Source organism: Lachnospira eligens (assembly GCF_009680455.1).
Taxonomy (GTDB): Bacteria; Bacillota; Clostridia; order Lachnospirales; family Lachnospiraceae; genus Lachnospira; species Lachnospira eligens_A.
This window is the reverse complement of record NZ_WKRD01000012.1, coordinates 1-57671: the sequence shown is the minus strand read 5'-3', so window position 1 is coordinate 57671 and position 57671 is coordinate 1. Positions and strand designations below refer to the sequence as shown.

At 37.7% G+C, this 57671-nt stretch carries 59 protein-coding genes, 1 tRNA gene, 1 pseudogene and 1 riboswitch (1 of these 62 running past the window's edge); of the genes and pseudogenes, 7 read left to right on the top strand and 54 right to left on the bottom strand.

The genetic code is table 11. The features are described 5' to 3' along the window. The 5 genes in view from GKE48_RS13540 to GKE48_RS13520 are tightly spaced (at most 45 nt apart) and all read right to left on the bottom strand, a layout consistent with a single transcriptional unit that may run on beyond the window. Positions 1–336: the beginning of a dihydroorotate dehydrogenase gene (locus GKE48_RS13540; RefSeq protein ID WP_055215783.1), read on the bottom strand. Its footprint begins 567 nt before the window's first position; 336 of the gene's 903 nt are visible here — the first part of the coding sequence; its start codon is at positions 334–336; the stop codon falls past the left edge of the window. A gap of 8 nt (positions 337–344) precedes the next feature. After that, positions 345–1145, bottom strand: a complete 801-nt coding sequence (locus GKE48_RS13535) for a dihydroorotate dehydrogenase electron transfer subunit (protein ID WP_154301323.1) — start codon at positions 1143–1145, stop codon at positions 345–347. 39 nt (positions 1146–1184) lie between these two features. Beyond that, entirely contained in the window at positions 1185–2108 is a 924-nt protein-coding gene (pyrF, locus tag GKE48_RS13530; RefSeq protein WP_012738781.1) for an orotidine-5'-phosphate decarboxylase, read from the bottom strand. A 45-nt stretch (positions 2109–2153) separates the two neighbouring features. Continuing rightward, positions 2154–3476: a dihydroorotase gene (locus GKE48_RS13525; RefSeq protein WP_154301322.1), complete on the bottom strand. Its 1323-nt coding sequence runs from the start codon at positions 3474–3476 to the stop codon at positions 2154–2156. Continuing rightward, complete coding sequence (locus GKE48_RS13520; RefSeq protein WP_243138514.1) at positions 3473–5596, bottom strand: sensor domain-containing protein; 2124 nt, start codon at positions 5594–5596, stop codon at positions 3473–3475. The genes GKE48_RS13525 and GKE48_RS13520 overlap by 4 nt, the downstream gene beginning before the upstream one ends. 184 nt (positions 5597–5780) lie before the next feature. Here GKE48_RS13520 and GKE48_RS13515 point away from each other — a divergent pair, with 184 nt between their 5' ends. Then, the gene (locus tag GKE48_RS13515; RefSeq protein WP_022098769.1) at positions 5781–6302 is read left to right on the top strand and encodes a hypothetical protein; all 522 of its coding nucleotides are present in this window, start codon (positions 5781–5783) and stop codon (positions 6300–6302) included. Between the two features lie 62 nt (positions 6303–6364). Here GKE48_RS13515 and kduD read toward each other — a convergent pair whose 3' ends face one another. The 11 genes from kduD to GKE48_RS13460 all read right to left on the bottom strand — a co-directional run bounded on the left by kduD (position 6365) and on the right by GKE48_RS13460 (position 17105). Then, positions 6365–7129 (bottom strand): 2-dehydro-3-deoxy-D-gluconate 5-dehydrogenase KduD, encoded by a 765-nt coding sequence (gene kduD, locus GKE48_RS13510; protein WP_154301320.1) that lies wholly within the window; start codon positions 7127–7129, stop codon positions 6365–6367. 24 nt (positions 7130–7153) lie between these two features. Further along, the gene (locus GKE48_RS13505) at positions 7154–8179 is read right to left on the bottom strand and encodes a glycosyltransferase family 2 protein (protein ID WP_154301319.1); all 1026 of its coding nucleotides are present in this window, start codon (positions 8177–8179) and stop codon (positions 7154–7156) included. 12 nt (positions 8180–8191) lie between these two features. Further along, the gene (gene argS, locus GKE48_RS13500; protein ID WP_154301318.1) at positions 8192–9958 is read right to left on the bottom strand and encodes an arginine--tRNA ligase; all 1767 of its coding nucleotides are present in this window, start codon (positions 9956–9958) and stop codon (positions 8192–8194) included. Positions 9959–9979: 21 nt separating this feature from the next. Further along, positions 9980–10717 carry a tRNA pseudouridine(38-40) synthase TruA gene (gene truA / locus GKE48_RS13495; protein ID WP_055215733.1) on the bottom strand — a complete coding sequence of 246 codons (738 nt, stop codon included), beginning with the start codon at positions 10715–10717 and terminating at the stop codon, positions 9980–9982. After that, positions 10717–11082: a response regulator gene (locus tag GKE48_RS13490; protein ID WP_022098774.1), complete on the bottom strand. Its 366-nt coding sequence runs from the start codon at positions 11080–11082 to the stop codon at positions 10717–10719. The genes truA and GKE48_RS13490 overlap by 1 nt, the downstream gene beginning before the upstream one ends. 14 nt (positions 11083–11096) lie before the next feature. Continuing rightward, the gene (locus GKE48_RS13485) at positions 11097–11681 is read right to left on the bottom strand and encodes a chemotaxis protein CheX (RefSeq protein WP_154301317.1); all 585 of its coding nucleotides are present in this window, start codon (positions 11679–11681) and stop codon (positions 11097–11099) included. A 188-nt stretch (positions 11682–11869) separates the two neighbouring features. Continuing rightward, positions 11870–13330 (bottom strand): IMP dehydrogenase, encoded by a 1461-nt coding sequence (gene guaB, locus GKE48_RS13480; RefSeq protein ID WP_022098776.1) that lies wholly within the window; start codon positions 13328–13330, stop codon positions 11870–11872. Between the two features lie 158 nt (positions 13331–13488). Further along, positions 13489–13995 carry a DUF6106 family protein gene (locus GKE48_RS13475; protein WP_154301316.1) on the bottom strand — a complete coding sequence of 169 codons (507 nt, stop codon included), beginning with the start codon at positions 13993–13995 and terminating at the stop codon, positions 13489–13491. Positions 13996–14075: 80 nt separating this feature from the next. Beyond that, a complete protein-coding gene (gene groL, locus GKE48_RS13470; protein WP_022098778.1) occupies positions 14076–15701 on the bottom strand; it encodes a chaperonin GroEL in 1626 nt (541 codons plus the stop codon). Positions 15702–15772: 71 nt separating this feature from the next. Beyond that, positions 15773–16060: a co-chaperone GroES gene (locus tag GKE48_RS13465; RefSeq protein ID WP_041688456.1), complete on the bottom strand. Its 288-nt coding sequence runs from the start codon at positions 16058–16060 to the stop codon at positions 15773–15775. 181 nt (positions 16061–16241) lie between these two features. After that, positions 16242–17105, bottom strand: coding sequence for a DNA-3-methyladenine glycosylase family protein (locus GKE48_RS13460; protein WP_154301315.1), 864 nt, complete (start codon positions 17103–17105; stop codon positions 16242–16244). A gap of 88 nt (positions 17106–17193) precedes the next feature. Between GKE48_RS13460 and GKE48_RS13455 the strand changes: the two genes are divergently transcribed. Beyond that, positions 17194–18276, top strand: coding sequence for a transglutaminase domain-containing protein (locus tag GKE48_RS13455; protein ID WP_154301314.1), 1083 nt, complete (start codon positions 17194–17196; stop codon positions 18274–18276). A 60-nt stretch (positions 18277–18336) separates the two neighbouring features. Here GKE48_RS13455 and GKE48_RS13450 read toward each other — a convergent pair whose 3' ends face one another. The 7 genes from GKE48_RS13450 to GKE48_RS13420 all read right to left on the bottom strand — a co-directional run bounded on the left by GKE48_RS13450 (position 18337) and on the right by GKE48_RS13420 (position 24373). Beyond that, positions 18337–19077, bottom strand: a complete 741-nt coding sequence (locus tag GKE48_RS13450) for a DUF6062 family protein (RefSeq protein WP_154301313.1) — start codon at positions 19075–19077, stop codon at positions 18337–18339. Positions 19078–19146: 69 nt separating this feature from the next. Beyond that, a complete protein-coding gene (locus GKE48_RS13445) occupies positions 19147–19746 on the bottom strand; it encodes a manganese catalase family protein (RefSeq protein WP_022098783.1) in 600 nt (199 codons plus the stop codon). A 1-nt stretch (position 19747) separates the two neighbouring features. After that, positions 19748–20026, bottom strand: a complete 279-nt coding sequence (locus GKE48_RS13440; RefSeq protein ID WP_012738763.1) for a spore coat protein CotJB — start codon at positions 20024–20026, stop codon at positions 19748–19750. Further along, positions 20023–20163, bottom strand: a complete 141-nt coding sequence (locus GKE48_RS13435; RefSeq protein WP_012738762.1) for a spore coat associated protein CotJA — start codon at positions 20161–20163, stop codon at positions 20023–20025. Before GKE48_RS13435 ends, GKE48_RS13440 begins: the two co-directional genes overlap by 4 nt. 129 nt (positions 20164–20292) lie before the next feature. Then, positions 20293–21165, bottom strand: a complete 873-nt coding sequence (locus tag GKE48_RS13430; RefSeq protein WP_154301312.1) for a methionyl aminopeptidase — start codon at positions 21163–21165, stop codon at positions 20293–20295. An 18-nt stretch (positions 21166–21183) separates the two neighbouring features. Beyond that, the gene (locus GKE48_RS13425; RefSeq protein ID WP_154301311.1) at positions 21184–22845 is read right to left on the bottom strand and encodes a putative manganese-dependent inorganic diphosphatase; all 1662 of its coding nucleotides are present in this window, start codon (positions 22843–22845) and stop codon (positions 21184–21186) included. Between the two features lie 100 nt (positions 22846–22945). Then, positions 22946–24373 (bottom strand): methyl-accepting chemotaxis protein, encoded by a 1428-nt coding sequence (locus GKE48_RS13420; protein ID WP_055215737.1) that lies wholly within the window; start codon positions 24371–24373, stop codon positions 22946–22948. 229 nt (positions 24374–24602) lie between these two features. Here GKE48_RS13420 and GKE48_RS13415 point away from each other — a divergent pair, with 229 nt between their 5' ends. Continuing rightward, positions 24603–25556: an ABC transporter substrate-binding protein gene (locus GKE48_RS13415; protein WP_228003433.1), complete on the top strand. Its 954-nt coding sequence runs from the start codon at positions 24603–24605 to the stop codon at positions 25554–25556. A gap of 15 nt (positions 25557–25571) precedes the next feature. Here GKE48_RS13415 and GKE48_RS13410 read toward each other — a convergent pair whose 3' ends face one another. From GKE48_RS13410 to GKE48_RS13360, 11 genes are all read right to left on the bottom strand, one after another. Continuing rightward, entirely contained in the window at positions 25572–27953 is a 2382-nt protein-coding gene (locus GKE48_RS13410) for an HAD-IC family P-type ATPase (protein ID WP_055215738.1), read from the bottom strand. Further along, a complete protein-coding gene (locus tag GKE48_RS13405) occupies positions 27946–28794 on the bottom strand; it encodes a YhfC family intramembrane metalloprotease (RefSeq protein WP_022098788.1) in 849 nt (282 codons plus the stop codon). The genes GKE48_RS13410 and GKE48_RS13405 overlap by 8 nt, the downstream gene beginning before the upstream one ends. A gap of 127 nt (positions 28795–28921) precedes the next feature. Further along, the gene (locus tag GKE48_RS13400) at positions 28922–29119 is read right to left on the bottom strand and encodes a cold-shock protein (RefSeq protein ID WP_022098789.1); all 198 of its coding nucleotides are present in this window, start codon (positions 29117–29119) and stop codon (positions 28922–28924) included. Between the two features lie 90 nt (positions 29120–29209). After that, positions 29210–31222 carry an LTA synthase family protein gene (locus tag GKE48_RS13395; protein WP_055215739.1) on the bottom strand — a complete coding sequence of 671 codons (2013 nt, stop codon included), beginning with the start codon at positions 31220–31222 and terminating at the stop codon, positions 29210–29212. A gap of 23 nt (positions 31223–31245) precedes the next feature. After that, entirely contained in the window at positions 31246–31977 is a 732-nt protein-coding gene (locus tag GKE48_RS13390; protein ID WP_022098791.1) for a DUF2225 domain-containing protein, read from the bottom strand. Between the two features lie 13 nt (positions 31978–31990). Continuing rightward, complete coding sequence (locus GKE48_RS13385) at positions 31991–33667, bottom strand: glutamine--tRNA ligase/YqeY domain fusion protein (RefSeq protein WP_055215740.1); 1677 nt, start codon at positions 33665–33667, stop codon at positions 31991–31993. 76 nt (positions 33668–33743) lie between these two features. Next, positions 33744–34256, bottom strand: a complete 513-nt coding sequence (locus GKE48_RS13380) for a shikimate kinase (RefSeq protein WP_055215741.1) — start codon at positions 34254–34256, stop codon at positions 33744–33746. Positions 34257–34279: 23 nt separating this feature from the next. Then, positions 34280–35158: an Hsp33 family molecular chaperone HslO gene (hslO, locus tag GKE48_RS13375; protein ID WP_154301310.1), complete on the bottom strand. Its 879-nt coding sequence runs from the start codon at positions 35156–35158 to the stop codon at positions 34280–34282. 13 nt (positions 35159–35171) lie between these two features. Beyond that, on the bottom strand, positions 35172–35918 hold the full coding sequence (locus GKE48_RS13370; protein WP_022098795.1) for a class I SAM-dependent DNA methyltransferase: 747 nt from the start codon (positions 35916–35918) through the stop codon (positions 35172–35174). A 77-nt stretch (positions 35919–35995) separates the two neighbouring features. Further along, positions 35996–36502, bottom strand: coding sequence for an SEC-C metal-binding domain-containing protein (locus tag GKE48_RS13365; RefSeq protein WP_022098796.1), 507 nt, complete (start codon positions 36500–36502; stop codon positions 35996–35998). A 28-nt stretch (positions 36503–36530) separates the two neighbouring features. Beyond that, positions 36531–37295 carry a hypothetical protein gene (locus GKE48_RS13360; protein ID WP_055215743.1) on the bottom strand — a complete coding sequence of 255 codons (765 nt, stop codon included), beginning with the start codon at positions 37293–37295 and terminating at the stop codon, positions 36531–36533. A gap of 168 nt (positions 37296–37463) precedes the next feature. On the opposite strand from GKE48_RS13360, the gene GKE48_RS13355 reads away from it, so the two are divergent. Continuing rightward, complete coding sequence (locus GKE48_RS13355) at positions 37464–37670, top strand: hypothetical protein (RefSeq protein WP_022098798.1); 207 nt, start codon at positions 37464–37466, stop codon at positions 37668–37670. Between the two features lie 2 nt (positions 37671–37672). On the opposite strand, the gene deoC is transcribed toward GKE48_RS13355, so the two are convergent. The 10 genes from deoC to tsaA all read right to left on the bottom strand — a co-directional run bounded on the left by deoC (position 37673) and on the right by tsaA (position 45313). Beyond that, a complete protein-coding gene (gene deoC / locus GKE48_RS13350) occupies positions 37673–38320 on the bottom strand; it encodes a deoxyribose-phosphate aldolase (RefSeq protein ID WP_154301309.1) in 648 nt (215 codons plus the stop codon). 149 nt (positions 38321–38469) lie between these two features. After that, positions 38470–39765 carry an adenylosuccinate synthase gene (locus GKE48_RS13345; RefSeq protein ID WP_055215745.1) on the bottom strand — a complete coding sequence of 432 codons (1296 nt, stop codon included), beginning with the start codon at positions 39763–39765 and terminating at the stop codon, positions 38470–38472. A 42-nt stretch (positions 39766–39807) separates the two neighbouring features. Next, positions 39808–39879 (bottom strand) — tRNA-Thr (locus GKE48_RS13340). Positions 39880–39907: 28 nt separating this feature from the next. Continuing rightward, complete coding sequence (gene sigH, locus GKE48_RS13335; protein ID WP_118148678.1) at positions 39908–40519, bottom strand: RNA polymerase sporulation sigma factor SigH; 612 nt, start codon at positions 40517–40519, stop codon at positions 39908–39910. 11 nt (positions 40520–40530) lie between these two features. Then, on the bottom strand, positions 40531–41271 hold the full coding sequence (gene rlmB, locus GKE48_RS13330) for a 23S rRNA (guanosine(2251)-2'-O)-methyltransferase RlmB (RefSeq protein ID WP_022098802.1): 741 nt from the start codon (positions 41269–41271) through the stop codon (positions 40531–40533). 70 nt (positions 41272–41341) lie between these two features. After that, positions 41342–41785, bottom strand: a complete 444-nt coding sequence (locus GKE48_RS13325) for a Mini-ribonuclease 3 (protein ID WP_154301308.1) — start codon at positions 41783–41785, stop codon at positions 41342–41344. Beyond that, positions 41770–43188: a cysteine--tRNA ligase gene (cysS, locus tag GKE48_RS13320; RefSeq protein WP_022098803.1), complete on the bottom strand. Its 1419-nt coding sequence runs from the start codon at positions 43186–43188 to the stop codon at positions 41770–41772. Before cysS ends, GKE48_RS13325 begins: the two co-directional genes overlap by 16 nt. A gap of 26 nt (positions 43189–43214) precedes the next feature. Then, positions 43215–43889, bottom strand: coding sequence for a serine O-acetyltransferase (gene cysE / locus GKE48_RS13315; protein WP_012738739.1), 675 nt, complete (start codon positions 43887–43889; stop codon positions 43215–43217). Between the two features lie 71 nt (positions 43890–43960). Then, complete coding sequence (ispF, locus tag GKE48_RS13310) at positions 43961–44512, bottom strand: 2-C-methyl-D-erythritol 2,4-cyclodiphosphate synthase (protein WP_055288207.1); 552 nt, start codon at positions 44510–44512, stop codon at positions 43961–43963. Positions 44513–44611: 99 nt separating this feature from the next. Further along, positions 44612–45313, bottom strand: a complete 702-nt coding sequence (gene tsaA, locus GKE48_RS13305) for a tRNA (N6-threonylcarbamoyladenosine(37)-N6)-methyltransferase TrmO (RefSeq protein ID WP_154301307.1) — start codon at positions 45311–45313, stop codon at positions 44612–44614. Positions 45314–45407: 94 nt separating this feature from the next. Between tsaA and GKE48_RS13300 the strand changes: the two genes are divergently transcribed. Continuing rightward, a complete protein-coding gene (locus tag GKE48_RS13300) occupies positions 45408–46010 on the top strand; it encodes a hypothetical protein (protein ID WP_022098807.1) in 603 nt (200 codons plus the stop codon). Between the two features lie 2 nt (positions 46011–46012). On the opposite strand, the gene GKE48_RS13295 is transcribed toward GKE48_RS13300, so the two are convergent. The 4 genes from GKE48_RS13295 to ppk1 are packed head-to-tail and all read right to left on the bottom strand — an operon-like array spanning position 46013 to position 50415. Further along, positions 46013–46861, bottom strand: a complete 849-nt coding sequence (locus GKE48_RS13295) for an undecaprenyl-diphosphate phosphatase (protein WP_154301306.1) — start codon at positions 46859–46861, stop codon at positions 46013–46015. A gap of 24 nt (positions 46862–46885) precedes the next feature. Then, positions 46886–47188, bottom strand: coding sequence for a hypothetical protein (locus GKE48_RS13290; RefSeq protein ID WP_154301305.1), 303 nt, complete (start codon positions 47186–47188; stop codon positions 46886–46888). Between the two features lie 47 nt (positions 47189–47235). Beyond that, positions 47236–48312 (bottom strand): 6-phosphofructokinase, encoded by a 1077-nt coding sequence (locus tag GKE48_RS13285; RefSeq protein ID WP_154301304.1) that lies wholly within the window; start codon positions 48310–48312, stop codon positions 47236–47238. Between the two features lie 24 nt (positions 48313–48336). Then, positions 48337–50415 carry a polyphosphate kinase 1 gene (gene ppk1, locus GKE48_RS13280; RefSeq protein ID WP_154301340.1) on the bottom strand — a complete coding sequence of 693 codons (2079 nt, stop codon included), beginning with the start codon at positions 50413–50415 and terminating at the stop codon, positions 48337–48339. A 187-nt stretch (positions 50416–50602) separates the two neighbouring features. Beyond that, positions 50603–50843: riboswitch (cobalamin riboswitch) on the top strand. A 34-nt stretch (positions 50844–50877) separates the two neighbouring features. On the opposite strand from ppk1, the gene GKE48_RS13275 reads away from it, so the two are divergent. Both GKE48_RS13275 and GKE48_RS14690 read left to right on the top strand, forming a co-directional pair. Further along, positions 50878–52125, top strand: coding sequence for a hypothetical protein (locus GKE48_RS13275; protein ID WP_154301303.1), 1248 nt, complete (start codon positions 50878–50880; stop codon positions 52123–52125). 212 nt (positions 52126–52337) lie between these two features. Next, entirely contained in the window at positions 52338–52673 is a 336-nt protein-coding gene (locus GKE48_RS14690; protein WP_206671579.1) for a hypothetical protein, read from the top strand. A 127-nt stretch (positions 52674–52800) separates the two neighbouring features. On the opposite strand, the gene GKE48_RS13265 is transcribed toward GKE48_RS14690, so the two are convergent. From GKE48_RS13265 to GKE48_RS13240, 6 genes and pseudogenes are all read right to left on the bottom strand, one after another. Further along, positions 52801–53163 (bottom strand): VOC family protein, encoded by a 363-nt coding sequence (locus GKE48_RS13265; RefSeq protein ID WP_118148682.1) that lies wholly within the window; start codon positions 53161–53163, stop codon positions 52801–52803. Positions 53164–53217: 54 nt separating this feature from the next. After that, the gene (locus GKE48_RS13260) at positions 53218–53820 is read right to left on the bottom strand and encodes a Type 1 glutamine amidotransferase-like domain-containing protein (RefSeq protein WP_007888235.1); all 603 of its coding nucleotides are present in this window, start codon (positions 53818–53820) and stop codon (positions 53218–53220) included. Between the two features lie 388 nt (positions 53821–54208). Continuing rightward, positions 54209–54403: pseudogene (locus GKE48_RS15125) on the bottom strand (LysR family transcriptional regulator); the annotation flags it as partial. 78 nt (positions 54404–54481) lie between these two features. Further along, positions 54482–55696, bottom strand: a complete 1215-nt coding sequence (locus GKE48_RS13250) for an ATP-binding protein (RefSeq protein WP_008116575.1) — start codon at positions 55694–55696, stop codon at positions 54482–54484. 412 nt (positions 55697–56108) lie between these two features. Further along, positions 56109–56651, bottom strand: a complete 543-nt coding sequence (locus tag GKE48_RS13245; RefSeq protein ID WP_008116573.1) for a hypothetical protein — start codon at positions 56649–56651, stop codon at positions 56109–56111. Between the two features lie 47 nt (positions 56652–56698). Then, a complete protein-coding gene (locus GKE48_RS13240) occupies positions 56699–57454 on the bottom strand; it encodes a DUF6033 family protein (protein ID WP_171029228.1) in 756 nt (251 codons plus the stop codon). Between the last annotated feature and the right edge of the window lie 217 nt (positions 57455–57671).

Sequence of the window (57671 nt, the reverse complement as noted above, 5' to 3'; positions counted from 1 at the left end):
TTCAACAGCATCCACATAATCTGCTTCAGATTTTCCACATACATTAACAATAATCTTAGTATCATACTGCTTAAGAAATGGAATATCTCTTTTTACAAATGTATCAAGTCCCGGATTCTGTAATCCGATAGCATTCATCATCCCACCATAAGTCTCAGCAATTCTTGGTGTAGGATTGCCCGGCCACGGAATATTGGCAACACCCTTGGTTGTCACTGCACCGAGTCTGTTAAGATCAACATATTCTCCGTACTCCATGCCTGAACCGAATGTTCCGGAAGCAACTGTCACAGGATTCTTTAATTCAACTCCTGCAATATTCACTGACATATTAATATCGCTCATTACAGTTCTACCTCCTTAACATTAAATACCGGACCTTCCTTGCACACTCTCTTATTCTTAACCTGAGAATGGTCGTCAATCTCAGTTGATTTACATACACATGCAAGACATGCACCAATTCCGCATGCCATCTTCTCTTCTAACGAAACATAACATGGAATATCATTCTCAAGTGCATATGCCTTAATTGCACGAAGCATAGGAGTTGGTCCACATGCAAATATAACATCTGCCTCAACCTTTTCCTGTTTTACAGCATCTAATACATTTCCCTTTGTTCCAACACTTCCATCTTCAGTTGCAATATACACATCTGTATCAGCAACTGCTTCAAAATCTTCCTTAAGGAAAGTCTGGCTGTTTCTGTAACCAACTACAACATTCTTGTGGCAGTCTAATCTTCTTGCAAGCTCAAGCATAGGAGGAACACCTATTCCGCCACCGAAAAGAATAGCCTTATCAAAGCTTCTGCCTTCTGCCTTAATCTCTGCAGCAATTTTTCCCAGATTATAACCATTGCCAAGGGGTCCCTGAATATCAAGATACTCTCCTGCCTTCATCTTAGAAAACTCTTCTGTTCCCTTGCCGGCAACTCTGAATACAATTCTTAAATTATTATTCTCAACCTTACATATACTGATAGGTCTTGGTAACATTCTTGAACCATCATTAGAATATACTGATATAAACTGTCCTGCCTTAGCGGCCTTAGCAATATCCTTTGTTTCAAACCATATTTCATAGACTCCGTCAGCAAGACAATCCGCCTTAAGAATCTTCGCATTTTCTCTGTACGCCATAATAATCTCCATTATTAACCTGTGTGTAAATATGTATAATTACTTGCCAAGTGCTCCGTTGATATCAGCAATCATATCAAGAGCAGCCTGTCTTGAAGCTTCTCCGAAGTTCTTCTCACCAAACTTCGCATACTGCTCCTTAGTATATGCTGCAATAATTCCTCTTGAGCTGTTTACAATAGCTCCAAGTCCGTCAGGATTAAAGAAATCAACAAGATCCTTGCCCTGTCCGCCCTGTGCACCATATCCTGGTACAAGGATATACGCCTTAGGCATAACCTTTCTTAATACTCTTCCCATCTCTGGGTAAGTAGCTCCAACAACCGCACCGACATTACTGTAATCTCCGTCCATGCTTGAAGCTCCCCACTCATTAACCTTCTCACCAACTAACTCGTATAATGGTCTTCCGTTAATAAGCTGATCCTGGAATTCTCCACTTGAAGGATTAGATGTCTTAACAAGTATAAATATACCTCTGTCCTGCTCATTACAAACCTTAATAAATGGATTGATACCATCAGAGCCAAGATATGGATTAACAGTTGCAAAATCTTCGTCAAAAGGAGTAATTGCCTTAGAGCCAACATTTACCTTTCCAAGATGTGCTACCGCATAAGCCTCAGAAGTTGAACCAATATCGCCTCTCTTAACATCACCGATAACAATCATGCCTTTCTCGTGACAGTAATCAACTGTTTTCTTGAATGCCTTAAGTCCTTCAATTCCAAACTGCTCATACATTGCAATCTGTGGTTTAACAGCTGGAACAATGTCATATATATTATCTATAATGCCTTTGTTATACTGCCATATAGCCTCTGCTGCTCCCTCAAGTGTCTCACCATACTGCTCAAATGCAACATCTGCAAGATGCTTTGGAAGATACTTCATCATCGGATCAAGTCCTACAACTATTGGTGCATTAGTCTCTACAATCTTATCAACAAGCTTCTTAATCATTAATCTACTTTAGCCTCCTTAATTCATACGCAAAATCACTTTATTCTACAACTTTGGAACTTCTCTTTCAATAAGAATTTCTGTTCCATTATGGTCTGAATACACAACTCTTCCATTAACAAGCGTATATAAAACCTTTCCATACACATGCATTCCTTCAAATGGAGTATTCTTTCCCTTTGAAGCAAATCTGTTGCTGTCAATATCATACTCTTCTGTAGGATTAACAACTGTTATATCAGCAACTTTTCCCGGTGCAAGAACTCCTCTGTCAATTCCAAGTATCTTAGCCGGATTATAACTCATTTTCTCAACCATCTGTAACGGAGTAAGCACTCCTGTTCTTACAAGCTCAGTAATAGTAACCGGAACTGCTGTTTCAAGACCTACTACACCAAACGGTGCTTCGTCAAAAGGTCTTTCCTTCTCAGTAGGATGATGTGGAGCATGGTCTGTTGCAATAACATCAATAACCCCTGATGCAAGCGCTTCTTTAAGAGCCTTTACATCATCTGCCTTTCTTAAAGGAGGGTTAATCTTAAAGTTTGCATCATCCCCGTTCACCGCTTCCTCTGTCAGTGTGAAATGATGTGGGGCAACCTCTGCTGTCACTGGAATCCCCTGTTCCTTGGCAATCTTTATAATAAATGCTGATTCCTTATTAGACACATGACTTATATGCAGCTTTGCACCTGTATTCTTTGCAAGAAGAATATCTCTTGCAACAATAACATCCTCAACGGCATCCATTATTCCGAAAAGACCAAGTTCCTTAGCTCTCTCTCCGGCATTCATAACACCTCTTGCAGCCAAGTTAGTATCTTCACAATGTGCAAATACCGGAATGTCAACCTCTGCTGCCTGCCTCATAGCCTGCCTTGCAGTTCTTGCATTCATAATAGTTCCGCCATTGTCACTGACTGCAACAGCACCTGCATCCTTAAGTGCCTCAAAATCAGTAAGATACTCACCCTCCTGACCTGCTGTCATGGCAGCTATTGTATACAGATTAATGTCAGTAACCTCTTCTGCCTTATCTGTTACATACTGCAGCATATCAACATTATCAATTACAGGTTTCGTGTTAGGCATCATGCAGACTGTTGTATATCCGCCCCTAGCTGCCGCTCTTGAGCCTGTTCTTATAGTTTCCTTATGCTCAAGTCCCGGTTCCCTGAAATGTGCATTAAGGTCAACCAGTCCAGGCATAACCATGCATCCTGATGCATCAATCACTTCATCAGCCTGTGACTCATCAATATTCTCCTCCACTGCAGCAATAAATCCGTCCTTAATAAGCACATCAATAACTTTGTCTGTTTTACTTGCAGGGTCAAGCACTCTGCCCTCTTTAATCAGTATATTCATTCGCCCAATCTCCCCTCTAAGTTTTTCTCTTCAAAAATATTGGCTGGTACAGGCTTCCCAAAATAATATCCCTGTATATAATCCACACCAAGACTTTTAAGCAGTTCAAACTGCTCCTTATGTTCAACACCTTCAACAACAATCTTAGTACCGATAGTCTTGGAAAGGTCAACTATAAGCTTAATAAATGCCTGTGCATAATCATCTTCAACAATATCATCAATAAATGTCTTATCAACCTTAATGATATCAAGAGGAAGTTGCTTTATATAGTTAAGTGAAGAATAACCTGTACCAAAATCATCAAGTGCAATCCTAGGTCCTAACTTCTTAAGACCTGTAATAATATCCATAACCCTCTGCATATCATTAATTGCAAATGATTCTGTAATCTCAAGTACTATATTCTTAGGATTAACACCTGTCTTATCAAGAATTCTTTTAATATTCTCAACCACGTTCTTCTGTAAAAGCTGCACTACCGACAGATTCACATTAATATAGAAATCCGGATATCCATTATCATTCCATAGCTTACATCTTCTGCATGCCTCCTCAAGAACATAGTCACCAATTGAAGTAATAAGTCCAAGATATTCTGCCAGCGGTATGAACTCACCCGGTCCCATAAATCCCAGTGCTTTGCTGTCCCATCTTACAAGTGCCTCACAGGAAGTACACATCTGTGTGTTGACATCAACAACGGGCTGATAGAATACTACGAATTCCTCAATTCCTGTAGAAACTGCCTGTCTCATGTTATTCTCGATATCAAGTCTCTTGGCTGTCGAATTCTCAACCTCACTGCTGTAATAAGTATAGCCGTTCTTTCCTGACCTCTTTGCCTCATACATCGCAACATCTGCCATTCTTGTTATTTCATGAACATCAACACTGTTATCCGGGAACACAGCAACTCCCATACTCATTGTACAGAAATATTCAGTTTCCATAAGATACCACGGCTTATTAAATAAAGCAGTTATATTGCCAATAATATTATCTATGTCTCCAAATATTTCAGGTTCAACTATTATTACAAATTCATCTCCACCCATTCTGTAACAATGTCCACGCAAACCTGGAATTCCCGTAAGTCCTGCCGCAATCTGCTGAAGAAGTATATCCCCATACTGATGGCCAAGTCCATCATTAATATGCTTGAAATCATCAAGATCAATAAACAGTACCGCTCCTTTAAGTCCTGCCTTTTCCGTTCTTCTTATAACTTTTCTTAAATCGACTTCACATTTCATACGGTTATACAGACCTGTAAGAAAATCATTATGTGCCTGATATTCAATCTTCTGCTGATTCTTTTTCTTCTGGGTAATATCTACGGCGGTCACAACAATAACCTCACTTCCGTCAATCCACTTCAATTCAGAAAACCTCACCTCAAACCACAATCCTGACTCTGTATTGTAGCGTTCCATGGATGCTCCGATATTTCTGTGTACATCTTCGCATGTAAACACATCCTCCAGACATTCCCTTATTGTATCCCGAACCTCCTGTACATTAGCTGCCATCTCATTCTCAAACAATATATTGCCAGAATACCTGCTGCACACAATAATTCCAGAGCCTATATTATCAAGAATCTTCTGTAAAACATCATAAGATGATATCAGTGAATTATTAATCACCTTGCTCTGTGCTATACCATGAAGTACCAGTGCCATGTCGCTTATGTATTCCTTAATCTTATTATCTGATACTGCCTGTACATCATTACTAAGAACTATAAGATACATTGCTTTTACATTATTAATTAAAATCGGTACTGTTATGCTCAGCTTTACTCCAAGTCTATCCAGAAGCCCTTTCTGTGCTGTATCCGCATTTCCTTCGTATGTAATCTTAATTGCATCTGAACATAATACAAACTCTGACCGTTTAACCGTGCCTGATTCATCTTTAAAACAATTTCCGGTTTCAGATATCACATGCATAGTGTCACTTTCCCTGTCTATCTGCATTACAACAGCATCACATATATCCATGCTGTCAGTTATGCATTCAAGAACACTATCTGCTGCCTGAGTAAATGTAACATTATTTTCAAGCATACGTATAATCTCTGAAAGCCCTATATTTCTGTTATTATCACTACTCAAAATATTCCTCCAGCAATACACAAATCTAATAATATTATAGCCTATTACAATCTTTTTGGAAACTGATTTTTGCATGATTTTACAATCATTTCAATATACATTTTTAATTTCACAGATAATTAATTGTTTTATCTATTTAAGGGTGTTATTATATCTCTATATCAATTTATTTATGAGGATTATTATGGACATTATTAAATTTAACACAACATTAAAAGCTTCTGGAAAGGATTATTTCAAGATTGTATTTTGGAACAGATTTATAAGAAATCCCATTGAGCTTATTCTGTCATGGCTTCCTGCCGTAATTTCGCTTGTGCTTCTATGCCTTCATTATTATTCCAGCTTTTTACTGATTCTTTATGCTGTATGCTGGTTTTACCCAATATATATTTTTGGATACCAGTTCAGATCAAGTGTTAACTATCATTTAAAGCACAGAGATCCATCAGAAGAAGCCCCATGTACAATTACTCTTATGAATAATGCTATTATGGCAGATATTCCTGAGCATAATCTTGTATACACATATGAGTGGAATCAGTTCACTAATGTTTACAACAAATTCGGCTATTACATGTTATTTAACAAAGGACGTATGATTGTCATGTTAAGTCAGAAGGACATGCCCGATGATATTAAAGCTGCTGTTCCTGCGTATATCAAGTCTCATGTTGACAGAAACATTTGCAAAATCAACTTCTAAAAACAATACACAAAAGGCGTTTCAAACAGTTAAAGTTGAAACGCCTTTTATCATCTTTTAAGTTATCTTGCAAGCCATCCGCCATCAACAGCCAGTGTAAATCCATTAACATAATCCGATGCAGCTGATGAAAGGAACACAACGGCTCCCTTCATATCATCAGGAGTTCCCCAGCGTCCTGCCGGAATTCTATCTATAATAGCTTCACTTCTGTCAGAATCGTTCCTTAACTGTGCCGTATTATTAGTAGCCATATATCCTGGTGCAATAGCATTAACATTAATGTTATGGCATGCCCACTCATTACACATAGCTTTTGTAAGTCCCATACCAGCACTCTTACTTGCTGTATAAGAAGGAACTCTTATGCCTCCCTGATATGAAAGCATGGAATTGATATTAATAATCTTACCACCATGTCCCTGCTTAATATACTGCTTTGCAAATGCCTGGCTTAAGAAGAATACCATCTTCTGATTAACCTGAATAACACTATCCCATTCATCTTCTGTGAAATCAATAGCATCATTTCTCTTAATAAGTCCTGCATTATTAACAAGAATGTCAACCTTTCCAAAAGCTGCAAGTGCACCATTCACAATAACATCTATAGCTGACATATCTGAAAGGTCTGCTATAACCTCAGCAAATTCTCCTCCATCAGCTTCAATAAGCTTCTTAGTATCCTCGCAGGATCTTCTTGCAACACCTACAACCTTAGCACCTGCCTGCGCAAGTGCAACGGACATTCCCTGTCCAAGACCTGTATTGGCACCTGTTACTACTGCAACCTTTCCATCAAGTCTGAATGCATCAATTATAGACATATATTCTTCTCCTTCTAAATCTCTTTAATTAAAACCTATTATATTATTAGCTATCTTGTATCCCTGCTTAGATATCCATCTTCCTGCAGATGTAGGGATATTAACAGACCAGCCCAAAAGACTGTGTCGTAACTTCTTGTAAAGCACTTCATCCTTATCCTTAGCATACTGCCAGAGTGCCTTCTTCTTCGCAAGATGTTCCTTTGTTCCAGATACAATTAAGAATATAGACGATACTTCCATCATAATTCTTAAATAGTTAATCATATATTTTCTACAATTAATATCCTGAGGATTTTCTGAAAGAAACGAATCAATCATTCTCTTATTAACAGAAAGCTGCTGGTCAATTCTTGAAATCATAACACTCTCATTAACAGACTGATCTTCTCGTCCAATAAAGTATCTGTAGAAATTAGTATTTACGTAATACATGTTCTTAACATACGGAAGTGGCTCGAACACAAATATGTTATCAACATAAAATGTATGCTTAGGAAGCTCTAATCCACAATCCTTTAAAAGCTGTGTTCTATATACAACAGTATGCATAAGAATATACTGGTCAACCTTAAAATCGCCTATATTAATATCATCCCATGTAAACATCTGCTCTACAGGAAATACATTCTCGTAGTGGATAACTTTCTTTCTCTTGGCTCCGACCTTTTCATATACATAGTTTGCAATAACCATATCCGGCTCACTGCCCTCTTCAAAGCTTCTTAATGTAGCAAGCATTCTTTTATAACTTTTGCCATCTACCCAGTCATCACTGTCAACAACCTTAAAGAACCTTCCTGTTGCATGCTTAATACCTGTATTTACAGCCTCACCATGTCCACCATTCTCCTGATGTACAGCCTTGACAATATCTGGATATTCCTTTTCATATCTTTTGGCTATTTCATATGTATTATCCTTTGTTGAACCATCATCAACTATAATAACCTCAACTTCATCCCCACCGGCAAGCACTGTATTAATACAATGTTCCATATACTCTGCGGAGTTGTAACATGGTATTGCAAATGATAATAATTTACCCATCAAATTTCTCCTTTACATTCTGTCAGGGCATTCAATCGCAAGTAAATCAATACACTGCTCGAGAATGCTCTTCGTAAGGCTGATAAGTGCAATATAACTTGCCTTCTTAGCCTCGTCAGGTTCTGAAAGTATCTTATTGTTATGATAAAAGCCATTAAATGCGTTAGATACCTCATATATAAACTGACATATCTTATGTGGTGCATTATCCTTATATGCCCCATCAATTATATCTGCAAACTTAATAAGTGATAAAGAAAGATTCTTCTCACTTTCTTCTGTAGCAGCCATAATTTTAAGGTTATCTGTGCTTCCACCATTTTCTGTATATTTGTTAAGGATAGACTTAATTCTTACAATTGTGTAAAGAATATATGGTCCTGTATTACCCTCAAATGATGAAAATCTCTCAATATCAAACACATAATCCTTTGATGCCTGATTAGAAAGATCTCCATACTTTAATGCAGCAAGTCCTACTATCTTAGCTGTATCTCTTGCTTCTGTCTCTTCAACAGTTCTGTTAGACATAATTTTCTCATATACAGCTTCATCAATATCAGCTATAAGATGCTCAAGTCTCATAACACCACCTGAACGCGTCTTGAATGGTTTACCATCTTTACCGTTCATAGTACCAAAGCCCACAAATCTCATATCTGCATCAGGCGCTACAATCCCAGCCTTCTTAGCCGTTCTGAATACCTGTGTAAAATGAAGTTCCTGCCTCTTATCAGCAAGATAAATATATGTATCAGGATGATATAACTTTTCTCTTTCAACAATAGTTGCAAGGTCAGATGTTGCATAAAGTGCCGCACCATCAGATTTTCTTACGATGCATGGTGGAAGTTCCTTAGTATCACCCTCCTGCTGGATATCTACAACAGTTGCACCCTGGCTTTCATAAGCAATTCCGTCTGCAATCATCTTATTAACCATATCGTCAATATATGGCTGTGCATCTGATTCACCTTTCCATAAATCAAAATGTACATTAAGATTATCATAATTCTTCTTAAGATCAGCCTTAGAAACTTTCATAATATGATGCCATATTGCACGGCATGCCTTGTCACCGCTCTGTAACTTAAGTGTAGCTTCATGAGCTCTTTCTGCAAATTCAGCATCTTCCTTAGACTTTGCAGAAGCTGCCGGATAAATCTCCTCAAGCTCTGAGATAGTAAATGGTGCTTCCTCTGGATACTCACCGGTAAAACTGTCATCAAAATACGGAAGTTCTGGTTTTCTATCTCTTAATTCTTCAATGATAAGTCCCATCTGCAGACCCCAGTCTCCAAGATGGACATCACCTATAGTTTTATTTCCAGCAAATGTATTGATTCTCTTAACACTTTCTCCTATAACTGCAGAACGTAAATGTCCGACATGAAGTGGCTTTGCAGCATTAGCTCCGCCATAATCTACAATAACAGTCTTTTCCTTATCAGCATTAAAATATCCAAACTTCTCTGTTTCAGACATCTCATTAAGATATCCAGCCAGATAATCCTCACATATATTAATATTGATAAATCCAGGCTTAACACTCTCAATCTTAGAAAACATCTTGTTATCCGTTAACTTTGCAACGACCTCATCAGCGATCATAAATGGTGCTTTCTTATATGCTTTGGCTGCTGCCATAGCACCATTACACTGAAACTCGCACAGGTCAGGTCTGTTAGAAACTGTAACTTTCGCATATGCCTCATCATATCCACATTCAGTGAATACATTTTTAATCTCATCAGTAATAAGTTCAATAATCGTCTTCATATTCTCCACCTTTTACAATATCTAATAAACCACCTTTACAAGAAACAGCCCATAACTCTCTGCCGGTAATGACATCTGTACGTTTTCCCCATCAAGACATCTCTTCACATCTTCCGGCTTCTTAATACCATTACCTACATCAAGCAGCATCCCAATCATAAATCTTGCCATATTATGAAGGAAATCATCAGCTTCAATCCTTATGTAAGCTCTTGTTCCTTCATACTGAATGTTTATCCTCTTAATAGTTCTCTCTGTGCTTTTGTTCTTCTTTGCTGTTGTAAATGCCTTAAAATCATGTTTTCCTTCAAAATATCCGGCAGCCTTTCTCATGGCATCAAAATCCGGCATACTGAATGTATGATACGCATATTTTCTTCTGAACACATTAGCTACATTACCTGTATCCAGTCTGTACTCATATATCTTGGACTTTGCATTAAGCTGGCTGTGAAATCTTTCATCAACCTGTGAAACAGACATAACCGCAATATCTCTCGGCAGATATCTGTTAAGATAATTCTTAATATCAAGTGCCTTAACTTCCTTCTCAAGCTTGAAATTCGCTGTCTGGCAAAGTGCATGCACGCCCTTTTCTGTTCTTGATCCAACATACATGTCAACTGTCTCACCAGTCATTCTTGCTATTATCTCACACAGTCTGCTCTCTATAGTATTCGTGCTGGCATCCTTGCCCAGTCTTTGCCAACCATCATATCTTCCACCATCGTACTCTATCTCTATACGGTAATTATACATTATTCGTCTTCCAAAACCTTTTCTATTGTATTAATAATTACAGCACTATCAAATGGCTTCTGAATAAAATCAGCAGCACCTCTCTTTAATGCCTCAACCATATTAGTCTTCTGACCAGCGGCAGTTACCATAATAACTTTTGCCCCAGGATCAATCTCAATAATCTCTCTTACTGCTTCTATACCATCCATAACAGGCATTGTAATATCCATTGTAACAACATCAGGCTTATACAACCTGAATTTTTCTACGCCTTCTACCCCATTAACTGCCTCTGATACAATCTCATGTCCTGCATCTTCAAGCATATTTCTTAAAAATTTTCTTGATGTCTTAGAATCATCTACTATCAAAATTTTTGCCATAACTATTCTCCTTATTAAGCTGAAAGCTGGATTTTATTATCAGCAGCCATTAAAATCTTAAATACATTATCTTCAATATTGAAAGTCACAACATAAAAACCGGTATCTGCCGTAACTTCTGTATCTTTATAAAAAACTGGCGGGTGAAGTGTTACTTCAATATCTGCTTCCCCAAGTTTAGTTGCATATGCCCCATTCATCACATTAATAAGTTCACATAATGCATCATAAGCATCTTCATCGAATTCTTCAATATCTTCCTGTGCAAATGTCGATGCCACTTTCAAAAGTTCCCTGTTATCACCAGCTACGCCAAGAAACACATCAATATCCCCATCCATAACCTGACAGCCAATAAACTGACCCTTATATTCTCTTTCGTAATCTATCTGGTTCAGTTCAATATTACAATCCATGAACATTCCAAGACTTTTCAATGTACACTGCATCTGCGTCTTGTAATAATCATTGTCCATATGCAGAAATGTTTCAACAAGTGTATCCGTATCTCCCTGCTTTATGACTTGTAACTCTCTGTCAGTGAACACGTTATCTGAGTGATTCTTTGCAATATATCTGCCGAGTATTCTGTCCTTCATAGTTTTTCTCCTTCTCGTTGATTTAGCGCCCCAAAATATACCCTGTTCATTCACATTAATATATAAATACTTAGTCCATTATACATCATACCATTGTTCAATAGCAATAATTTCAGAAGAAATTACATTTTATCATGAAAAAAAATACCCGGACAACACAATCTGTCCGGGTTGAATACTATTATTAATTACTTATCTTCCACTGAATAGTTAGGAGCTTCCTTTGTGATATGAATATCATGTGGATGACTCTCTCTTAAAGCTGCTGAAGACATCTTAATAAACTGAGCTGTTTCCTGAAGTACTGGGATTGTAGGTGCTCCACAATATCCCATACCTGAACGTAAACCGCCCATAAGCTGGAATATAGTATCTTCAACAAGACCCTTATAAGCAACACGTCCTTCAACACCCTCAGGAACAAGCTTCTTGGCACCAGTCTGGAAATATCTGTCCTTGCTTCCGTTCTCCATGGCAGCGATAGAACCCATTCCTCTGTATACCTTATACTTTCTTCCCTGAAATAACTCAAATGTTCCAGGAGCTTCATCACAACCTGCGAGAAGGCTTCCTAACATGCAGACATTACCACCTGCTGCAATAGCCTTAACGATATCTCCTGAATACTTGATACCACCATCAGCAATTACAGGAACACCATACTTCTTAGCCTCTGCATAAGCATCCATAACGGCTGTAACCTGTGGAACACCAATACCTGCAACAACTCTTGTTGTACAGATAGAACCAGGTCCGATACCAACCTTAACAGCATCTACACCAGCCTCACAGAGAGCCTTTGCAGCTGCACCTGTTGCAATATTACCGGCAATAACCTGAAGATCAGGGAATGCTGATTTAATATCTTTAAGAGTTGTAATAATATTCTTAGAATGACCATGAGCTGAATCAATTACAATACAGTCAACACTTGAATTAACAAGTGCCTGAACTCTGTCCATAACATTAGCTGTGATACCAACAGCAGCACCTGCTAAAAGTCTGCCCTGTGAATCATGTGCTGAAGATGGATACTTAACGCTCTTCTCGATATCCTTAATTGTAATAAGTCCTCTTAATTTATAATCATCATCAACGATAGGAAGCTTCTCTTTTCTTGCCTTGCCTAATATCTTCTTAGCCTCTTCAAGAGTAGTTCCAACAGGAGCAGTGATAAGATTCTCGCTTGTCATGCACTCCTTGATTGGTCTTTCAAAATGCTCCTCAAACTTAAGGTCTCTGTTAGTAATGATACCAACAAGCTTGCCATTATCATCTGTGATAGGTACTCCGGAGATTCTGAACTTGCCCATAAGGTCATTAGCTTCCTGTAATGTATTATCTGGATGTAAGAAAAATGGGTCTGTGATAACACCATTCTCTGAACGCTTAACCTTGTCTACTTCTTCTGCCTGAGCTTCTACTGACATATTCTTATGAATAATACCAATACCGCCCTGTCTAGCCATTGCGATTGCCATTCTGTGTTCTGTAACTGTGTCCATACCTGCACTCATTAAAGGAATGTTAAGTTTAATATTCTTAGTGAGCTGTGTTGAGAGGTCAATCATATTAGGTGTTACTTCTGAATACTGTGGAACTAAAAGTACGTCGTCAAATGTAATGCCTTCACCAATAATTTTACCCATTTGCTAAAATCCTCGCTTTCTGTTGTGTTTTAATATATAGAAAAAATCCGAATAAATAAATTAATCCGGATGTTTCTACGAGTATCTGACAGCTTAGTCAGTTTATAAATATATTACAAGAGAATATAACAAAACTGCCGCTAAAAGTCAAATATTTTTTATAAATGTGCAACTCCGTTGCCAACAGCACTTACAATTGCTTCTTTCATTGAATCATCCGGAAGCATAAACAGTCTTATCATCTCATTGCTGTCATTGTCATATGTGTATATTACAATATCTCCGGGGTCATCAACTCCTGATGAACAATTGTATGTCCTTAACTGCTGCCTTGCCTTGCCCAAAGCTTCCTGACTGTTTACTTTGGCAACCAAAGTTGCTCTTGTAAGGTCAAAGCTTCCCACATTCTTTCTCACAGACTTAGCCATAATCTTATCTATAGTGAGGCTTCCGTTAACATATGAATATTCATATTCAGCGTTATAATATTCAAATACAAACACCGTAAAAAATATAAATATAACAAGAACTATTACACCCAGCCATCCTGTCTGCACAATTGTTGTCGCTGCGAGCAGACATGCAATCACAAGTATTATTCTGTAAAAAATTGAAATCTTAGGAGCGGTAACTTTAACAATCTGCTCTACTGTTCCTTCTATCATAATTCAATAACCTTTCTTTAAAGCAATATGCCCGGCGGGAAATTCCCCACCGGGCTGTAAGTTTTAATTATTCTGTGGAATTACATCATTCCGCCCATGCCTGCACCACCTGCTGGCATAGCTGGAGCATCTTCCTTAATATTAGCAACAACTGATTCTGTTGTAAGAAGTGTTGAAGCAACGCTTGTAGCATTCTGTAATGCACTTCTTGTAACCTTAGCCGGATCAAGGATACCAGCATCTATCATGTTGACATACTCTTCCTTGTATGCATCAAATCCTGTACCAACTTCAGACTCTCTTACCTTATTGATGATAACAGCACCTTCAAGACCTGCATTGTATGCAATGTGGAATAATGGAGCTTCAAGGGCCTTTAAGATAATCTGGGCACCAATCTTCTCATCTCCACTGAGTGTCTTAACAAGCTCTGCAACCTTCTTAGAAGCATGGATGTAAGCAGAACCACCACCTGATACTACACCTTCTTCAACAGCAGCTCTTGTTGCATTAAGAGCATCTTCCATACGAAGCTTAGCTTCCTTCATCTCTGTCTCTGTTGCAGCACCAACTCTGATAACAGCTACACCACCTGCAAGCTTAGCAAGTCTTTCCTGTAACTTCTCTTTATCAAATTCAGAAGTTGTCTCCTCAAGCTGTGCCTTAATCTGTGCAACTCTTGCATCAATATCTTCCTTAGCACCTTCGCCATCAACGATAACTGTATTTTCTTTCTGAACCTTAACAGACTTAGCTCTACCAAGCATATCCATTGTTGTATCCTTAAGTTCAAGTCCAAGTTCCTCAGAAATAACCTGGCCACCTGTAAGAATTGCGATATCCTTAAGCATCTCTTTTCTTCTGTCACCATATCCAGGAGCTTTAACAGCAACAACATTGAATGTTCCTCTTAACTTATTAACAATAAGTGTTGTAAGAGCCTCACCCTCAACATCCTCTGCAATAATAAGGAGCTTAGAACCGCTCTGAACGATCTGCTCAAGAACTGGTAAGATTTCCTGAATGTTAGAAATCTTCTTATCTGTGATAAGGATATATGGATTATCAAGAACTGCTTCCATCTTATCCATATCTGTAGCCATATATGCTGAAATGTATCCTCTGTCGAACTGCATACCTTCTACAAGATCAAGTTCTGTCTTCATTGTCTTAGATTCCTCGATTGTGATAACACCATCGTTAGAAACCTTCTCCATAGCATCAGCTACCATCTGTCCAACTTCTTCATCACCTGCTGAAATAGCTGCAACCTTAGCAATCTGATCCTTGCCTGTTACCTTTTCGCTCATATGTGCGATAGCTTCAACAGCACAATCAGTAGCCTTCTTCATTCCCTTTCTTAATACGATTGGGTTAGCGCCTGCTGCAAGGTTCTTCATGCCTTCATTAATCATAGCCTGTGCAAGAACAGTAGCTGTTGTTGTACCATCACCTGCAACATCATTAGTCTTAGCTGCTACTTCCTTAACAAGCTGTGCACCCATATTCTCGAATGCATCTTCAAGTTCAATATCCTTAGCAATAGTAACACCATCGTTAGTGATAAGTGGTGCACCATATGACTTATCAAGAACAACGTTACGTCCCTTAGGTCCGATTGTTACTCTTACTGTATTAGCTAACTTATTAACACCTTCCTCTAAAGCCTTTCTAGCTTCAATTCCGTACTTGATTTCCTTTGCCATAATAATAGCCTCCTAAATAAATATACTTCTTATATGTTCAAACTACCCTCATCTGCAACTGACATTGTCAATTATTCAATGATAGCAAGAATATCAGACTGCTTTACAATGATGAGATTCTCATCTTCATCAAGTTTAACCTCTGTTCCAGAATACTTAGAATAAATAACCTTATCACCAGGCTTAACCTGCATAACAACTTCCTTACCATCAACAACTCCGCCAGGTCCTACAGCAATAACCTCTGCCTGCTGTGGCTTCTCCTTAGCCTGTCCAGGAAGGACGATTCCTGATTTAGTAGTCTCCTCTGCAACTAATGCTTTAATAACAACTCTGTCTCCTAATGGTACTAATTTCATTATATATTCCTCCATTCCGCTGTCTTCACATGAGAGTGAACCCTTCATGGCAGCATTCATTTTCCTGTTAGCACTCATTCTTTTCGAGTGCTAACCACTGCACATAATGTAACACTTCACGCTTTTATTTGTCAACAGCTAATTCAAATATATTATATTTTTTAGATTTTATTAATAATTATTATTTAACACCCATTTTTATTGATTTTCCATAATAAAACAGATACTGCTGTGCAAATCCCCCCAGTTCCCCAAACTGTTCCTTTGCAAAAGCAGCAATCTTATCCTTTGGAGTGTCCACACCGTCAAAATACATTGTCTCCATAATTCTTTTAATCCACACATCAACAGGAAATGCTTCTTTCTTTCCAAGTCCGAAAAGGCTTACGCAGTTGGCAACCTTCTCTCCAACACCTTTTATTGTCATAAGTTCCTTAATGCACGAATCATAATCCATGCTCTTAAGTTCATTTTCATCAAACTGGCCTTCCCTATTCCTTCTTATTGCATCCATAATATAAGGTGCACGGAATCCTGTCTTTAACTCTTTAAAGTCCTCTTCACTTGCATTAGCAAGCTGATCAAGTAATGGAAATGTATACATATCTACTCCGCCATATGTTCCCTTATATGTACCAAACTTTGCAGATATATCAGATACTATCTTCTTAATATGGGGTATCTGCTTATTCTGCGATATAATGAATGATATAAGAGTTTCAAAAAAATCCTGATTAAGAATCCTCACTCCCCACATACTTTCAATTGCATCTTTTAACTTATCATCTTTTTCCAGCAGCTTTTTCTTAATTGCCGAATAATCCCTGTCCATATCAAAATAATCTTTCCATACATTTACATATTCATCTTCTTCCGTATCATAGAATGTAACGGTATCGTCCTCCTGTGAAACATGCAGTACATGCCCCTTTGCAGCCAATACATAATCCTCTTCATCAAGCTTTACAAAATGAAAACACTGACCACATTCCAATGTCTGTGCCAGGTCGAAATCACATACATTTTTTAATTTATAATCTGACATAAAATTCCTCCATAAATATGCTTTACATTTGCAATTATCTCGTTATACAATCGTATATGATTATAACAGAATTTTCAGGAGACCACACATGAAACATATAAAATATTGGGCGTCTCTTTTAACCGGAGCCGTAATTCTTGCATCCCTATGCGGATGCACATTACCGTTTACGAATGATAACAGCTCTGACAGTTCTACAGAGATTTCATATACAGCATTTGACAATAAAGCAACTGACACAGAAGATATAATTAATTTCATCATAGAAGCAATGTCGGATAACCAGACTTCATGTAACATATTTGTTCCCGACCCTGACCTTATAGATGCCAATGAATGGCTGACAAGAATAAGCGGAATTGAGCAGATAAAATGTGAATATCGTAGAATTAAAGATGGTTATAACCTTGTTGTAACATTTGAATGCTGGGATAATTATGCAATTATAAAAGCTTTTAATTCAGGAAACACTTCCCAGTTAAACAGCCGTCAGGTTGAACTCTATAACAAATACATAGAAGTTCTTGCCGAAGTAACCTCACCTGCAAGAAGCGATTATGAAAATGAACTGGCAATCCACGATTATCTTGTATCACATATAACGTACATTGATAATGGTGGTTCAACTTTTAATGCCTATGACGCTATGATTAATGGTGAGGCTGTATGCAGCGGTTATACAGAAAGTTTCAAAACATTTATGGATATGTTAGGAATCGAGAATTATACAATATCCGGAAAGGCTGGTAACGAACAACATATATGGAATGTTGTTAAGCTTGATAATGACTGGTATCAGGTAGATGTCACATGGGATGACCCGGTAGGCAGCTCACAGGAATATATTGACCACAGTTACTTCAATATATCTGATTCAGATATGGCAATTGATCATACATGGACATCTGATTTCAACGAAACTAATCCAGCTAATGGATATATATATACATATCCTGTTCAGGCTAAGCTTCATTCAGCTGGAACACAGTATGAACTTGACCGTTATATATTAAGGTGTATTAAAAGCCGTTCCCAGCATATAGAATTCACAACAACTAACGACCTTGATATTAAATCCGCTGTTTCCAGTGCCGGTGTACAGCTTTCGTACTCATATAAAACAACCATACGAAACAATTATACAATGTATTCTGTTACATTTTCGTATTAACAGATATTATTACATGTGCAAACAGCCCTGCGGTATCTCACACCACAGGGCTGTTATTTATCATCTCGTATTATTCCTTTTTCCTGGTTCATCTGCTATATAAGAACCATCCTTTATCATAGCTCTTACCAGTGAATCTTTCGCATTCTTCCATGGCTCATCAATATATTTATGGTCAAACTTATTAATAAACCATTCAACATCATCTCTTACCCGCTTCATATTCTCAATATAGAGACTGTTAGTTGTCTTAATAAATTCATCTAACATATCCCCCTTTAAAGAATTAGCTGCCTGCTCAAGCAATATGCCATAATGCTTCGTACAGAATCCCTTACATGCTTTATACTTTCCCCTGAAATCACTATCATGCTTATACATATGAAATATAGTGTCCAGATATCTCTTAAATGTGTTATCAATCCTTTCACATACAAAGCATGTGCCTTCAAGCTGTTCAGTATACGTTGTCACAGCCGGTTTATCTGCTTTCTTAAACATAGACTTTCCTGCCACTTTTCCATCTTGCAGACTTTCAATATCATTAATCACCCTATCAAGATGTGTCTTCATGACAAGTGCAAAGCCAAGTCTGTTCTCACAGTCATACACTTTCTTTAAATGTTTCTGACAGAAACCCTTTTTATCAGTCACAGCCCTTATATCATCTTCCATATAACTAGGTCCCATTGTATAGCTTACTGCATCATCCTCCAGTGCCTTATACATTGAACAAATCGGACATTCACAGTCTGATGAAAATGCATCATTAACAGGTATAGTATATATCTTCTCTTTCATAAGTACTCCTTTAATCAGTCTTTTATAAATGTATTCTATCATAATATTTTATTAATATCATTCTATTTATTATTTTTTAAATTCCGGGTTATATGCATAGAAGTTCTTAGAATCCAGCTTGCTCTGTATAATCGACATAGCTTCTCCGAATCTCTGAAAATGCACAACTTCTCTTTCTCTTAAAAACTTCAGCGGTTCATACACATCCGGATCATCACGGCAGAGTCTTAACAGATTATCATAAGTACTCCTTGCTTTCTGCTCGGCTGCCATATCCTCTGCAATATCAGTTATTGCATCCCCCTTTGACTGGAATTCAATTGCGCAGAAAGGTACACCTCCTGCAGCCTGCGGCCATACTCCAACCGTATGATCAACATAATATGCCTCAAACGGAGTTCCTTTTATCTGTTCCATTGTAAGATTTCTTGTTAGCTGATGAACCATTGTACTGACCATTTCAAGATGGCCAAGTTCTTCCGTGCCTATATCAGTCAGCAATCCGGCAACCTCCCTGTATGGCATGGAATATCTCTGTGAAAGATATCTCATTGATGCTCCAAGCTCACCATCTGGTCCACCATACTGCGAAATAATCATTGCTGCCAGCGTAGGATTACAATTCTTTATATTAATCGGATACTGAAGTCTCTTTTCATAATTCCACATATTACATACCTCCCTTATATTCCCATGGCATAGGTGTTGCCACCCACATCCAGTAGTTGTCATTTACCATATATTCCATGCTGAGAGGTCCATAATAATCTGAATATTTTTTCATAAACTGTACATATTTATCCTTAATCTCTGCATAATATTCAATAGCTGCTGCATCATCCGGATGGGTATCAAGATAAAGCATAGTTTCAACAAGTGCAAAGCCAAGCTCATAAATATTCTTCATAATCATAGCTTTTTCATTTCTAATATTATTACAACAATTCATGACCTGCCTCCTGTAAATGGTTTATCAAGTACAGGAAACATAGTTCCCCGCATAATTGCCCGCGAAGGCTCATATAATTCATCCCAACGCTGCCACGGTACATAGCACATCGCCGGAACCTGTTGTGTCATCATCATAAAATAAGCTCCATATACATGTATCACTACAGTATATGGAGCTTTTCACTTATTGTTGTATGTCCTGTCAGGACGGATGTGTTGTGTCTGTTTTATTGTTTGTGTTCATCTGCGAATATACACAAACTTTTAGTAGCTCATAACCTCATATCCGTCCTCAGTCACATGCACCATTATTTCCCACTGTGCTGAGTACGAATCATCATCTGTATATATTGTCCAGTTGTTGCCCTCGTCTATATATATGTCTGGAAGTCCCGCATTTATCATTGGCTCAATTGTGAATACCATGCCCGGTGCCATGACCATTCCTGTTCCCTTCTTAATTACATAACTTACAAATGGGGTTTCGTGAAATTCAAGACCTATTCCATGTCCACCAACTTCTCTTACTACTGAATATCCATTAGCCTTTGCATGTTCATTTATTGCCGCCGCAACATCTCCAAGATGTCCCCATGGCTTAACCTGTGCAAGACCTAACTCAACACATTCTTTTGCAACATCCACCAGCTTCTTATGTTCTGGTGCAACATTACCTATACAGAACATTCTTGATGAATCCGAAAAATATCCGTTTAATATCGTTGAACAGTCAACATTAATTATATCACCATCAAGAAGCTGGATATTCTTAGATGGTATTCCATGACATACCTGCTCATTAATTGAAGTACACACACTCTTTGGAAATCCTTCGTAATTAAGTGGTGCAGGTATTCCACCCATCTCGGTTGTTTTCTGGTATACCAAATCATCTATATCCTGAGTTGTCATTCCTGCATGAATATTCTCTGCAACATAATCAAGCACAGCAATATTAATCTTGCTGCTTTCTCTCATTCCTGCAAGCTGTTCTTCATTCTTTATAATATTTCTTGGTGGTACCTTATGAAACTTTCTCTTGAAATTATCTAATTTTCTATCAAATTCCATGTGACAGTCACAATATTTTTTCCCACTGTTACACCAGCAGAAATCATCTTTTCGTAATGCCTTCATCACTATTCTCCATTTTCTCTACTGCTCCATAGCTTCCATAATGGCCGGGAGGAACTGTTTCTTTCTTGAAACAACATTCTTTAGTATATATGTATCCTGCTGTTTGTCAACTCCAAATGCCTGTGACATTATTGTATCCGCATTTTTACCTGAACACAGTACATAAGAGCATTCCGTTGATATGTCTGTCATAAGAAAATATACTACATCAAGCCCGCCATCACCTGTTACTGTATCTATGAACGGCACTTCCTTTGCTTTTATCTTCTCTATATCCTCAGGTCCCATTGCATTAACCTGCCCCACACCTACGGTAACATCATTAATTGCGAACTTCTTAAAATCCTGATAGAATATTTCTCTGTCTGTCTTTTCATCAAGATTACTTCCAGCTCCAAACATTTGTCTTCCGTACACTTCAGGGTCAATTCCTGCAATATCAGCGAGCTCCATTGCCGCTTCTATATCATCAGGTGTGCATGTTGGAGATTTGAATATTAATGTATCCGATATAATTGCCGAACACATCAGCCCGGCTATAACAGGCTCTATACTAATTCCTGTCTCCTGATACATCTTATAAATAATTGTTCCCGTACAGCCAAGAGGCTGATTTCTGAAAAATACAGGTGTGATTGTCTGTATAGGTCCTAATCTGTGATGGTCAATTATCTCAAGAATCTCTGTATCTTCAATTCCATTGACTGCCTGGTTCTTCTCATTGTGATCAACAAGAATAACTTTCTTTCTGCCTGAACGAAGGAGATTTCTTCTTGAAATAGTTCCTACATAATTACCGTTTTCATCCTCTATAGGGAAATCCCTGAACCTTTTCTTAGTCATAATCTCCTGAATATCTTCAACATAATCTGTTGTCTTGAAACATACAATTCTGTCTCTTGGTGTCATAAAGAATCCAACCGGAATTGCCTGATTCATAAGCCTTGCAACAGTATATGTATCATAATCAGTTTCAATAATAATACAGTTATGGCTCTTTGCAATCTTGGCAATTGTATTGGATACCTTTGCTCCCTCACATATTATAAGACATTTTGCCTCCATCTCTATTGCACAGAGCTGTGATTCGTATCTGTTACCAAGAATTACAATATCCCCCTCATCAATCATGCTCTCCATCATATCAGGATTAGCCGCTGCAATAAGCATCTTTCCTTTGTCAAATATCTCGCTTTCATCACCTGTAATTACTCTTCCCCCAAGTGTTTCAACAATATTAGCAAAACTTGTCTTAGCATTCGACAATACTCTGTTATCAAATGTTTCAAAATACGATTTGGCAATGTCATCAATCGAAACAAGGCCTGTAAGTTTTCTGCCTTCTGTTATAGGAAGTGTTACAACATTAAGTGAATCCATCAGTTTCCACGCATTACGCACCGAAATCTCTCTGTCTATTCCCTCTGTGTGTCTTATCTCTATGTTCATTACCTGTGGACGTACATCTTTAATATATTCCGGAGCCTCTACACCGAATCTGTTCAGTACAAAATGAGTTTCCTCATTAAGATGTCCCGCCCGCTTAGGCACATAATTATCTGTTCCGGTTATCTTATTCTTTAAATCAGCATAACATATTGCCGAACATATTGAATCTGTGTCAGGATTTTTATGGCCTATAACCATAATTTCCTTTGCTTTTTCTTTATATTCTTCCATACTCTGTTTGCTATCTCCTTATAATTATCTAAACCACTCTATTCCTTCTTACATTAAAATAAGTCTCCTATGCTTCACCATAGGAGACCATTCACTTTAATTACTTTCTGAAAGTCACTTTTTCAGTTTCATCAGTATAACCAATTGTTCTCATATAGCTCTTGAACTCTTCTATCTTATTACTATATACACCAAATGCATCATAGCACTTCTGGAAGTATTCAAGTGCAAGTTCTACATTACCAGACTCCTTGGCGTTCCAAGAATCAACAGCATATTTATGAATCTGTCTGTGTGCCGCATCAAGATCCTTAAACTGTCTGCTTCCTGTAATACGCGTATCTGTCTGTGCTTTCATCCACTTACCTAACTTACATCCATCCGGATTGTTAAGCTGTGTAACCTTAAGAGTTTCAAATCCAACAGCATTATTATATACTCTCCACATAAGGATAAAGTGGTCAATCTGGAATATTCTTATCATATCCTGTGTTGTAACATTAGAGAATGACCTGAACATATCACTTCTTGCAGTATCAATATATCTGCCAATCTTATAGATATGAGTACCTGTAGCCATACAGTTATCAGATAACTTATCATAGCTTGCCGCAATACTGTCTACCTGCTTGGCAAATTCTGTAGTAATAGATGACTGTGTATCAATATCTGCGAATATTCCGTTAACAGCATCATTAATTGCAACCATCTGGTTATTCATTCTTTCAATATCTGAAAGTGATTCTTCAACCTTTGAATTACCTTCTGAAAGCTTAACAGTTGTATCATCCATGGATACTGCCAATCTTCCAATATCATCATTGAGTTCCCTTACATAATTAACAATATCATCAGCAGATTCTGATGTACTGCTTGATAACTGTCTTACCTGATCAGCAACAACTGCAAAACCTTTTCCTGCCTCTCCTGCTCTTGCAGCCTCAATAGAAGCATTGAGAGCTAACAGATTACTCTGGCTTGCAACCTTCTTCACAATATCAACAATCTCTCCAATCTTATGAATCTTGTCCTGAAATTCCTGTACCTGTCTGTTAATATCCGAAATCTTTTCTGATGACTCATTAACAACCTTAATACTCTCATTCATATTAGCTGTACTGTTCTGTGTAGCAGCAAGCATCTCATGAGTATTGTCCTTAATATCAGCCATGGCAACATTAATGTGGTTAATAGATTCTTCAAGATTATGTCCTGACTCTCCCATAGCACCAATAGCCTGAGCCTGTGACTGCACCTCATCCATCATATTCTTTACATATGAATTATCGCCAATTGACTCCATAGCCTCATTAAGTCTCATTACGAAATTATTATTGAATCTCTTATAAGTCTCAACAACTTCATTAAACTTATTGGCAACCTCAGGATTTTCAAAAAGTGTTATATCAGCCGGTGATTCACCTGTATGCGATATCTCACCAGATATTATCTTATCAAATACATCAAGCAATGTATTCAAATCATTACCTGACGCTGCTTTAGCTGTTGTTTTATTCTTTCTAAACATAACGCTCCTCCATATACAGATATTAAATTATCTACACTGTAATTTTCTATTATGATACCATAATTTCTCATTAAATGACAATCTTTTTATTACTTTTGTGGAACAAAATTACAGAAAAATAATACTATAACAATAAAAGCAGCTACAACGGAGAATTTCATTGAAGAATTTCAGCAAATATATATCATTATTTATTATTATGACCATCATACTGGTCACAACATTTCCAATGACAGCCTGCAACAAAGAAAATGCAGACAATTCCGTTAAAAAAATCACTCTCTGCGAAGTTACACACTCTATATTCTATGCACCACAATATGTCGCCATTGAGAATGGATATTTTGCCGACGAAGGGCTTGAGCTTACCGTAACTAATGGTTTTGGTGCTGACAAAGTAATGACAGCCTTAATATCCGGTGATGCAGATATTGGATTCATGGGTTCTGAATCATCAATCTATGTATATGCCGAAGGCTCTGATGACTATGCTGTCAACTTTGCCGGACTTACACAGCGTGCTGGCAATTTCCTTGTAGGAAGAGAATCCAATGATAATTTTGACTGGTCTGAACTTAAAGGAAAAACTGTTATCGGCGGCAGAGCCGGCGGTATGCCCCAGATGTTATTTGAATATATTCTGAAAAAGAATAATATTAACCCTGAAACAGACCTTGAAATCCTTCAGAATGTTGATTTTGGTTCAACTTCTGCCGCATTCACATCTGGAATAGGTGATTACACAGTTGAATTTGAGCCTTCTGCAACTTTACTTGAACAGCAGGGTGAAGGCCACGTTATCGCCTCGCTCGGTGTAGAAAGCGGCTATGTTCCTTACACAGCATATTGTGCAAAGAAAAGCTATATCAAGAAAAATCCTGATGTAATCCAGAAATTCACTAACGCTACACAGAAGGGGCTTGATTATGTCAATACACATTCATCAGCAGAAATTGCGGCCATCATTGCACCTCAGTTTAAAGAAACCGATATTGCAACAATAACCGCAATTGTTGAAAGATATAAATCACAGGATACATGGAAAACCTCTACTGTATTCACCGAAGACAGTTTTAATCTTTTACAGGACATTCTTACGCAGGCTGGTGAGCTTAAATCTCCAGTTCCTTACAGCAGCCTTGTAACAACTGAATTCTCTGAAAAAGCTCTAAATAAGCAGTAATACATTTTTAATATATCAGCCTTTAAGCAGGTGTCTGAAATGACGGTTATGGTTCTCAAAGAAATCTATCAGCCATGCCGTCATCCTGCATACATATCTGTACAGAGGCAGCGACAGAACCATCATCATAACAGTAAGATTAAGTGCCAGCCCCTTTAATACAACCATTGCAAATAATGAGCGTAAAAATATCATTGAAAATACAATTCCGCATGCCATTGCAACGCATACACATACTCTTATTATATCGAATGGCTTACATACTCTTACCAGTGCTGCCATGCCCACGGTAAGAAGCACAAGTGTTGCTGCAGTCGCTGTCTGCTCATGTGGTGCACCTGTGCAATTGCCATATATTGTTATAATCGTAACTACAATAAAATCCGTCAGACCTGTAGGCAACGCCTTTAGTACTACATTTAGCAGGAAATCACCCTTTATAAGACTCTTATTAGGCTGTAATGCCAGAAAGAAAGCCGGTACACCTATTGTAAATATTCCTAAGAATGATAACTGGGTCGGATATAAAGGATACAGATTAACTGATATAAGTGTAAATATCGTAAGCAGCATTGAGAATATATTCTTTGCAAGAAACAGCGATGCTGAACGCTTAATATTATTGACAACCCTTCTTCCTTCTCCAACAACATCCGGCATCTTTGAAAAATCAGAGTCCAGAAGAACTATCTGTGCTGCATTGCTGGCAGCCTCACTTCCTGATGCCATTGCAACACTACAGTCAGCACATTTTAATGCAAGTACATCATTGACCCCGTCACCTGTCATTGCGACAACATTGCCTGCCATCTTAAATGCTTCTATAATCTTTTTCTTCTGCTCCGGAATAACTCTTCCAAAAACAGTATATTTCTGAACCGCATCTGCTATATCCTTATCCGTTTTAAGTGTAGTCGCATCTATGTAATATGTGGCATCATCTATCCCTGCCCGTATTGCAACCTTTGATGCAGTCAGCGGATTATCTCCAGATATAACTTTAATTGCGACCCCCTGCTTTTTAAAATATTCAAATGTTTCTTTTGCCGTTTCTCTTATCTCATTCTCAAGTATTATAAAAGCCATAGGAGTTATCGCCTTTGTGACAGCCTCTCCTGTTATCTGCTCATTTGCCAGCCCAAACACGACAATTCTCTCTCCATTGCATGAATACTTATCAATAATATTCCTATAATCAGGATATGAATCAAGAAGCAGATATTCAGGTGCGCCTAACAGATATACATCTTTTCCATATCTTGCACCACTGTATTTATTCTGAGAAGAAAATGGAAATACCTGGTCACATTCACATTCTTCTTCAATTCCATAATACGAATGTATTGCTTCCATTGTTGCATTGTCAGAACTGATTGCTGCCACTACATTTTTTATAATTCTCTCTGTTTCATGGTAATCAGTATGCTTTCCGTAACCATCTGTGTAATCCAATATTTCAACATGGGTAACTGACATATCTGGTCTGGTTATTGTTCCGGTTTTATCAACACACAATACATTAACTCTCGCCAGTGTTTCTACACAGTTCATCTCATGTACAATAACATTCTTCTTTCCAAGTCTCATAACACTGACAACCAGTGCAACACTTGCAAGCAGATACAGCCCTTCTGGAATCATTCCGACAAGTGAGGCTACCATTGAATCTATACTGCTCTTTATTGAGCCCCCGACTGCAAATCTGCTCTGTAAAAACAGTCCTGCTCCTATAGGTATTATAAGGACACCGATTGTCTTAACAAGCTTATCAAGAGATTGCATCATATCTGTTTTGTGTTTCTTTCGTCCTGCCTTTGCTTCTATTGCAAGCTTTGCTGCATATGCGTCAAGACCGACATTTGTAAGCACAGCCTTACATTCTCCTGACACAATAAAACTGCCGGAGAGTAATATATCCCCGGCATTCTTGACAACCTCGTCAGACTCACCAGTAACTAATGATTCATTGACACGAACAAACCCATCAACAAGAATTGCATCTGCACTCAGCTGGTTTCCAGCTGAAAATACGCACAAATCTCCCTTAACCAGAGTCTCCGAAGCTACAGTATGTAATTGTCCATCTCTTATAACCGATGTCTTAGGTGCATTAACCACCGTAAGTTTATCAAGAACCTTCTTAGCTCTTATCTCCTGAATTATTCCAATAAACATATTAGAAATAATTACTGGAAGAAATGTCATATTATTATATGACCTCACAAAAGCCAGAAGAACAGCAAATACAGCAAATATCAGGTTGAAATATGTAAATACATTGCCCGCAACAATCTGGCCAATGGTCTTGGATTGTTTTCCAACTGACACATTGACCATGCCATCATTTGTTAACTGCTCTACTTCATCTGCTGTTAGTCCTTTTTTCACATCAGTCATTTGAGTATTTTATCTCCTTCATAATGAATTGCTTGATAAATAAAGCTATTCCTCCCACAATCACAAGCTTAACAATAAACAAAACAATAATATTAGTAAGTGAAAATGCATTATATAACTGGAACATTATATTAGAAACAAACTGTGCAATTATCGCATAATATGCATACATATAATTAACCTGTTTCTTTACTACGCCATATACAACCATAAACAGCATTATATTAAGTGCAATATCAAGAACCGCAGATACAGCCATTAAAAACCACAAAATCGCAGGCGAATCAATCAGCTGTGATACATTTGAAGTATATAATGTAATTACATCACTCTCAGCCATTCCGCTGTTAAACATATCCGAGATGAATTTTTCTAATCCATTAGCTGATATTGCCTGTGCATATACAAAAAATGTAAACATTGACAATGCATAAGTAATAACGGTATCTCCAATTGCAAGACCCGTTCCTGCCATAAGCACGTCCCCTGTTCTGTTATATCTGTCAGTCATCATCTTTGCCGTAAACCATCTTGCAATACCAAACCCTGCTGCAAGCAGAATATTATATATAACCACATATGCATTGGTATTATACGTAAATGACTGATCAACATTAGGTATAAGCGAAAGAACACTCATCAAAAGCTGTGAAAACATAAACCCAAATACAACATACGAAAGAACACCTAATGCCAAAGGTATAAATCTTCCCTTCCATCTCTTAATTACCAACACAAGAAGAACTATCAGAACAGATATAACAAGTATTGCGCCTGCTGATATCATACTGACAGTTGCATTACTCACTGTCTTGTCATAATTAATATTTAAATTCTCCATAAAACCTCCAGATTATATTATCAAAAAAGGCGGTCCAATATTAATTGTGACCGCCCCCATAATCCTATTGTGTTACAATATATCTTTCTATATATAATATAAAAAAGGCACACTGAAAAACAACCGATTATAATTTTGTTACGTTAGTAGCCTGAGGACCCTTTGCGCCATCTGTTACATCAAACTCAACCTGAGCGCCTTCCTCTAAAGACTTGAAGCCTTCCATGTTAAGTCCAGAGTAATGTACAAATACATCCTTTCCTGACTCATCACTGATAAAGCCGTAACCCTTCTGGTTGTTGAACCATTTAACTGTACCCTTCATTTCAAGTACCTCCAAAAAAAATCTTGATGTTTGAAACACCTTACTAATATTACCATTTCAGGTACCCGCTGTCAATTAAAGATAGCACATTTACTGTTGTTGTGCGTTTTTCTTACTCTGTTGCTTTACTGTAAAAGTTGTACGGCTGAGTTCAACTTTATCATCGCCCTTCTGTGCAACAACAACTACATCGTCCTTCTTTACATTAATACCATTAACTCTTAAAAGACGGTCACTCACCTTTTCCGTGGTATATTCTTTCCCGTTAATCAGAACACAACTGTAATCGTTAAAACTGCTGCCCTCAATAAACACCGTATCATTATAATTATAGACATCTGTTATCTCAATATCATCAATACCCATCTTAAGATTTGTAGCCTCATATGGTGTTTCTCCACCATAAATTTCCTTTTTACCATACAGAATGTCATATTCCAGAATTTTGAGATTCTTCAAATACTCATCTTCTGGAAGTTTCTGCTTTGACTGATGATATTTCATGATATATCCCTCAGATATACCAAGTCTTTGCATTACATACGCAGACAACTGATATGCCTGAATATTCTTTTCCTGTCTGTCCATATCAAAGTTACTCCAGATTACATACTGTGTCTGGAATTTATCTCCGTTAGTAAGCATTTCATCTGTAAAATCAAATGTAGGTAAATGATCTCCATAAAGCACAAGTACAGTTTCTTCATCTCTCTCTGATAAAGACTGTATAAGCTCACCTATGAACTTATCCATCTCATGAATCTGGTTTACATAATATTCAAATGATGTCTGCTGTTCTGCAACTGGAAAGTTAGTCACTTTAATCTCTGGTGTGTATCCTTCCATTGGTGTAGATGGATAATCACCATGTCCCTGTACAGATATTGTAAACACATAGTCAGTTCCAGCTGTTGAATCAAGTGCCTTAGTAATCTCTCCTGTAAGAATATAATCCTTAGCCCATCCCATAGGCGTTTCTTCAAACCCATCCATATATTCAATTGAAGTAAATGTTTCATATCCCAGATGTGAAAACACCAGATTTCTATCATAGAATGTTCCATCATTATTGTGTATTGCATGAGTTGAATAACCAAGTTTCTTAAGGTCATAGGCCATAGACTCACATACCTTGGATTTCATAATTGTTCTATATGGATATTCACCTGGTCCAAAATCATCAATATTAATTCCTGTCTGTACTTCAAACTCTGTATTACATGTTCCTGCTCCAAAGCATGGAACTGAGAGATATCCTGAAGAACATTCAGATATAAGTTTTTGATAATTAGGCAGCGGATTCTCTGATAAAGTTATTCCTTTTACATGTGTAGGATCAAAAAAAGACTCCAGTTGGACAAATATAATATTAGGAGTCTTTTCACTCGCTTCAACATCAACATTATCAAGATCATTCTTAAGTGAATCCATATATTCTTCAGAATAATCTCCTGATTTCTTAATTCCCCGGTCAAGCACACTGCTCACAAAGCAGTGACTGAATCCGTATTTCTTATATGCCTGGGCAAGATTACCAAAGTGACCTTCAACAGCTCCTGTAAACAGAAGAGTAATTCCCATTCCGTATGCTGCAAGAAATACAAGTATCATCTGTACTGCTGCATATGCAACAAACTTTGTTTTCTTAATTGTCACTTCAAGTTTTGGGGCTTTCCGCCACAGAAAAACAAGTCCTGCAATAACCGCTATAACCAGTAATGCAATAAGAATAATCTGTATAACACTCACATATAATCCCGCAACCTTTATAGCATCTTTTATAAGATAAAAATCCATCGCCGTAAATGGCGTTTTTCTTGAAGAAAGTATTATAAAATTAGTAAGTGCCAATCCAATCCAAAAAACAGAAACCACACTATACACAAACATTCTTCTCCTAAAAAATAATGCAAGTGCCATGCTTGTCATTATTATAAGTGTATTGTATATAAAAATAATTGGATGCATAAATGGAAATGCAAGTCCCATTATTCCTCTTCTGTTAAAACATTCAACTATTAGTTCAAGAACAATAGAATAAACTGCTGTGTGAACCAGATCATAGGTCCATATCTTCTGTACAAAAGCTTTAACCCTGTTCATAATGATTATACGCCCCTTTAGTGCTAATTCTTTTTAATAGTCTCCAATACATCTCTTGTTTTATTTTTTAATTTCATGCTGGCTGTTCTGGATATAAGCAAAGCAGAACCATATCTTCTTGCCTCATCTATCTTTCCACAATGGATTCCAATGCTTGTGAGCAGATATGTTATCGTATTCTCGTCCATTCCCGCTATTGGAGGATATTCAGTCTCTCTTGCCTGTTTAAAACCTCTGTATGCATCTTCCAGATACTCTTTTTCATATTTCTCATACATACTTATACGTTCTTGTGCTGCTCCATTAGCCTTTGCCTCTTGTATCTCCCCACGATATATCCACGCCAGCTTTAAGCAAAGATATGCACTCTCACTTATCTTGCCACCTGTCACCATCTCTGTAAGCATCGCCATCTTGCATCGTTTCACAGCTCTCTCATAGCTGTAAGTTTCTGTTTCCGGCTCCTTTGCAGTAAATCTTGAAGACACATTGTCCCTTACAGCCTGCCTCTGTTTTTCAGTATGATGTCCAAACAAACGTAAACTGGCTGCATAGCCACAATGTGGGCACATTATTATATCATATTTACATGTATCAATTCCTTCATATAGAGGCTTTAATATATCATCTGTCCCAATAAATCTTGCTTTTCCGGTTCTTACCTGCTTTGTTTTAAATTCCTTCCCACATACATCACATTTGATTGTCTTATCAAAAATATAATCTGTTTCCTTCTTTTGTCCAATACCTTCCATCAGGATAACCTCACTATTTCTGTAATTTGAATGAACTCTTAAGTGAAACTATCCTGTTAAATATAGGCTTACCCTGTTCTGAATCTTTATTATCAACGCAGAAATAGCCATTTCTTACAAACTGGAACTTATCTTCACTTACAGCTTTCATAAGCTCTGGTTCAAGATAACACTCTGTAAGAACAATCTTAGAGTTCGGATTGATATTCATAGAACCATCTTCTTCGTTATAAACGCCCTTTTCTTCATCTACGATATTCTCGTATAATCTGACTTCAGCTTTACAGCCTTCTGTAGCAGAAACCCAGTGTATTGTTCCCTTAACCTTACGGCCTGTGAAATTTCCACCCCTAGTCTCAGGATCATAAGTACAATGTACTTCTATAACCTTTCCATTCTCATCCTTGACATAGTCAGTACATGTAACAAAATATGCATTCATAAGACGCACTTCATTACCAGGGAAAAGTCTGAAATATTTCTTAGGAGGCTCTTCCATGAAATCCTCTCTCTCAATATAAAGTTCCTTTGTAAATGGAACTTTTCTTGTTCCCATCTCTGGATTTTCCTGATTATTAGCCACTTCCATATATTCAACCTGGCCTTCAGGATAATTATCAATGACAAGCTTAACAGGATCAAGAACAGCCATCATTCTCTTAACCTTAAGCTTTAAATCTTCTCTTATACAATATTCAAGCATTGGATATTCAACTGAACCCTGTGCCTTAGTAACACCAACAAGCTCAACGAACATCTTAATAGCTTCAGGAGTAAATCCTCTTCTTCTTAAAGCTGCAATAGATACAAGTCTTGGATCATCCCATCCGTCAACAATTCCATCTTCTACAAGCTTCTTAATATATCTCTTACCTGTTACAACATTAGTAAGATATAACTTTGCAAATTCAATCTGCTTAGGATTCTCCTCTGGAGATGTCTTATAACCGGTCTCAATTACAACCCAGTCATAAAGAGGTCTGTGATCCTCAAATTCAAGTGTACATATAGAATGTGTAATTCCCTCTACTGCATCCTCAATAGGATGTGCAAAATCATACATCGGATATATGCACCACTGATCTCCTGTTCTGTGGTGTGTCATATGTGCAACTCTGTAAATAACAGGATCTCTCATATTAATATTAGGAGATGCCATATCAATCTTAGCTCTTAAAACCTTCGTTCCGTCTGCATATTTTCCTTCCTTCATCTCCTCAAAAAGCTGAAGATTCTCTTCTACAGAACGGTTTCTATAAGGACTTTCCTTACCTGGTTCAGTAAGAGTTCCTCTGTACTTTCTAATCTCCTCCGCAGATAAATCATCTACATAAGCTTTTCCCTTCTTGATAAGTTTTACAGCTGCTTCATACATCTGTGGAAAATAATCTGATGCAAAAAGGACGTCTCCGTTCCACTCTGCTCCAAGCCATTCAACATCTGCCTTAATAGAGTCTACGAATTCAACCTTTTCCTTAGTAGGATTAGTATCATCAAATCTCATATTAAACTGTCCGCCATATTCCTTTGCAAGTCCATAATTTAATAATATAGACTTGGCATGTCCAATATGAAGATATCCATTAGGTTCTGGTGGAAATCTTGTAATGACCTTCTTGCAATGGCCACTCTCAATATCCTTATCTATAATCTGCTCAATAAAGTTCTTAGAAAGAGCTTCGTTTTCCATGTTAATCCTCCTTGTTTTCGTATTTAAAAGGTAAAGATTATTGTACCCTAAATTCTTACATAGTTCAACCAGTTGTTTAATTATACTGGTCTTTATTCATTATAATATCATACAGCATCTCCACAGTTTCTCTTATCTGCTTTCCCTGCTCATTAAGCGTAATGTCTGCATATTTCTTATAAAGTGCGGCCCTGTCAGCATATATCTCTTCCACAGTTGTCTTTCCATTAGACACAACCCCACGTTCTTTAAGACTTCCAAGTCTCTCCTCAAGTGATTCTGGTGGAAGTTCAAGATAAACCACAGTACCAATATCCTTAAAATGTTCCATTGCCTCTTTTCCATATACAGCACTCCCACCTGTTGCAATAACCGTGTGGTGTGGACTGATGGAACAATTCACTTCATTTTCAATCTGTATGAATCCTGCATCTCCGTGCTTTTCAATTATCCTTTCAAGAGTCATTCCCTCTCTTTGCTGAATAACAAGATCTGAATCAATGAATCCAAATCCTATCTTCTTGGCAAGCACTACTCCAAGTGAACTTTTTCCGCTTCCCGGCATGCCTATAAGTATAATATTATTCATGTGTACCTCCATACGCCTGAGATTTATCTTGTACAGCAGTCATACATTTCCTTAAGCTCATCAACTGTAAATGTATAATGTGAATTACAGAAGTGACAATTAACCTCAATTGGCTCACCATCATCAATCATCTTCTGTATTTCTTCTTTTCCTACACTGATAACAGCTTTGCTCACTCTGTCCTTAGAACAGTTACAGTAAAACTTTGTTGGAATAGTGTCAAGAATATCAAGCTCCATATCCCCAAGAATATGTTCCAGAATCTGTTCAGGAGTCATTCCTTCCTCCAGCATGGCTGTAACAGACTTAATCTCCTTAATTCTAGCCTCAAGCTTATCTATAAATTCATCCGTTGCTCCCGGCATAAGCTGGATAATAAATCCTCCAGCCTGCTCAACAGTATTATCCTTATTCATAAGAACGCCAAGTCCTACAGAAGATGGAACCTGCTCACTGTTAGCAAAATAATAAGTAAGGTCATCTGCAATCTCACTTGTGATAAGAATAGTATCACCAACATATGGCTCTTTAAGTCCAATATCCTTAATTACACTTAATACACCAATTCCTACCGCATCCGCAATATCAAGCTTTCCATCCTTAAGTGGAAGCATAACCTGTGGATTGCCAACAAATCCCTTAACCTCCCCCTTAGGATTAGCTGTAACTGTCATACTTCCGATTGGACCATTGCCCTTAATCTGTACAGTAAGAATATCCGCATCATTCTTCATCATTGCGCCCATCATCGCACCACCTGTAAGAAGTCTTCCAAGTGCAACAGTTGCGATAGGACTCATGTTATGTCTTTCTTTTGCTTCTTCAACAAGCCCTTTCGTTGTAGTGGCAAATGCTCTTACCTGGCCACCTGCTGCTGTGGCTCTAACAATATAATCACCCATAATTATCTCCTTATTATTTCTCAATCACAAAATATAATCTTTCCGACTTATCGTCAGGCATATCCTTAGTAAATGCATTATACACATTTTTCACGGTAAGTCCAGCCTTATTAACTGCACCTGTAACCTCATCTATAGTAAAGCCATGCTGATAGTGCTGTTCTTCAAATCTGTCAAATGTACCATCCTCATTCTTAACAAACACAGCAAGCTCATATTCATTATTGCGTTCTTTCTCATCATAATAGTTGTCCCATATAAATGCAGAATCTTCCCTGTTCTCAGCATATGTATTCTCAGCAAGTATATCCCTGAAGAAATGTATTGTCTTTAAATCAAATATAAATACACCGCCTTTTTTAAGGTTCTCACTAACACATGCAAATACACTTTCAAGGTCAGGAACAGATGTAATATAATTCATGGAATCCCCTATACTTATCATACCGTCTACTTCATAAGGCACTTCAAAATCCCTCATATCCTGACATGTATATATAACCTGCGAACCCTCTTCAAATGTTTTCTCAGAAGCTATAGACAGCATATCCTCAGACATATCAAGTCCAACACAGTCATAGCCTTCCTTAGCAAGCATTCTTGTAACAGTTCCTGTTCCACAGCCCAATTCAAGCACTGATGAATCACCTGACACACCATTTTCCTTAAGGAGAGCAATCATGTACTGCCCCCATTCCTCATATGGAATATTATCCATATACTCATCATAAACATATGCAAAGCCTGTATATGCATCCATTATAATTACCTCTTATCATTCCTGTACTTAACATTAAAATGACCTGCCATTATCTGGCAGGTCTTAGTGTTTAAAAGCTATGCATTCTTTCCACAGCACTGCTTATATTTCTTTCCACTTCCGCATGGGCACGGATCATTTCTTCCGATTTTCTTGCCCTTAACAACAGTTCCAGAAAGCTTCTGCTTCTTGTAAAGGTCTTTTCTTGTCTGCTCATCAAGAAGGTTATCCCACTGTGGCAATTCATAAAGCCAGTCAGCCTTGCAGCCTACCATGTTGTAATAAAGTTTTTCCTTGTCATAATCGAGACTAACTTCTGTATTCTCATCCATAGTTTCAATTGGATTAGGAGTCTTTAAGCTGTCATTGATACCATCAAGGAATCCTGTCATAAGAAGTACTTCTACTCCAAACTTCTCTGCTAATTCCTTAACAGTTCCTTTAACTACTGTATCAGAATCTGCGAGAATCTGCTCATAAATAGCCTTCTCCTGATTAAAATATGAACCCCAGAATTCTGAAGCGTTCTTCTGATCCATCTCTGTCTCGTATGCGAGTTTTCTCCATGTTTCTAATAATGCCATGTCTGATTGTTACCTTTCAAAATATTAATTATGTGTACTGGTTGTATGTATAACCAGATGAGTATGAATACAGTCCATTAGATGTATAAGAATTCTTAGTAGATAATTCTGATAACTGTGATACTGCATTACCATATATAGTTGAAGCCTTGGCAGATATTGTCTGTCCAAATGAGCCGGAATCCTTGAATACCGACTTAACCACAGCCATATCTGAAGCCTTTAACTTATCCTCGTCTACCGTCAGCTTATTATCTGAGCCGACAGATATACCAATCTTCTTAAGAAGATCAGCATTAACCCTTGTATAATTCACCATATTAGATGCACTGTTAAGCACATATCTGCTTGAAGAATCTGCTGTAGATGATACTAAAGAATTATAATTCTTAACAAATGAAGATACTGCCTTTGCAATCTTATCAGTATCATATTCTTTAGCTGTATTGCCATCTTTATCTGTCTTATCAACTTTAGACCACAGAGAGTACTTCTTAAGTTCTGATGCTGAATCCACAAGTGATGCTGCGTTGTCTCTGTTTACCGTCGCATTATTCTTCTGTATATCAATACTCTGTACCTTACCGGTATTCTTATTGGCAGTCGCACCATCCGTTGATTCAGAAGCCTTATTGCTGTAATACTTCCTCATCAGTTTGCTATAAGAGCCATTCTTTATTGAATTATAAGTTGTAAAATCAATGCCATATGACAATGATGTTCCACTAGACGAATTATTGAGTCCTGCGAACAATGCTGATATTGTACTGGCATTATAAGCATTAATTGACATATGCATACCTCCTTGTCTATTGATTCTGTTTCCTAATAGTTACATCGGCCTCCATGCCTCATTTAATTATAACATTTTTTATCTGTTACGCAACATTTTTATAAATAACTTGAGCGGCATGCCAATGTAATGTATATTATTAAGTATCTGACATTGGAGGTCTTATTCATGAAACGATTAAAACGATTTGCTGCATTAACTGCAGTCATACTCTGGGGCATAATGATAATCGCCACTTTAATACTTGCATTCATAGACAATGAGGCATGTCATAAAGTATTTACAGGTCTGCTCTTCACAGACATTGTATTTCCTGTTGTAATATATGCAATGACACTTGTATACAAGATTCTTTCAGGAAGGAATAAGCAGTAATTTTACTGCCTTCCTTCCATAATCTTAATTGTAGCGCTTGTTCCAAGCCTGTCAGCTCCGGCATCTATCATGGCAGCTGCTGTGTTGTAATCTCTTATTCCGCCTGCCGCTTTAACCTTACACTTTCCTTCCACATGGGCTTTCATAAGTGCAACATCACTTATTGTTGCACCTCCTGTAGAGAATCCTGTTGAAGTCTTGACATAATCAGCTCCTGCCTTAACAGACAGTTCGCACGCCTTAATCTTCTCCTCATCAGTCAGAAGACAGTTCTCGAATATAACCTTTAAAGCTTTTCCTGCACATGCATCCCTTACTGCCTTAATATCCTCATACACAGCATCATATTCACCTGCTTTAAGAAGTCCTACAGGAATAACCATATCAATCTCATCCGCACCATCTTCTACGGCTTTCTTAGTCTCATAAGCCTTTACGTCTGTACTCATAGCTCCCAGCGGAAATCCAACAACAACACATGTCTTAACATCACTTCCGGAAAGACATTCTTTTGCAAATGCTGTATATATTCCATTAACGCATACTGATGCAAAATTATACTTTTTTGCTTCTTCACATAATGTACGTATATCATCCTTAGTCGCTTCCGGCTTTAAGTCAGTGTGGTCAAAATATTTATTAAACTTCATATTTCCCTCCTTGTTTTGCGAAGCAAAATCCATGTGCTTATTGTAAGCACATTCCCCTCAGGTGAGGAGAGGGATTTACCTTCAATTACCTATAAAAAGACCGTATCTGCAAAACTGTTGTACTGCAGATACGGTAATGTTAAATATTATTATTTAGAAAATTTACTCTTTCTGTGGATAATCTCATGTCTTCCAGGGCCATTAGATACCATTGTGATAGGGGCTTCAATTTCCTGCTCAATAGCCTCAATATAGTTACGGCACTCAACAGGAAGTTCTTCATAGTTAGTAATTCCTCTGATATCTGACTTCCAGCCTGGCATAGTCTTTAATACCGGCTTAGCCTTCTCAAGCTGTGGAGTAGTTGGGAAATCCTTAGTAATCTTTCCATCTATCTCATATCCAACACACATTGGAATCTCATCAAGATATCCAAGTACATCAAGAACTGTAAGAGCAACCTCTGTTGTTCCCTGCATTCTTACGCCATAACGTGTAGCAACTGCATCGAACCATCCCATTCTTCTAGGACGTCCTGTAGTAGCTCCGAATTCACCACCGTCTCCACCTCTGCGTCTGAGTTCATCTGCCTCATCACCAAAGATTTCGCTTACAAATGCTCCGGCACCAACTGCTGAAGAATATGCCTTAACAACTGTAACAACATCTGTAATTGATGCAGCCGGAATACCAGCACCAATAGCACCATAAGGAGCTAATGTTGATGATGAAGTTACCATTGGATATATACCATGGTCAGTATCCTTAAGAGAACCTAACTGACCCTCAAGTAAAATCTTCTTTCCGTCTTTAAGTGCCTGATGTAAAAATGCTGATGTATCACATACATATGGCTCAACCATCTCTTTATATTCCATAAGAGTATTGAATATCTCTTCTTCATTAAGAAGTGGCTGATGATAGAGATGCTCAAGCATAACATTCTTTAATGTACATACATTAGCAATCTTTTCCTTAAGTTCCTGCTCGTCTCCGAATAATTCATTAACCTGGAAACCAATCTTAGCATACTTATCTGAATAGAATGGAGCAATACCTGACTTGGTAGAACCAAATGATTTACCAGCAAGTCTTGCTTCTTCATATGTATCAAATGCAACATGATAAGGCATAAGAATCTGTGCCCTGTCTGATACAAGAATCTTAGGCATTGGTACATTACGGTCTGTAAGGCTCTTTAATTCCTTAACAAGATATGGAATATTAAGAGCTACGCCGTTGCCAATGACACTTGTTGTATGGTTATAGAAAACTCCAGAAGGTAAAAGATGAAGCGCGAACTTTCCATAATCATTAATAATAGTATGTCCCGCATTAGCTCCTCCCTGGAATCTTACGATGATGTCTGATTCTTCGGCAAGCATATCAGTAATCTTACCCTTTCCTTCATCACCCCAGTTAGCACCTACAATAGCTTTTACCATAGCGTCCTCCAATCTGTTTTAAAAAACACAAACATTAAATTAAGCTATTGACGGGAATTGAACCCGTGACCTCTTCATTACCAATGAAGTGCTCTACCCCTGAGCTACAATAGCATGTGTCTTAACACACCTATTCATAATATTATAGGTTGGTTATTTTGTCAACTTTATTCCTTATCCTTTGTATAGCATTATCTATAGATTTTGGCGGCTTATCAAGCATCTGCGCAATAGCTATATAATCTTTGCCAGACATATATAATTCCAGCACATTTTTTTCAAAATCACTTAACACACTGTATAATTTATCTTCTAAACTTTCAGCATTTTCCTGATCAATAAAAAGTCTTTCCGGATTCTGTTCCTTATCAGACTTTAGTACATCCACCAGCTTTACCTGAGAATCATCTTCTGGATTGACCGGCTCATCAAAAGAAACATATGTATTAAGTGGTGTATTCTTCTTTCTGTTAGAAGCTGTAACCGCATTAAGAATCTGCCTGTTTATGCACATTCCTGCAAATGTCATGAAAGAAGCATCCTTTTGCTTATCATAGTCACGGACAGCCTTATAAAGGCCTATCATTCCCTCCTGGATTAAATCATCACTGTCTCCTCCGGCAAGAAACATGGCTTTTGCTTTCTTTCGCACTATATACTTATATCTCTCAAATATGTACTCAATTGCCTGCTCATTACCTGCCCTGTACATATCAATAAGCTCTTCATCAGGATACTCTTCCATATGCTTCATAAAAAAACTCCCTAATTAAGTCTCTGACGGACTATTTCGTATGCAAGAACACCTGCTGCAACTGAGGCATTTAAAGAATCAATATCACCCTTCATAGGAATTGATGCGATGAAATCACATTTGTCCTTAACAAGACGGCTTACTCCATTGCCCTCATTACCTATAACAAGGCCGATAGGTCCTTTGAGATTAAGATTATACATTGTCTCCCCGCCCATATCAGCGCATACAAACCAGAGTCCCTGCTTCTTAAGTTCCTCGATTGTCTGTGAAATATTAGTAACCTTAGCTACAGGTGTGTAATTAATCGCGCCTGCTGATGTCTTAGCTACAGTTGCTGTAAGTCCGACAGCTCTTCTCTTAGGAATAATAACTCCATGTGCACCTGCAAGGTTGGCAGTTCTTATAATAGCACCAAGATTGTGAGGATCCTCTATCTCATCAAGAATGAATATAAATGGATCTTCTCCCTTTTCCTTAGCTGCTGCAAGTATATCCTCAACCTCTGCATATTCATAAGCTGCGCCAATGGCAACAACTCCCTGATGATGTCCTGTTCCTGCAAGTCTGTCGAGTCTTTCCTTATCAACATAATTGATAATTGCATCTGTTTTCTTTGCTTCTCTGACAATACTCTTTATTGGTCCATCCTGACAGCCGTCAAGAATAAAAAGCTTATCAATAGTTTTACCAGAGCGGAATGCCTCTAATACAGCATTTCTCCCCTGAAATGTTAATTCATTATATCTCATATATTTCTCCTTATATTAACAAAGCAGAATCCAGTTATCCATTACAGATATGGATTCTGCTTTACCGGCTCTACTTTATCTCAAGGCTTTCCAGTCCCGCTTTAACCAGTTCCATCATCCTCTCATACTGCCCGCTAAGATACAGATATCCCATAAGAGCCTCAAAACCCGTTGCTCTTCTGTAATCTCCAATGCTTGCATTCTTGGCAGATGTGTATGACTTTGCATTACGTCCTCTCTTATACACAGCTTCCTCATGTTCACTGAGCATTGGCTCTATTACACCTATCATGGCAGATTGTGATTCTGCCTTAACAATACTGCTCGTTTTCTTGTTAAGCTTATTAACCTGCATATTGCCCTGCTCTATAACCCATGTCTTAATGACAAGGTCATATATGCTGTCCCCGATATATGCAAGAACAAGAGGTGATAACTGCGAAGGCTCTGTATGCTTCATATCCAGACCTTCATATATGCATTTTACAAGGTCGTTATCTAGGCTCTGCTCCATCTTACGCCCTCTCTTGTATCCTTAAGAACAATTCCCTTTGCTAATAACTCATCTCGAATTTCATCAGCTCTTGCAAAATTCTTATCTTTTCTTGCCTGCTGTCTCTCGGCAATAAGTGCCTCTATATCCTCATCAAGCATTTCTTCCTTCTTGTCTGTCTTAAGTCCAAGAATATCTGTGAGAGTTGTAATCTTCTTCATAAGAGTATCGATGTATTCCTTGGAATTGTCTGAGCTTGAATTAGAGTTAGCAAGCTTTACAAGTTCAAATATAGCTGATATTGCGTCTGCTGTATTGAAATCATCATCCATTGAATCTTCGAATTTCTTATAAATGTCATCTATAGAAGCTATTATCTTCTTCTCATCCTCTGTCATTGGAACATCTTTGGCATTCTCTGACAGATGTCTTAAATTATCAACTGCAGTTAAGATTCTGTCTAATCCGTTCTTTGCTGATTCCATAAGGTCATGGCTGAAATTAACAGGATTGCGGTAATGTGCGCTTAACATGAAGAATCTTAACACTTCAAGGTCATATTCCCTGCTTATATCTCTTACTGTAAAGAAATTGCCTAAAGACTTAGACATCTTCTTGTTATCAATATTAAGAAATGCATTGTGCATCCAGTACTTAGAGAATGGTACTCCATTAGCTGCCTCTGACTGTGCAATCTCATTCTCATGGTGAGGGAATATTAAATCCTCTCCACCTGCATGGATATCGATTTCGTCAGCAAGGTACTTCTTAGACATAACAGAGCATTCAATATGCCAACCCGGTCTTCCATCGCTCCAAGGTGATGGCCAAGATGGCTCTCCTTCTTTCTTAGGCTTCCAGAGAACGAAATCAAGTGGGTCTTCCTTCTCATCCTCACCTGTAACCTTAAGGCTGTGTGCCTCATCTCTGTGTCCTGCCTCCAAGTCGTCAATATTCTTCTTAGATAACTTTCCGTATTCTGCGAACTTTCTTGTTCTGTAGTATACAGTTCCATTGACTTCATAAGCATAACCCTTGTCAATAAGAGTCTGTATCATATCAATCATTCCGCCGATTTCCTGAGTTGCAAGAGGATGTGTTGTTGCAGGCTTAATATTCATGCCCTCCATATCCTTCTTACATTCAGCAATGTATCTTGTTGAAATCTCCTCAGCAGATACACCTTCTTCATTAGCTTTCTTAATAATCTTGTCATCTACATCTGTAAAGTTAGATACATAATTAACATCATATCCCTTATACTCAAGATATCTTCTTACTGTATCAAATACAATCATAGGTCTTGCGTTACCAATATGAATAAGGTTGTATACAGTAGGTCCGCAGACATACATTTTAACCTTACCTTCTTCTAATGGCTTAAACTCTTCTTTTCTTCTGGATAAAGTATTATAAATCCTCATGTCAGATTTCCTTTCATAATCACACTTTAGTTATCATCATACGAGCTGCGGCTTTCATTGACGCTGTTCTCAAGGTGTGCAAGTCTCTTCTTAAGTCTTGCGTTCTCCTGCTTTAAGTTCTCGATATCCTGCATAACAGGATCTGGAAGATGTATCTGGTCTAAATCATCAAACAGTCTTACGCTGTCCTGAATAACAACTCTTCCTGGAACACCAACCACTGTAGAATTCGCTGGCACATCCTTTAATACAACAGAACCCGCACCAATCTTGCAGTTATCACCTATGGTAACTGAGCCAAGAATCTTTGCTCCTGCTCCTACCATAATATTATTCCCCAGAGTAGGATGTCTCTTCCCCTGTTCCTTGCCTGTTCCTCCAAGTGTAACGCCTTGATAAAGTGTTACATTGTTACCGATAATAGCTGTCTCTCCGATAACAACTCCATGTCCATGGTCAATAAAAAGTCCTTCGCCAATCTGCGCTCCCGGATGTATCTCAATTCCAGTCTGTCTTGCAGTTTTCTGTGAAATCTTTCTCGCCTTGTAATATTCGCCCTTAAGATATAACTTATGGGCTTTTCTATATTTAAGTATTGCCTTAAAACTAGGATAAAGATATACCTCTTTATCCGACTTAATAGCAGGGTCTCTGTCCTTTATTACCGCTATTTCCTGCTTTACATAATCTCTATATTTCATAATCTGTTAATCCTGACTTTTCTATTCTTAATTATATTATATGAATTAAAGCTGCGAATGTATTGTCAGTTCTATTTGTTCTGACAGCCCATGCAGCCACCACAGTCAGGTCTACAGTTTGTCATATCAGCCGCACCGTATATATAATTAGAAACAGAATTAAGTGAGCATATTGCCTGTGAAGAAATACCCTCTCCACTTCCGGTAAATCCAAGTCCTTCTTCTGTAGTAGCCTTAACATTGACTCTGTCAACATCAATCTTTAAAGCATCTGCGATATTCTTTCTCATATCATCAATATATGGGCGCATCTTAGGCTTTTGTGCAATAATAGTAGCATCAATATTTTCTATAATATAATTAGCCTCATCTATCTTCTTTCCAACCTCTTCCAGAAGCTTGATACTTGATATTCCCTTGTATCTGTCATCTGTATCCGGGAAATGCTTTCCTATATCTCCAAGTGCAGCCGCACCCAGTAATGCATCCATAATGGCATGAAGAAGCACATCTGCATCAGAGTGTCCAAGCAGACCTAATTCATATGGAATCTCAACTCCGCCCATGATAAGCTTACGGTCTTTAACCAGTTTATGAACATCATATCCCATTCCAACTCTCATATAGCTCCTCCTTAATCTTGATTGCAACATTAATTGTTTACCTAGTCCATATAAGTAAAGCACATTTTAGCTGGATTATCAAGTGAAATTGACACCAGCTCACTTTACCTTCTTATATCCACCAGCCGCCTCAATATCCACCACTTCAAACACAGTCAGCACATCCCCATGCACCTTGAATCTGATATCAAAGCCTGAAAATGTTACCCCATAAGCCCTTGACTCGTCTGTATCATAAGCCGGTCTTGGGTCCTGCTCTAATATTTTAACCACTGCTGTCTGTTTGTTTTCCGGCATTATTGCAAGCAGGTATGATGGAAATATCACTTTAAGATTTCTGTTATAAGTGACTGCCGTAAATCCTTCTTTTGCCTCTGGGTGTGAGTCTGTGAATTTTACATACGGCTTGATATCGTATATTGGCGTGCCATCAACCATATCCACACCTGAAACGAATAGTACCGGTCCTTTATCTGCCGTATATTCTATGTGCTCTAATTTCACACATGACATTCCAATATCATTCGGTCTGAACGGTGACCTTGTTGCAAACACTCCCATTCGTACTTTCCCTCCAAGTCTTGGAGGAGTTACCGTTGACGCTATAGTTTTCTTCTGCGACTTGGAAAACTGCCATAAAACCCATATATGTGAAAAATCCTCCAATCCCCTGAAAGCCTCTGGCTGTCTGTATTCTGGTTCAAATGTTATGACACCTTTTAATTCCTCTATCAATCCACTCTGTCTTGGAATCCCAAATTTTGTTGGAAAATCTGTTGAAATGTGACCTATTATGTTCATTTTACACCTCTGGATTATCACTTTTTTTATTGACCTGCCCCATAAAAAGAACTAATATTAATTTATTATAGAAAATATGAGGTCTTTAGTCACAATGAAAATCAATAATCTTATTGTTAAAATATTTTTATGTATATATCTTGTAATAATTATAACCGGAGTTGTCATCTTTGAAAACATCGGTTTTGGCGGTGGCGGTCTTGAAAAAAACATTCACACTGCCAGCAATTCTGAAACCCAGCCAGTTACTGTTAAAGATATCAGTTCAGAAACTGTGTCTAAAACAACGCCTGCTGTAACAGTTAAAGAAACTGCTTCTTCTCAGGATGTAACAAAACAGGAATCCACCGTCGTGACTGAAACTCAGACAGAAACTGTAGAATCTGAAACATCCTGTGAATCCTCCGAGCCAGAAACCGTTCAGACTGAAGTCCAAAACACACAGCCTGAAACAGCCGCCCAGCCATCGTATACATTTGCAAATGGACGCATAACCAATACATCTGCTCTTAAAAGTTACCGTGTGACAGGTGCTTCCTATGTCAATATGCATAAAGACAAAAACGGCAGCCACTCCTTTGCAGTTGTGCCAGGAGGGACTACCGGTTCTATATCATCTGTTGGTGCTTATTACACCCTTATTGATTATAATGGTACAAGCGGTTATGTATACAATTCATACCTTGAAGTGTATTAGAATTAAAACAATACAAAGCTGAGTGCAATAACTGCTATACCAAGAATTATTCTGTACACACCGAACACCTTGAAATCATGCTTCTTGATGTATCCCATAAGGAACTTGATTACGAATACTGATACAAAGAACGCAACAAGGCAGCCTACAATGAGGACAACCCACTCTGTTCCTGTCATAGCCATTCCCACAGCAGCATATTTAGCAATCTTTAAAAGACTTGCTCCGAACATTACAGGTACTGCAAGGAAAAATGTAAATTCAGCCGCAACGCTTCTCGATACTCCGATTATGAGTGCTCCGATAATTGTTGCACCTGATCTTGATGTACCTGGAAATACTGCTGCTATAAGCTGGAACAGACCTATTATTAATGCTGCCTTATAAGTTATCTCACCTATACTTCTGATTGCTGGCCTGCTGCCTTTCTTTGCATTCTCCACAACTATAAAAACTATACCTACAACGATAAGTGCAATAGCAACAGGAATTGGATGATAGAATAATTCATCTATCTTATCATCGAAAATCAATCCGACAATCGCTGCCGGAATACATGCAATAATAATCTTAATCCACATTGCAAGTGCGCCATCTTTCCAAGCTGCTTTCTTACCACTCTTAGTCTTCTTCATATAAAAAGGCCACAATTTATTCCAGAATAATATAACTACGGCCATTATTGCTCCAAGCTGGATAACTACCTGAAACATCTTATAAAAATCTGCGGATACATTAAGTTTGACTACCTGGTCAAGCAGAATCATATGCCCTGTGCTGCTTATAGGCAGCCATTCTGTAATTCCTTCGACTATACCGAAAAGAATTGCCTTTAAAATCTCTAGTAACATGACTATCTCCTTAATATTTAATTATTATGCTTCATTCTTACCAGTCGCCTCTGCAAGTTCTCTCTTATATCTTGCAAGCTGCCCCTCAGTATTCATTATCCTTCTGCTCTGTTCAGATATTGTCTGGTTAAGCTGTTCTATTGTTTCTGTCTGGTCATCTTTTTTTCCTGCAACAACAACCATTCCAAGACACACAATAACAAAAAGCCCTACACCAGCCATGGTACATATACTCTGACCTATAAATATAAATATTCCGATTCCAATAAGAATAAGTAATCCAGTTATTCCAAGAATAACTATCTTTAGTCTGTCTGATTTCTTCAAAGCATTTCCCTTCTTTCCTGAAGCATTTGCTTTGTATTATATACCACTTATGCCTTTCTGCCAAGACTAATGCCTAAGCTTTCAGCCTGTCTTATAAGTTCATTATCTACGTTAACCATCTTTGTTTTACCTGCAACCTCTTCAAGTGGTATCTTAGAGAATTTTCCATCTTTGATGCATACCATATTGCCATAATCTTTTCTTAATATAAGTCCTGCAGCCTCAACTCCGATTCTTGTTGCAAGTATTCTGTCTGATGCACTTGGAATTCCGCCGCGCTGTACATGTCCCGGTATTGTAACTTTTACTTCCTGACCGGCTTTTTTCTGCAGCTCATCACTCAACTGATATGCTACTGATGGAAATGTATATGTCTTTCTCTTTTCTTTCAGCTCTTTCTTTGACAGCTTTGCATCCTCATCTGATATTGCACCCTCAGCCATTGCAATTATAGTAAATTTCTTGCCCTGCTTTTCACGCTTTCTGATTGTATTCAACACCTCATCAACATTATATGGAATTTCAGGTATAAGTATGATATCTGCCCCTCCTGCAATTCCTGAATGAAGTGTAAGCCAGCCTGTTTTATGTCCCATAATCTCGACAATAAACACTCTGCTGTGTGAGGCTGCCGTTGTGTGGATCTCATCAATAGTTCTTGTCGCAACATCTATAGCTGACTGAAATCCAAAACTCATCTCAGTTCCTTCTATATCATTATCAATAGTCTTAGGAAGAGTAACGACATTTAACCCCTTCTGCGATAAAAGAGCCGCAGTCTTATGCGAGCCGTTTCCACCAAGCATTACCAGGCAGTCAAGTTTTAAATCCTTATAAGTCTTAATCATGCCTGCAACCTTATCGCGTCCTTTCTCATCAGGCTCATTGATATATTTAAAAGGTGTTCTGGAAGTTCCAAGAATTGTTCCTCCCTCTGTGAGAATCCCACTAAAATCCTCTTCTTTCATCAGTTTGTAATTCTTAGTAATCATTCCTTTATAACCATCAAGAAATCCGTATATTTCAACATCATTTGTATTATTATACAAAGTTTTGGCAACACCTCTCATTGCCGCATTAAGAGACTGGCAGTCTCCACCACTTGTAAGCATACCTATCTTCATACCTGTTAGCCTCCATTTTCTTAATTATTCTGCACTGGCTGCCGCTTCATAGCTTTCTTCGTATAAAGTTTCCTGTGAATCAATCTTAGGATTATTGATATGTCTGTCACAGTATACTCCATCACTATTCTGCTCTTTGCCTTTCTCATCATCCTGCATAATAAGATCAAATATGTGAATTATGCGTTCCTGACAATGCTTATCAAGCACAGGTGCAGCAACCTCAACTCGTCTCGTGGTATTTCTTGTCATAAAGTCTGCCGATGCAATATATATCTTCTGGTCATCTCCTCTTCCAAAACGATATATTCTTGAATGTTCCAGAAAACGTCCAACAACACTGACCACACGGATATTATCTGTATATCCTTTAACTCCCGGCTTTATACAGCATATTCCTCTTACTTCAAGATCTATTTTAACACCTGCCTGTGAAGCTTCAATTAATTTCTCAATAATAAGTTTGTCTGTAAGGGAATTAATCTTAACTCCAACATATCCATCCTGACCATTCTTTGCCTTATCAATCTGCTCATCTATCATTGAAAGAATTCTGTTCTGCAGGCAGTTTGGTGCAACAAGAAGCTGGTTAGAACTATCCACCGTTTCTCCCTTCTGCAAAGCAGCAAATACTGCAGCCGCATCCGCACCTATCTCCTGATTAGCTGTAATAAGTGACAGATCGGTATATAATCTGGAAGTCTTTTCATTATAATTGCCTGTTCCTATCTGTGTTATATATGAAAATGTATTATTAACCGAACGTGTTATAAGGCATAACTTTGAGTGTACCTTGTAATCACCCAGACCATATAAAAGCTGGCATCCGGCTTCTTCTAATCTCTTAGACATTTCAATATTATTAGCCTCATCAAATCTGGCTCTCAGCTCCACAAGAACAATAACCTCTTTACCATTTTCAGCCGCTTCAATAAGAGTCTCAACTATCTTACTTCTGTCAGCAACTCTGTAAAGAGTCATCTTTATTGATACAACAGTCGGGTCACTGGCTGCTTCCTCCAGCATAGATATGAATGGTCTCATACTCTCAAATGGATATGAAAGAACAACATCTTTCTTCTCAATCTGTGGAATTATCTTTTCATTCATACTGATTTCTTTACCTGGCTGTGGAACTCTTTTCTTATAAAATAGCTCAGGCTTATTCTTTAACACGTTCTGCAGCTGGAATACAAATGACATATCCAGTGGAGTTCTCTCTTCAATCAGGTGTTTTGCACCTATTTCCAGATAATCTGTAAGCTTTTTCTTTGCTTTGTCGTTTATTTCTCTATTTAACTGTACACATACCGGATTAAGCCTGTTTCTCTGCTTAACCATATGTTCCATCATATTTCTGTAATCAAGGTCCTCGTCATCAAATGAACCAGCATCTATATCTGCATTTCTGATAACTCTCATAACTGATTTTTCCTGTATTTCATACTTCTCATACAGCTTTGATACAAAATGCAGAATCAATTCTTCAGAAAGCATAAATGTTCCCGGTCTTGTAGGAATTTCTATAAGTCTCTTAAATACACTGTTTGAACAAGGTACTATTCCTATTTTATTCTTACCCTTCTTAGTCTTCATAAGCACAATTGCATATAACTGCTTATTTGCAAGAAAAGGAAATGGCTGCTGCTGTCCTATTATCATAGGTGAGAGAAATGGTGCTATATGCATATCAAAATATTCCTCAAGCATTGCACCTTCATCATTAGACAGCTTATTAAAATTAATTATTCTTATCCCGGCTGTCTCAAGTTCTCCCATAAGCTGTTCATACACTCTGCCCTTTTTCTTCTCAAGCTCACTCACCTTATCAAGAATAGCTTTTACCTGCTCTTCGCTTGTCATTCCGGTTTTATTGTCTCTTTCCTTTTCCTGAAGCTGCATCTGTATCATAAGAGTTCCCACGCGTACCATAAAGAATTCATCCAGATTAGTCTGGTATATTGATGCAAATGTAAGTCTTTCCGCAAGTGGAACTTTAGGATTAGCTGCTTCATTTAATACTCTCTCATTAAATGCAAGCCATGATAACTCCCTGTTTGTGTAACATCCTCTCTGTGTTGTTTCTTTAGTGTTTATGCTCATTGCCCCGTTCTCCTTTTCCCGAAAATAGTCCAAAAACTTTTTCTTAATTTCTGTGAATTTCATATCATTCCTCATTTTTCTCTTAACCACATCTTTTCTTTGGCAATAATTTTATTGTCACACTGGTGTGTAAAATCCACTATCGGAGTTATGTAAAATATATGTAAAGCTAAGGTAAATGTAATTGACACATTTTCTACATAAAGGTACAATCAATCAGGCAGTAAGGAATATGGTCAGAATCCATAACAGCTCACTCTACTGTATGCCGACACGTTTTTTATATTATGCCACTGTAATCAGCAGCAGTTTTAGTTTTGAATACGCTATACATTCATCCTTAACTTAAGCATGGCACTGTGCATGGGAAGGCTTAAGAAATGGCTTAAGCGGCAAGTCAGGATATTTACTGCACTATAAATTTTCACATCACCTGGTGAGAGGTGGTCAAGGAGGAAAAACATGAAACAATTAAAAAGAAAGATATTTGCATTTCTGGTTGCTGCATGCTTAATCTGCATGAATATCGTACCAGCTTTCGCAGATACAACAACAGACGCTACAGCTCCTGCTGCAGCCGATGTAAGACAGGAAGCCCAGCTTACTGCTTCTTACCTTATGAACAGTATTGATTTCTCTACATATGCTGATACCGGCGTATTCTATGGAGTTTCAAGAGACCTGTTCCTTGCAATCCGTTCAGGATATGACTGCTCTAACCAGCTTGCTGCATATCTTGAATTCGTTAAGAATAACATTAGCGAAGATGGAACTATAAACATCAATAACGGATACAACGCTAAGAATTATTATATTTCAAGCTATACATATCTTATAATGATTCTTTCTGCATCAGGAATTGATGCTACTGATTTCAACGGAATCAATGTTGTCAGTAAATTTGATAAAATTATCAACACATTTTCAGTTGATGACTTAAGCAATAACAGCATGAATATCTATCACATTGGTTCAGTATATTCAGTAGTTAATGCTTACAGAGACACCATCAGTAACTCAGACAAAGTATTAGCTGATATCAAATCAGCTCTCCTTGCAGCTTGTACTGCTGATGGTAATGGTATTGACAACTGGGGAAACTCAACTGATAGTAATGGATTTGTATTTCCATTCTTTGCATCATTATATGATACAGATTCTGATGTAAAGAAAGCTATTGACAGTGCTGCAGACTATTCTAAGCAGACTATATTAACAGATGGCACATCAGGATATAGTGTTCAATATCCAACACCTGGCAACACTAATTCGTCTGGTATGAACCTTGCATTCTTTGCTCAGTACAACAATCCGGATGTTAATACTGCTGTTTTATATAATTCAATTGTTAATAAGTTCAAATCAGTTTCAGGTAATGGTGCTTATATTAATACATACACTGGTCAGGAAGACTTCAAATCAGCAACACCTGATGCATTACAGGGTATCATCACTTACCTCTATGCTCTTGAGAGTAAAACTAACCCATTTGATATAACCGCTGATGTTAAGGCTATTGCAGACGCAAAGAACGCTCCTATAGAAGAGCCTTCTACTGAGCCTTCTACTGAGCCAGCCACAGAACCTTCTACCGACAATGAAGTATCACCTGCAACTGGTGATGTTAATGTTTACATGTACCTGCTCTTAGCTGCTTGTGCTGCTACATTCGCATGTGTAACTGTTTACAATAAAAAAAGTGCCCGCTAATAACTGCAGACACACAGCTCTGCCGCCGGAATCCTCGCGATATCCGGCGGCAGTTTTTATATATTGGTAATTCACACCATAGTATAAGCTTTTTTGAAGTGGTAATCTAAAAGTAGACACCAACCCAATTATTGTAGACATTATTTATATATAAGAGTACCATTTTTTATAAGGTAGTCACTTATACAATAATGGAATCATGGAGGTGTCACATGAAGCACAGTTTAGAAGAAAGAATGGATATAGGACGACGTATGTATTTACATGAGATTACATACAAGGAGGCTATGGAGATTTATGGTCTTAGTGAATCCTGTGCACATAAATACATGACAGATTATAAGAAAGCACAAGGAATTCCTCTTGCTAATACAGTGCCTAAAATGAAAAATTTACAGTGTGTTGTAAGTGATATGACCGCATTTCATTTAAAGGGAAGTTATTATGAACTAACACTTTTTATGGATTTATGGAACAATGAAATACTTTCATATTCACTTTCATCACGAAAAGGTGATAGTATGACATATATTCACGGGTTAGCATAATATATATGTCTATTTTAAAAAATAAGTTAAAAAAAAGCTGTGTTACAATCATTAACACAGCTTCAATACTCCCAATTATTTTAATTGTCTTTGTGGTAATCTATTAGAAATACCAAACCATATCACATTACAGTGGCGTTCTTACCTCTATTAAGTTACCATCTAAATCATAGAATCTAACCACTTTTTGCCCCCAGCTGTAAGTCATAAGGTGGTTAACATATTCAACTTTTGGATATAGTTTCTCTAGCTTCTCGACAAAAGCTTCTATGTCTTTCTCTTCAAAATATAACTCAATTGAATTATTTTTGTGAACAATATCTTTATTCACAAATTCACACCATATTTTTTCATCCTGCAGCACAAGCCCTTCTGTCATAATTACATTTCCATCACTATCAAGTAATACTTCAAGTCCAAACAAATCATGATAAAATTTTTTGGCTAATTCTATATCATTAACAACAATCAAAATATTTTTCAGTTTCATAGCTTATACCTCAAATAGTTATCACTCTCAATTCGACAAACTTGAATTTTCAAATTAGTCTTTGCAAATAACCTTTGAATCTTCACCATCAATTACAATTCCCTGACGGTTGTTAATTGGGCATAGATTCAAATCCGAAAACTCAGTCATTATTTTCTCGGTAACTTTCTTAAATGGTGCTGTAAGATAATGCGGAAGAACATAGAAATCAATCAAATCAATCCCTGCATCATCTTCTTGTGAGTAGTCCTCCGGCTTTTCATCCATTTGCTCGATATATTGGATGCTTGGAGCGCATATAATTGCGCCTGCCGACTCGCCGATCATCAATTTTCCATTTGCCAATTCCTTTTTCAGCAGTCCATCAGTTCCCGTTTTACGGAGCTGGTCCATAAGAAAGAAAGAATTTCCGCCGGTAAAATATATCACATCTGCTTCTTCAAAAACAGACTGTATCGTTGAATAAGCCTCCGTTGAAATATCAATTTCAGTTACGATTGCTCCCAACTTTTTGAATAATTTTCGAGCCGAGCCGACATAACCGGTGTAGCCTTCACGCAGTGAAGCTGTTGGAATAAATGCGACTTTCTTATTTTCAATTTCTTCCTTTATCAGACTTCCTACACTTGAAAAGTGCGAACATAAAAATAGTTTCATCAATATTCTCCTTTATAAATCCCGATTTTCTTAATTCTACAAACTGGAATTGAGATTTCATATATTCCAAGGGATTTAATAACTGTTATATTTTATTATCAAATATCTCTCAATCCCTTGAAAACACAAAGTTTATCGCAGGTGAGCTTTCCCTTATTGTTTCCCTTGCGTTATATCGTCCCACCAGTGTTTACGAACTCTGATAAGGGCAAAAACAAGGGCAAGAAAATTATATAAAACAGTATAACACAAAATAAAAGTGACATTGTGAACTGATTGAAATGCTTCTATATTTTTATTGGTTTAAAGGAGACACAACATGAATACCATTTACGCAGAATACAACATGTACCACAACAGCATTGACATTTATACAATATTTATTGTGTCAGGCACCATTGTTTTCAAACTGCATAACATCATCCGGCGGATTCAGAGCATACAAAAGTCCATACGGCGAGCTGTATTCCCATTTCACTGGGATACTGACAAGCGCCGGGTGGACATCCTGCCAACATTCCAGTATTAAGAGAACATTCCCGGTTTCTATACAGCGGTTAAATACAGACATATCATAATATTTATTGTGTCAGGCACCATTGTTTTTTCATTCTCGGCATTGGAAGAACTTCTGCATATCTTCTGGTGAAAGAAGAACATTTCAGTTCCATTCCTCTGCCAGCAGGAAGTCACGAATATTGCGGTGTTTGATTCCATCTCGGCTCATATCCAGTTCGTCCATCGTTACAACGTATTTCGGGAAATTGTCACGAACACCGGCAAACGCCCCAAACTCACGCTGGATGGTTTCCTCCGAGGCAAGTAGATAGGAAACCTGAACATACAGCTTTTTCCCATGATCTTCACATACGAAGTCAATCTCCTTGTCAGAGACTTTCCCAACAGTCACAGAATAACCACGGCGCAGCAGCTCCATGTAGACAACATTTTCAAGGACAAGGTTAATGTCCTTCATGTTGCCACCGTACACGGCTTCCCGGACACCATGATCTGCAACATAGTATTTCTCGTTGACGGTCAGGATTTTCTTTCCCTGGAGGTCTTGGCGCTTCACCTGATAAAACAGGAATGCGTCCGTGCAGGCTTTGATGTAGTTCAGTACCGTTTCTGGTGAAACGGAGCGCCCTTCACTTTTCAGATACTTGGAAATGGCTGTGGAAGAAAAGGTAGTGCCGATGTTGGAAGTTATATAAGCAATAATTCTCTCCAGCATATCCACATCACGGATATTGTTTCGCTTGATAATATCTTTCAGCTCTACGGAGTTGAACAAGTCCCGCAAATACTGACGACTGGCGGCATCGTCGTAGCGAAGGTTGCTCAAATAGGGCATTCCTCCCAGCGTCAGATATTTTGTAAAGCATTGTCTTTCGTCTGCACCTTCGTAAACGGTGTGATACAGCTCCATAAACTCTCTGAATGAAAACGGGTAAATCACGAACTCCACATACCGTCCGGCAAGATAAGTGGCAAGCTCACCGGAAAGCAGCTTGGCGTTGGAACCGGTAATGTATATATCACAATCCAGCTCCACCCGGAAAGAGTTGATACATTTTTCCCAATCAGCCACCTCTTGGATTTCGTCGAAGAACAGATAAACCTTGCCGCTGATTTCTTTTGTTCTGCGAAGGATTTCATCATGCAATGCAACAGCCGTACAAAGGTGTGCATTGCTCATGTTCTCAAAATTCAGGGAAATAAACTGTTCTGGTTGGACCCCGTTTTGGGCAAGTTCCTCTTGGATCAGGCTCAGCATGACAGATTTTCCACTACGGCGAATCCCTGTCAGAACCTTTATCAGCTCATTTCCGATAAAAGGACGGATACGGCTCATATAAATTTCTCGTTTAATCATGTAGACCAGCCTCCCTTCTGAAACTGTCTATATGGTACCACGGCTATAACTGATTTTCAATACCGCAAATCCAGTTTTATCAGATATAATTGATAAAATACGAATTTCGACACAATCAGGCAGTTATACCGAGCGAAGTTTGGCTATGCGTTTTTATTGTGTCAGGCACCATTGTTTCATATTGAAATATAGTGTCTCTGTGCATGTTCTATATACCTCTGATTATATAATATTCAATTTATATAATCTCTCAAATGCTTTTTTATCAAAGTCTGCTTCTGTAATATATAGCTTTCTATCGCTATCAATGTCATTCTAACTCAATAGTCATATCAATTATACAATTAAAAGCAAAGATGCTGCTAACTGAATAACAACATCTTTGCTTGTTTAGAATGGGGATTATAAAATTTTAATGATAGTATACTGTGACATAAATATTTTTTAATGTTGCTGCTGCAACAGTTCCCGTTGAATACCTTGTAGATTCAAATTGAACATAATAATTTCCAACAGGGCTTAAATTATAATTGCCAAAATCTGCAAAAGTAAGAGAACTATTCCAACTTTTGCTGTCTGTATATCTGTCAAATGTGCCATCTCCATTATCCTCATCTTTAGCAACAAATAATTCGATGTTTCCACTACTTCCACTACTTTTTGTGGATGTAACCACTATTTTACTGATTGTGGAGCCTGACGGAACAGATGTGCTGCTGATTGTAAAAGAACCAAGAGCGGAAGTTGCCACTGTATCATTTGTTCCAAAAAAGGAATTTAACATTCCAACAGAATGTCGTGATGATCCAGAAGTTAATGCTGTCGGAGTTATTTCAAATGTCATTGTTTTCTCCGTCTCCGAATAATTTTCCTGAGTTTCTGCCGCAAAAGCTGTGACATTCATTGTAAAAAGCATGACAACACATACAATAATAGAAAAAAAACGTTTTCTCATAATGAATCTACCTCCATACTTTATGTAATCATCCCCATCTAAATATACTAAATTGAAAAATCAAATCTTCCACCGATTTTATTATCCTCTGGTTTGATAGAATTCCATTCAATATTTTTAATTTTATCCAAAAGTTCATCTTTTGAATTTGCTTGAACAGTAGCTTTTTTTACTTCAATTTGCTTTAATTGTTCCTTTTTCTTCGCCTCTTTCTTCTCCGCAGCTTTCTTTTCCTGAATTTTTTCAAGATATTCTTTCTGACTAGCTGATGTTTTTTCTAATTGAGCAAAGAATGTTGTAGTTCCATCACTATTAAAAGAAATACCAAACTTTGTTATTTTTGTATCAGTATCTGCACTGTTTTCTATTCCGTTTGTCTTACCAAATGCTCTTTCAAATCCAAACTGAGCATTGATTTCATCCGACATACGCAAAGCACCTTCAATACTATGCATCTTTTCAGCATAATATTTGGGATCGGATGCCATCTTCTCCATTTCTTCCTTTGAGAAAATAACCGTAAACTCTTTATCACTTTGTGCTAAAATATCTTTAGCATTATCACCATTTTCAAAATCTGCAACCATAAAGTCCATATCTGTTCTTGAGCCACGCATATCTTTAAGCATTTTTTGTGCCTCTTTACTTAGATTTTTTTCGGCTATACTTTCTGTCACATTTTTCTTGACCTTATCATTTTCTGTTGTTTTCGCTGTTTCTTTTTTCTTATCTACTGTACCTGCCTTGTAGGTATTCTGATAACTTCCATAAACAGTACCCGTTGTATTCACATTCATTGACATATCCTTTGTCCTCCTTCTCTGAATCCGTTCTTTATTATTTATTGTTTCTAATATTATATATCGGCTTTATTCCGAAAACTATAATCCTCCCTGTTATTTTTATCCCATGATTATTGAAAATCTAAAATTTGATAAGCTCATCTAAGAGATTATGTTTCAATTTTCTTCTATGTATTTCACTACTCTATCTATATTTCCGCTTTCATATTCATCATGT

What these genes read in the sequence shown, in the direction of transcription:
- GKE48_RS13535 (WP_154301323.1), bottom strand. Translation starts at nt 1,145, where the DNA reads ATGGCGTACAGAGAAAATGCGAAGATTCTTAAGGCGGATTGTCTTGCT.
- pyrF (WP_012738781.1), bottom strand. Translation starts at nt 2,108, where the DNA reads ATGATTAAGAAGCTTGTTGATAAGATTGTAGAGACTAATGCACCAATA.
- GKE48_RS13525 (WP_154301322.1), bottom strand. Translation starts at nt 3,476, where the DNA reads ATGAATATACTGATTAAAGAGGGCAGAGTGCTTGACCCTGCAAGTAAA.
- GKE48_RS13515 (WP_022098769.1), top strand. Translation starts at nt 5,781, where the DNA reads ATGGACATTATTAAATTTAACACAACATTAAAAGCTTCTGGAAAGGAT.
- kduD (WP_154301320.1), bottom strand. Translation starts at nt 7,129, where the DNA reads ATGTCTATAATTGATGCATTCAGACTTGATGGAAAGGTTGCAGTAGTA.
- GKE48_RS13505 (WP_154301319.1), bottom strand. Translation starts at nt 8,179, where the DNA reads ATGGGTAAATTATTATCATTTGCAATACCATGTTACAACTCCGCAGAG.
- argS (WP_154301318.1), bottom strand. Translation starts at nt 9,958, where the DNA reads ATGAAGACGATTATTGAACTTATTACTGATGAGATTAAAAATGTATTC.
- truA (WP_055215733.1), bottom strand. Translation starts at nt 10,717, where the DNA reads ATGTATAATTACCGTATAGAGATAGAGTACGATGGTGGAAGATATGAT.
- GKE48_RS13490 (WP_022098774.1), bottom strand. Translation starts at nt 11,082, where the DNA reads ATGGCAAAAATTTTGATAGTAGATGATTCTAAGACATCAAGAAAATTT.
- GKE48_RS13485 (WP_154301317.1), bottom strand. Translation starts at nt 11,681, where the DNA reads ATGAAGGACAGAATACTCGGCAGATATATTGCAAAGAATCACTCAGAT.
- guaB (WP_022098776.1), bottom strand. Translation starts at nt 13,330, where the DNA reads ATGGGTAAAATTATTGGTGAAGGCATTACATTTGACGACGTACTTTTA.
- GKE48_RS13475 (WP_154301316.1), bottom strand. Translation starts at nt 13,995, where the DNA reads ATGATAGAAGGAACAGTAGAGCAGATTGTTAAAGTTACCGCTCCTAAG.
- groL (WP_022098778.1), bottom strand. Translation starts at nt 15,701, where the DNA reads ATGGCAAAGGAAATCAAGTACGGAATTGAAGCTAGAAAGGCTTTAGAG.
- GKE48_RS13465 (WP_041688456.1), bottom strand. Translation starts at nt 16,060, where the DNA reads ATGAAATTAGTACCATTAGGAGACAGAGTTGTTATTAAAGCATTAGTT.
- GKE48_RS13460 (WP_154301315.1), bottom strand. Translation starts at nt 17,105, where the DNA reads ATGTCAGATTATAAATTAAAAAATGTATGTGATTTCGACCTGGCACAG.
- GKE48_RS13455 (WP_154301314.1), top strand. Translation starts at nt 17,194, where the DNA reads ATGAAACATATAAAATATTGGGCGTCTCTTTTAACCGGAGCCGTAATT.
- GKE48_RS13450 (WP_154301313.1), bottom strand. Translation starts at nt 19,077, where the DNA reads ATGAAAGAGAAGATATATACTATACCTGTTAATGATGCATTTTCATCA.
- GKE48_RS13445 (WP_022098783.1), bottom strand. Translation starts at nt 19,746, where the DNA reads ATGTGGAATTATGAAAAGAGACTTCAGTATCCGATTAATATAAAGAAT.
- GKE48_RS13440 (WP_012738763.1), bottom strand. Translation starts at nt 20,026, where the DNA reads ATGAATTGTTGTAATAATATTAGAAATGAAAAAGCTATGATTATGAAG.
- GKE48_RS13435 (WP_012738762.1), bottom strand. Translation starts at nt 20,163, where the DNA reads ATGATGATGACACAACAGGTTCCGGCGATGTGCTATGTACCGTGGCAG.
- GKE48_RS13430 (WP_154301312.1), bottom strand. Translation starts at nt 21,165, where the DNA reads ATGAAGGCATTACGAAAAGATGATTTCTGCTGGTGTAACAGTGGGAAA.
- GKE48_RS13425 (WP_154301311.1), bottom strand. Translation starts at nt 22,845, where the DNA reads ATGGAAGAATATAAAGAAAAAGCAAAGGAAATTATGGTTATAGGCCAT.
- GKE48_RS13420 (WP_055215737.1), bottom strand. Translation starts at nt 24,373, where the DNA reads ATGTTTAGAAAGAATAAAACAACAGCTAAAGCAGCGTCAGGTAATGAT.
- GKE48_RS13415 (WP_228003433.1), top strand. Translation starts at nt 24,603, where the DNA reads ATGACAGCCTGCAACAAAGAAAATGCAGACAATTCCGTTAAAAAAATC.
- GKE48_RS13410 (WP_055215738.1), bottom strand. Translation starts at nt 27,953, where the DNA reads ATGACTGATGTGAAAAAAGGACTAACAGCAGATGAAGTAGAGCAGTTA.
- GKE48_RS13405 (WP_022098788.1), bottom strand. Translation starts at nt 28,794, where the DNA reads ATGGAGAATTTAAATATTAATTATGACAAGACAGTGAGTAATGCAACT.
- GKE48_RS13400 (WP_022098789.1), bottom strand. Translation starts at nt 29,119, where the DNA reads ATGAAGGGTACAGTTAAATGGTTCAACAACCAGAAGGGTTACGGCTTT.
- GKE48_RS13395 (WP_055215739.1), bottom strand. Translation starts at nt 31,222, where the DNA reads ATGAACAGGGTTAAAGCTTTTGTACAGAAGATATGGACCTATGATCTG.
- GKE48_RS13390 (WP_022098791.1), bottom strand. Translation starts at nt 31,977, where the DNA reads ATGGAAGGTATTGGACAAAAGAAGGAAACAGATTATATTTTTGATAAG.
- GKE48_RS13385 (WP_055215740.1), bottom strand. Translation starts at nt 33,667, where the DNA reads ATGGAAAACGAAGCTCTTTCTAAGAACTTTATTGAGCAGATTATAGAT.
- GKE48_RS13380 (WP_055215741.1), bottom strand. Translation starts at nt 34,256, where the DNA reads ATGAATAATATTATACTTATAGGCATGCCGGGAAGCGGAAAAAGTTCA.
- hslO (WP_154301310.1), bottom strand. Translation starts at nt 35,158, where the DNA reads ATGGGTGATTATATTGTTAGAGCCACAGCAGCAGGTGGCCAGGTAAGA.
- GKE48_RS13370 (WP_022098795.1), bottom strand. Translation starts at nt 35,918, where the DNA reads ATGGATGCATATACAGGCTTTGCATATGTTTATGATGAGTATATGGAT.
- GKE48_RS13365 (WP_022098796.1), bottom strand. Translation starts at nt 36,502, where the DNA reads ATGGCATTATTAGAAACATGGAGAAAACTCGCATACGAGACAGAGATG.
- GKE48_RS13360 (WP_055215743.1), bottom strand. Translation starts at nt 37,295, where the DNA reads ATGTCAATTAATGCTTATAATGCCAGTACAATATCAGCATTGTTCGCA.
- GKE48_RS13355 (WP_022098798.1), top strand. Translation starts at nt 37,464, where the DNA reads ATGAAACGATTAAAACGATTTGCTGCATTAACTGCAGTCATACTCTGG.
- deoC (WP_154301309.1), bottom strand. Translation starts at nt 38,320, where the DNA reads ATGAAGTTTAATAAATATTTTGACCACACTGACTTAAAGCCGGAAGCG.
- GKE48_RS13345 (WP_055215745.1), bottom strand. Translation starts at nt 39,765, where the DNA reads ATGGTAAAAGCTATTGTAGGTGCTAACTGGGGTGATGAAGGAAAGGGT.
- sigH (WP_118148678.1), bottom strand. Translation starts at nt 40,519, where the DNA reads ATGAAGCATATGGAAGAGTATCCTGATGAAGAGCTTATTGATATGTAC.
- rlmB (WP_022098802.1), bottom strand. Translation starts at nt 41,271, where the DNA reads ATGAGATATAATGAATTAACATTTCAGGGGAGAAATGCTGTATTAGAG.
- GKE48_RS13325 (WP_154301308.1), bottom strand. Translation starts at nt 41,785, where the DNA reads ATGGAGCAGAGCCTAGATAACGACCTTGTAAAATGCATATATGAAGGT.
- cysS (WP_022098803.1), bottom strand. Translation starts at nt 43,188, where the DNA reads ATGAGGATTTATAATACTTTATCCAGAAGAAAAGAAGAGTTTAAGCCA.
- cysE (WP_012738739.1), bottom strand. Translation starts at nt 43,889, where the DNA reads ATGAAATATAGAGATTATGTAAAGCAGGAAATAGCGGTAATAAAGGAC.
- ispF (WP_055288207.1), bottom strand. Translation starts at nt 44,512, where the DNA reads ATGAGAGTTGGAATGGGATATGATGTTCATAAACTGGTTAAAGACCGT.
- tsaA (WP_154301307.1), bottom strand. Translation starts at nt 45,313, where the DNA reads ATGAACATAATAGGTCACATTTCAACAGATTTTCCAACAAAATTTGGG.
- GKE48_RS13300 (WP_022098807.1), top strand. Translation starts at nt 45,408, where the DNA reads ATGAAAATCAATAATCTTATTGTTAAAATATTTTTATGTATATATCTT.
- GKE48_RS13295 (WP_154301306.1), bottom strand. Translation starts at nt 46,861, where the DNA reads ATGTTACTAGAGATTTTAAAGGCAATTCTTTTCGGTATAGTCGAAGGA.
- GKE48_RS13285 (WP_154301304.1), bottom strand. Translation starts at nt 48,312, where the DNA reads ATGAAGATAGGTATGCTTACAAGTGGTGGAGACTGCCAGTCTCTTAAT.
- ppk1 (WP_154301340.1), bottom strand. Translation starts at nt 50,415, where the DNA reads ATGAGCATAAACACTAAAGAAACAACACAGAGAGGATGTTACACAAAC.
- GKE48_RS13275 (WP_154301303.1), top strand. Translation starts at nt 50,878, where the DNA reads ATGAAACAATTAAAAAGAAAGATATTTGCATTTCTGGTTGCTGCATGC.
- GKE48_RS14690 (WP_206671579.1), top strand. Translation starts at nt 52,338, where the DNA reads ATGAAGCACAGTTTAGAAGAAAGAATGGATATAGGACGACGTATGTAT.
- GKE48_RS13265 (WP_118148682.1), bottom strand. Translation starts at nt 53,163, where the DNA reads ATGAAACTGAAAAATATTTTGATTGTTGTTAATGATATAGAATTAGCC.
- GKE48_RS13260 (WP_007888235.1), bottom strand. Translation starts at nt 53,820, where the DNA reads ATGAAACTATTTTTATGTTCGCACTTTTCAAGTGTAGGAAGTCTGATA.
- GKE48_RS13250 (WP_008116575.1), bottom strand. Translation starts at nt 55,696, where the DNA reads ATGATTAAACGAGAAATTTATATGAGCCGTATCCGTCCTTTTATCGGA.
- GKE48_RS13245 (WP_008116573.1), bottom strand. Translation starts at nt 56,651, where the DNA reads ATGAGAAAACGTTTTTTTTCTATTATTGTATGTGTTGTCATGCTTTTT.
- GKE48_RS13240 (WP_171029228.1), bottom strand. Translation starts at nt 57,454, where the DNA reads ATGTCAATGAATGTGAATACAACGGGTACTGTTTATGGAAGTTATCAG.